Origin of the sequence: Bradyrhizobium sp. 22, from assembly GCF_000482425.1 — a bacterium.
Taxonomy (GTDB): domain Bacteria; phylum Pseudomonadota; class Alphaproteobacteria; order Rhizobiales; family Xanthobacteraceae; genus Bradyrhizobium; species Bradyrhizobium japonicum_B.
In genome coordinates this window covers 1,822,377-1,878,000 of record NZ_KI519400.1, presented here as the reverse complement: position 1 = coordinate 1,878,000, position 55,624 = coordinate 1,822,377, and the positions used below count along the sequence as shown (strand labels likewise).

Sequence of the window (55,624 nt, the reverse complement as noted above, 5' to 3'; positions counted from 1 at the left end):
CGTTGCGGTCGTCCATGGCGTCCTTGGGCAGCAGCGCGACGCGGATCTTCTGGACCAGCTCCTCGATCTTCGGCGCCAGCTCGTCGCGTTCGGCTTCCGCCATGGCCCGCATCTCGGCATCGGTCGCGGGATCGGCGATCAGCGTCTCGGTGTCGGCGAGCTCCTTGACGGCGGAACGATAGGCCTTCACCGCTTCGATCAGCGGTGTGATCTCGGCGAGCTCGCGCGTGATCTGCACGTAGCGCTCGGAAGCCAGCTGCCCCAGCGATTCGGCCTCGAGCGAGGCATGATGGGCAAGCAGCACGTCCAGTTTGGCTTCGGGCAGTGACGACATCGGTTCAGTCTCAAATGGCAGGAAGAGGCGAGGCGGCAGGGAGCGGCGACAGGCCCGCTACAAGGCCAGGCCTTCGGCCTCGGCAAATTCCGTCAGCTTCTGCCGGATCGAGACGCTGCCGGCCGGCGCGTCAAGCAGCGGGCCGAGCATGGCTTCGGCCTTCTTCGCGTCGACATCGAGCACCATGGCCTTGACCGGGCCGAGTGCGGTCGCCGACAGCGACAGCGAGCGGTAGCCGAGCGCAATCAGCGCCAGCGCGCCGATCGGCTTCGACGCCATCTCGCCGCAGAGCGAGAGCGACTTCTTCGCGGCATGGCATTTGTGCGCGATCTGGCGCAGCGCGCGCAGGATCGGCGCCGACATGGTGTCGAAGCGTTCGGAGACCTTGGCATTGCCGCGATCGACCGCGAACAGGAACTGGAACAGATCGTTGGAGCCGACCGAGATGAAGTCGACTTTCCGCAGGAGCTCGTCGAGCTGATAGAGCAGGGCGGGCACCTCGACCATGGTGCCGATGTCGATTCTTTCAGGCAGCGTGTGGCCGTGCTGGCGCAAGTAAGTGAGTTCGCGCTCGACCAGCGCCTTGGCCGCGTCGAATTCGGCGACCTCCGAGATCATCGGGAACATGATGCGCAGCGCGCGGCCGCCGCCGGCGCGCAGCAGCGCGCGGATCTGGCCGCGCAACAGGCCGGGGCGGTCGAGCCCGAGCCTTATCGCGCGCCAGCCGAGCGCGGGATTCTCCTCGATCACCGCTTCCATATAGGGCAGCGCCTTGTCACCGCCGATGTCGAGGGTGCGGAAGGTGACGGGCTTGGGGCCTGCGGCATCCAGCACGGTGCGATATAGTGCCAGCTGGTCGCTGGTGCGCGGCAGGCTCTGGCCCACCATGAATTGCAGCTCGGTGCGGAATAGGCCGATGCCGGCGCTGCCGGTGTCCTCGATATGCGGCAGGTCGATGGCGAGCCCCGCGTTGATCATCAGCTCGACCTTCTGGCCGTCCTTGGTGACGCAGGGCCGGTCGCGCAGCGCCAGGTATTGCGCTTGGCGGCGCGCGCGGAAGCGCACGCGCTCGGCGAAGGCCGCTTCGACCTCCTGAGATGGACGCACATAGATCGAGCCGGAGGTGCCGTCGACGATGATGGCGTCGCCGGGATCGGCGATGCCGGGCGCGTTCGGCACTTCGCCGACCGCGGGGATGCCGAGCGCGCGCGCCACGATCGAGACGTGGGAATTGGCGGTGCCTTCCTCCAGCACGATGCCGCGCAGGCGCTTGCGGTCGTAGTCGAGCAGCGCCGCCGGGCCCATCGCGCGCGCGATGACGATGGCGTTGTCGGGCAGCTGCTCGCGTGAGGGCGCGTGGTCCTGGCCGACCAGCTGCCGCATCAGGCGGTAGCCGAGATCTTCCAGATCATGCAGGCGGTCGCGCAAGTAGGGATCGGTCGAGCGCAGCATGCGCGCGCGGGTGTCGGATTGCACGCGCTCGACCGCGGCTTCCGCGGTGAGGCCGGTGGCGACCGCCTCGTGCAGCTTGTGCGACCAGCCCTGGTCGTTGGCGAACATGCGGTAGGCTTCCAGCACCTCGCGATGCTCGCCGCCCTCGGCGACGTCGCCGCGCTCCAGCATGCGGTCGAGATCGGCGCGCAGCTTGGCGAGCGCGGTGTCGAGCCGCTTGATCTCCTTCGGCAGGTCCTCGGCGATGTAGTCCTTGATGACGACGCGCGGCTCGTGCAGCACGACGTGGCCGAGCGCGATGCCCTCGGAGAGGATCGCGCCGACCTTCTGCGCGGAATGGCGCGCCGCCGGCTCCTGGCCCGGCTGCGCCAGCGCGGAGAGCTCGCCGGAGGCGATCAGCTCCGCCAGCACCATCGCGGTGGTCTGCAGCGCCTCGAGCTCTTCCTCGACATAATTGCGCTTGGCGCGGTTCTGCACCACCAGCACGCCAAGCGTGTTGCCGGCCCGCAGGATCGGCACGCCGAGGAAGGAATGGTAGATCTCTTCGCCGGTCTCGGGGCGGAACGAGAAGGCCGGGTGGCTCTGCGCATCGCTCAAGTTGAGCGGAGTCGCCTCGCTGGCGACGAGGCCGACCAGGCCCTCATGGGCGCTCAGCACGGTGTGGTGGACCGCCTCGCGGTTGAGGCCTTCGGTGGCGTAGAGCTCCAGCGTGTTGTCGATGCGCAGCACATAGACCGAGCACACCTCGGCCACCATGTTGGCGGCGATCAGCACCACGATCTTGTCCAGCCGCTCCTGGGCCGAGACCTGCTCCGCCATGGTTTCGCGGAGCCGTCTCAACAAGACGCGGGGACCTCCCGACGCGCTCCGCATGAACCGTCAATCTCCTCCGTCTGCCGGGGCCGAAAGGGGCCGCGGCTGCTCGCCCAGTATCCAGAAAAACAACAAGTTTGCTCGTCCGGCGCCGGCTCAGGCGGTTGCCTCAGCCGAATCAGCACCGCCTGAACTGGGGCACAGTTTCCGGCAGCCCACCCTGTTCGCCGTATAGCGAATTGGGGCTTGTTTTGCCAAGCAAAACGCCTGCCAAACGCGAAAGTGTGGACACCTGCGCGTTTGCTGCGACCGCTAAGAGAAAATTCGTCTAGGCTTGGTCGAGACCGTAGAGCGTGTGCAGCGTGCGCACCGCCAGCTCGGTATAGGCGGCGTCGATCAACACCGAGAACTTGATCTCGGAGGTTGTAATGGCCCGGATGTTGATATTCCGCCCTGCGAGGGCCGAGAACGCCTGGGCGGCGACCCCGGCGTGGCTGCGCATGCCGCTGCCGATCACCGAGATCTTGGCGACGTCGGTGGCGGTATCGAGCCGCGCATAACCGATCTTGCCCTTGGCGGCGGTAATCGTGTCCTTGGCGCGGGTATAATCTGCCGCCGGCACCGTGAAGGTGAGGTCGGTGGTCTTGCCGTCCTCGGAGACGTTCTGCACGATCATGTCGACGTTGATGTTGGCATCCGCCAGCGGGCCGAAGATCGAGGCCGCAACGCCCGGCTTGTCCTCGATCTGGCGCACCGAGATCTGGGCCTCGTCCTTGGAGAAGGCGATACCGGTGACGACGTGGCTTTCCATGATCTCCTCCTCGCTGCAGATCAGCGTGCCGGGCGGCTGGTTGGCATGCGGGTCGATATCCTCGGGCTTGTCGAAGCTCGAGCGGACGAAGATCGGCATGTTGTGGACCATGCCGAGTTCCACCGAGCGGACCTGGAGCACCTTGGCGCCCTGGGAGGCCAGTTCCAGCATGTCTTCGAACGCGATCTTGTCGAGCCTCTTGGCCTTCGGCACGATTCGCGGGTCGGTGGTGTAGACGCCGTCGACGTCGGTGTAGATGTCGCAGCGGTCGGCCTTGACGGCGGCGGCGACCGCCACGGCCGAGGTGTCCGAGCCGCCGCGGCCGAGCGTGGTGATGCGACCCGTCTTGGGCTCGATGCCCTGGAAGCCGGCGATGACCGCGACCTCCTTGCGCTCCCTAAAGCGCTTGATGATCTCGCTGCCGTCGATGTCCTCGATCCGGGCCGAGGCATGGGCGTCGCTGGTCTTGATCGGGATCTGCCAGCCCTGCCAGGAACGGGCCTGGATGCCCATGCCCTGAAGCACGATGGCAAGGAGGCCCGAGGTGACCTGCTCGCCCGAGGCGACGACGGCGTCGTATTCGCGCGCATCGTGCATCGGCGAGGCCTCGGTGCACCAGGCCACCAGCTCGTTGGTCTTGCCGGACATCGCCGAGACGACCACGGCCACCTCGTGGCCGGCGTCGACCTCACGCTTCACATGGCGTGCGACGTTGCGGATACGTTCGATGTTGGCGACGGATGTGCCGCCGAATTTCATCACGAGGCGGCTCATGACGACGCGTGCATTCCTTCATAAGGATCAGTATGGTGGCCCGCACTGGACGGGCCTGGCGGACACCGACCGCGCGTATACAGAGGGGCGGGGCCGGGGGCAAGCGGGTTCCTGCTCCGGCCAATCCGGGCAATGGGTTAATCGAGGTCATGGCGCGCTATATCGACGAGATCCTGCAGCCGGGCGAGCGGGTGCTGTATTCGACCAATGCGCACTGGATCTTCTATCTTCCGGCCATCCTGGCCTGGATCGTGGCCCTGGCGCTGTTCGTGTTGTCTCGGCAAACCATTGTCGAGGGGCTCATCCTGCTCTGTCTCGTCGCGTCCGGCCTGGTGGCGCTGGCCGCGCTGTACTGGACCGTGAAGGGCTGGTTCCACCGCTTCACCACCGAGACCGACGTCACCAATCTCCGGGTCGTGCACAAGACCGGCTTCATCAAGCGCCGCACCTTCGAAATGGCGCTGGACAAGGTCGAGAGCGTCGACGTCGACCAGACCATCCTTGGACGTATTCTCAACTACGGCGACGTGACGATTCGCGGCGTCGGCGAGGGCATCGAGACGATCAGGACCATCGCTTCGCCGCTCGCCTTCCGTAGTTCGATCACCACGCGGTAGGACCGCGCGCAACCATGAGCATGCAGCAAAATATTTCCGTCTCCGCCCAGCCGGGCTCGACCGTCGACGCCGCCGAGATCGCCAAATTCTCAAAGCTCTCGGCGGAGTGGTGGGACCCCAATGGCAAGATGGCGCCGCTGCACCGGATCAACCCGCTGCGGCTCGGCTATATCCGCGATGCCGCCTGCCGCAAGTTCGAACGCAATGTGCGCAGCCTCAATTGCCTCGCCGGCCTGCGCGTGCTCGACATCGGTTGCGGCGCCGGCCTGTTGTGCGAGCCGCTGTCGCGCCTCGGTGCGCAGGTCATCGGCGTCGATCCCTCCCAGAGCAACATCGCCGCGGCGAAGCTGCATGCCGACAAGGGCCATCTTGCCATCGACTACCGCTGCACCACGGTCGAGGAGATCGACCCGCGCGAGCGCTTCGACATCGTGCTGGCGATGGAAGTGGTCGAGCACGTCGTCGATGTCGGCGTCTTCCTGAAGCGCTGCGCGGCAATGCTGAAGCCGAACGGCCTCATGGTGGTCTCGACGCTGAACCGCAACTGGAAGAGCTTCGCACTCGCCATCGTCGGCGCCGAATACGTCCTGCGCTGGCTGCCGCGCGGCACCCACGAATGGAACAAGTTCGTCACCCCGGACGAGCTGACGAAATATCTGCTCGACAACCGTCTCGTCATCACCGAGCAGACCGGCGTGGTCTACTCACCCTTCGCCGACAAATGGTCGCTCTCGTCGGACATGGACGTCAACTACATGGTGGTGGCGGAAGCGATGGTGTGAGTGAGCTGCGCGCCGCTTGTGGCGTGAGCATCGCTCCCATGACGTCGCCGCGGTTGACCGCATGGGCGACAGCTTGCAGGTTGGCAGAACCGTCCCTGCATTAGCCCCACACCCATGCTCACCGTCGCCAGCCTCTGGATTCCCTTCACCATCGTCGCGGCGCTGGGCCAAGTCGCCCGCAATGCGATGCAGCGGTCGCTGACCAAGCCGCTGGGGACCTGGGGCGCGACCAATATCCGCTTCCTGTTCGGCTTTCCGTTCTCGGTGCTGTTTCTGGGCGTGGTTCTGGTTGCGACCGGCGACCGTCTCGGCATGCCGCCGACTGTATTCTGGCCGTGGCTGCTGCTGGGGGCGCTCAGCCAGATCGTCGCCACCGGCCTGATGCTGCTCGCGATGAACGACCGCTCCTTCGTGGTGACGACGGCCTACCTCAAGACCGAGGCGATCCAGACCGCGATGTTCGGCTTCGTCTTTCTCGGCGATCACCTGACCTGGCTGAAGGTGCTGGCGATCGTGATCGCGACGATCGGTGTCGTCATCACGGCGCTGCGGCCAGGCGGCGAGAAGGGCTTTGCGGAATTGAAGCCGACCATCACCGGCCTTGTCGCCGCTGCGGCCTTCGCGCTCTCCGCGGTCGGGTTTCGCGGCGCCATCATCAACGTGCCCGATGTCTCCTTCGTGACCGCGGCGTCGGTCACGCTGGTGCTCGGCCTGTTCGTGCAGACGCTGATCCTGACGATCTATCTGCTCTGGCGCGCGCCGGACGTGCTGCGGGGAATCCTCAACTTATGGCGGCCCTCGATGCTGGCGGGCTTCACGGGCGCCTTCGCCTCGCAATTCTGGTTCCTGGCGTTCGCGCTGACGGCCGCCGCCAATGTCCGCACGCTCGCTCTGATCGAGGTGCTGTTCGCGCAAGCCGTGGCGTATTATTCGTTCAAGCAGGCGATCGCGCCGCGCGAAATGTTTGGCATCGCGCTGATCGTGATCGGCGTGGCGGTGCTGGTGGGAGCCTAGTTCCGGTCTTCCGGCAGCGCCGGCAGCGGCGAGACCTCGATGCCCTCGTCGATCAGCGATTTCGCCTCCTCCGGCGAGGCCTCGCCGTAGATCGGGCGGTGCTCCTTGTCGCCGTAATGCATCGCGCGGGCTTCGTTGGCGAAGCGCTCGCCGACATTGTCGGCATTCTTGACGATGTGATCGCGCAGCTCCTTCAGCTTGGCGCGCAGCTCTTTCTCCTGCGCCATCAGCAGCGAGGTCGGACCTGACGGCGCGGCTTCGGGCGCGGCCGCAGCAATTGCTTCCGGCGGCGGCGTCGCACGCCCGCGGCCCTTCTTGCCGACGATGCGCGGGGCCATGATCGCCTTCTCGACCTTGGCCGAGCCGCAGATCGGGCAGGTCACGAGCTTGCGCTTGACCTGCTGGTCATAGGCCGACGAACTCTGGAACCAGCTCTCGAAGTCATGGTCCCGGTCGCAGCGGAGCGCGTAGCGGATCATGCCGATCCCCGTACGAGGTGCAGATGGTCCGGCCCCGCCTTGGGGTCGGACACGCCGAAACGGCGGCCATGCTGGAGCGAGGGAATCGCGCGGCGCGCGGTCTCGACCTTGGCCGGATCGATCTCGGCCATGATGATGCCGGGCTCGACGTCGCCCTCGGCGAGGATCTCGCCCCAGGGATCGATGATCAGCGAATGGCCATAGGTCTCGCGCTTGTTCTCGTGCAGGCCCGCCTGGGCCGCCGCGAAGACGAAGCAGCCGGTCTCGATCGCGCGCGCACGCAGCAAGACATGCCAATGCGCTTCGCCGGTCTTGCGGGTGAAGGCCGAGGGCACGGTGATGAAATACGCGCCGCTCTCGGCCAGCGCGCGATAAAGCGCGGGGAAGCGCACGTCGTAGCAGATCGTGAGGCCCACCCGGCCCCAGGGCAGGTCGGAGATCACCGCGGTCTCGCCCGGCTGGTAATTGGCGGATTCGCGGTAGCTCTCGCCGTCCGGCAGCTCGATGTCGAACATGTGGATCTTGTCGTAGCTCGCGAGCACATTGCCCTCGGGCCCGATCAGGAAGGAGCGGTTGACCGCCTTCTCCGGCGAAAAGCGCAGCGCCAGCGAGCCGACATGGAGATGGATCTTCAGCTCCTTGGCGAGCGCCCGGTAGGCCTTCAGCGAGGTGTCGTCCTCCTCACTCTGCAGCTGCTCGAACAGCGCCTTGCGGTTCAGCTGCATCATGTTGCTGACCTCGGGCGTCTGCACGTAGTCGGCGCCGTTGGCTGCCGCCTGCCGGATCAGCCTGGTGGCCTGTTCGAGGCTCGGCCCCGGCATCAGGCCGGTGCGCATCTGCACCATCGCGGCGGTGAACGTGCGGTTCTCGCTCATGAGCTGGCCTTCACGCCTTCGAGCATGCCGTCGAGCTTGCCTTCGCGGTCGAGCGCATAGAGGTCGTCGCAGCCGCCGACATGGGTGCCGCCGATCCAGATCTGCGGAAAGGTCGAGCCCTGGCCGGCGCGGTCGTACATCTCGGCCCGCCAGGAGGGGTTCTTGGCGACGTCGAACTCGGTGAAGGCCGCCTTCTTGCGGGTCAGCAGCGACTTGGCGGCGGAACAATAGCCGCAGCCCGGCCTGGTGTAGATCTCGACAGCAGCGTTCATCTCGTCTGGCGCTCTCATGTCATGAATTCATTGAATTATATGGGAGTTTACCTGAGCTCCACAACCCGGGCGAAGACCAGCACGTCGACCTGGGCGGCCTTGGCTCGCAGCAGGGCCCGCGCGCAGGCATCCAGCGTTGCGCCCGAGGTCAGGACATCGTCGATCAGGACAATGCGGCGGCCCTGGACTTCAGCCTGACGGTCGGAAGATACCTGGAATGCGCCCTGCACATTGGTGGCGCGCTGGGCCCGCGACAGGCCGATCTGCTGCTCGGTCGCGCGCACCCGGCGCAGCACCTCGCCCTGCACCTTCACCCCGCTCTGCCGCGCGATGATGCGCGCCAGCGCCCCGGACTGGTTGTAGCGGCGGCGCCAGGCCCGCCGCCAGTGCAGGGGCACCGGCACCAGCATGTCCGCGCCGGCCAGCAGTTCGCCACCCGCCCGCGCCATCCAGCGACCCATGGCGGGCGCCAGATCGGTGCGGTCCTGATACTTCAGCGCATGCACCAGCGTGCGCGCGACGTCGTCATAGCGCACCGCCGCGCGGGCGCGCTGGTAGGCCGGCGGGCTCGCGATCGCCTCCATCGACAGCATGTCGGGGCCGGGGTCGTAGACGAAGGGGATGCCGAGCCGCGGGCAATAGGGCCGTTCAATGAACGACAGCCGCGCCCAGCACGAGGCGCAAACGCCCTCGCCGTCGACCGGCTCGCGGCAGGACACGCACAGCGTCGGCAGCGCGATGTCGAGCGCGAGCCGAGCTGCCCGCGACAGCACATGGCGGCCGGCCGTCCACGCGGCACGCAACGGTGCGGAGATGGAACGGGTGGGGGCGGCGTCGGTGTCCATGCGGGGAGGCTAGCGTTGCCCCCCGGATTGCTCAAGTCATGGTCTCGTGCCCCGGACGCAGCGCAGCGCCTCCGGCGATGCGCTGCAGAGCCGGGGCCCAGCGAGCCGCGCGCACAGATCCATGGGTCCCGGCTCTGCGCAGCAGCGCTGCACGCTGCAGCGCGTCCGGGACACGAGAGAGGAGATTGCAATGTCCAGCACGATCGGCGTAACCAGCGGCATGGCTCCGACCCCTCAGATCCCGCCCGCTTTGTTCGATCGCGCGCTGCTGCATGCGCGGCAGCGGCGTGCGCAGGCGCAGGGGGCCGTGAGCTTCCTGCTCGATCGCGTGGCCGAGGACATGTCGGACCGGCTGGCTGCGGTGATGCGGGAATTTCACGCGCCAGCCGATCTCTGGACGCCCGGCGAGGGGCTTGCGGATTTGCACGCGCGCCTGCCCTCGCTCCGGCACATCGCGCTCGACGCCGCCGGCGCGGAGAAGCTGCCGATCGCTCCGGAAAGCCTCGACCTCGTCGTCTCGGCACTGGCGCTGCAATTCGTCAACGACCTGCCGGGCGTGCTCGCGCAGGTCCGCCGCGCGCTGAAGCCGGACGGGCTGCTGCTCGCCGCCATGATCGGCGGCGACAGCCTCACCGAGTTGCGGCAGGCGTTTGCCGCCGCCGAGGCCGAATGCGAGGGCGGCGTGTCGCCGCGCGTGGCGCCGTTCGCCGATCTGCGCGACATCGGCGCGCTGCTGCAGCGCGCGGGCTTTGCACTGCCGGTCACCGACGTCGATCGCGTCGTGGTGCGTTACGCCAATGCGTTCGCCCTGATGCAGGATCTCCGCCGCATGGGCGCGGCCAACGTGCTGATCGAGCGGCGGCGCTCGCCGTCGCGGCGCGCGACGCTGCTGCGGATGGCCGAAATCTACGCCGAGCGGTTTGCCGATGCCGACGGCCGCATCCGGGCGACGTTCGACATCATCTGGCTGTCCGGCTGGGCCCCGCATGCGAGCCAGCAGCAGCCGCTGAAGCCGGGATCGGCGAAGGCGAGTCTCGCGGAGGCGGTGAAGAAGGCGGGGAAAGAGTGACGCGTGTCCCGGACGCGCTGCAGCGTTCTTACGCTGCCGCGCAGAGCCGGGACCCAGCTCTGCGGCATCTCTGGGCCCCGGACGCAGCGCATCGCTGAAGAAGCGCTGCGCTGCGTCCAGGGCACGCCGCGCGTCACATCAGCAAGTCAATCAGATGCGGGATCAGCGGAATGTCCGCAGGCGGCATCGGATAATCGCGCAGTTTGTTGGCGCGGACCCAGGCCAGGGCCTGGCCCTCGCGCGCCGTCACCATCCCTTCCCAGCGCCGGCAGATGTAGAGCGGCATCAGCAGGTGGAAGCTCTCATAGGCGTAGCTCGCGAAGGTCAGCGGCGCGAGGCACGGCTCGGCGACGACGATGCCGAGCTCCTCGGAGAGCTCGCGGATCAGGCTCTGCTCCGGCCGCTCGCCCGGCTCACACTTGCCGCCGGGAAATTCCCAGAGGCCGGCCAGCGCCTTGCCCGCAGGGCGTTGCGCGATCAGGACGCGCTTGTCGGCGTCCACGAGTGCGCAGGCCACCACCAATGTCAGTTTGAGATCGGCCATGCCGGAATGTCGCTCGCTGAGGTCGTTCGCAAGGATTCGTTAATCCCGTTGAGAGGGCCACGTGTCTGGCTCCCATAAGTCATATTTAATCAAGGGTTCCTAGAGTGGGAACATATTTAAACCATTCCAGGCCCAATTCATGCGCGCTGTGCTTCGCACCACTCTCCGCCGATTCCGACGCGATCGGCGCGGCAATATCGCGGTGATCTTCGCACTCGCCTGCGTCCCCCTGATCACGGCGGTTGGCTGCGCGGTCGATTATTCCCGCGCCACGCAGATGCAGGCCAAGCTTCAAGCCGCCGCCGACGCGGCCAGCGTCGGTGCGGTCGCCAAGGCATCGCCGGCCTTCAAGGCGGCGGGCACGATGAACTCGGACGGTGCGATCCCGGCGGGCGTCACCGACGCGAGGAACATCTTCAATGCCAACGTCGCCAATCTGACCGGCTATACGCTCGATAGCGTGACGCCGAAAGTGGTCAAGAACGGCTCGACGGTCACCTCGTCCGTCACGTTCAAAGGCACCATCAACACCATGTTCCTCGGCGTGATCGGCAAGTCCGCGTTGAGCGTCACCGGTTCGTCGACGGCGACGGCGAGCATGCCGCTCTATGTCGATTTCTACCTCTTGCTGGACAATTCGCCGTCGATGGGCGTGGCGGCGACGCCGGCCGATGTGACCAAGCTGGTCAACGCGACCACCGGCAGCAGCTTCAAGCCCGACGACCAGTGTGCCTTCGCCTGCCACGACTACAATGATTCCAACAATTACTACAATCTGGCCAAGAGCATTGGCGTGACCACGCGAATCGACGTGCTGCGCAGCGCGACGCAATCGCTGATGGACACGGCTGCCGCGAGCCAGACCTATCCGAACCAGTTCCGCATGGCGATCTACGATTTCGGCGCGGCATCCAAGACGATCGGCTTGCGTGCGCTGTTCCCGTTGTCCTCGAATCTGTCGAGCGCGAAGACGGCGGCCGGCAACATCGACCTGATGGGCGTCTACGGTAACAACGACACCTATACCAAGGATCAGGACACCCCGTTCAGCACCATCCTGCCCGCGATCGACAAGGAAATTCCCAATCCCGGAAGCGGCAAATCCAACGCGCCCCTGAAGTATCTTTTTTTCGTCTCCGACGGTGTCGCCGACGAAAGCAATACGGGCTGCCTGAAGCCGCTTTCGGGCTCGTCGCGGTGCCAATCGCCGATCAACGCCTCGCTCTGCAAGACGATGAAGGACCGGGGCGTCAAGGTGGCCGTGCTCTACACGACCTATCTCGCGCTGCCCACCAACGGCTGGTACATGAAGTGGATCGATCCGTTCAATGCCGGCCCCTATGGCCCGTCGCCGAACAGCGAGATCGCGCAGAACATGCAGAGCTGCGCTTCGCCAGGGCTGTTTTTCGAGGTGAGCCCGACCCAGGGCATCTCGGACGCGATGAACGCGCTGTTCAAGAAAGCGGTCGCGGATGCCCGGATCTCCGGGTGATGCAGTTTTGCGGGTCAGCCGCGGAGCCTACGACCTGTAGTCCCCGTTGATCGCCACATACTCCTTGGTGAGGTCGCAAGTCAGCACGCGGTCGCGGCCCTTGCCGAGGCCGAGCGAGACCAGAATCGTGATCTCCGGCACCTTCATCGCCTCCGACACCTGCGCTTCGTCATAAGACGGATCGCGCGCGCCGTTCTTGGCGACGCGGATGCCGTTGAACGAGATCGAGAGCTTGTCGCGGTCGGCCGGCTCGCCGGCCTTGCCGACCGCCATCACCACGCGGCCCCAATTGGCGTCCTCGCCCGCGATCGCGGTCTTCACCAGCGGCGAGTTGGCGATCGACATCGCGATCCTGCGCGCCGAGGCCTTGGTCTTGGCGCCCTCGACAATGATCTCGACCAGCTTGCGCGCGCCTTCGCCGTCGCGGGCGACCTGCTCGGCGAGGTTGGCGAGCACTTGGTTGAAGGCCTTGACGAAGGCTTTCAGGCGCGGATCGCTGGCGCGGCTGATCTTTGGTGCGCCGTGCGCGGCGGCAGCGCCGGTGGCGAAGGCCAGCAGCGTGTCCGAGGTCGAAGTGTCGCCGTCGATCGTCACCGCGTTGAAGGTGTTTTCGACGCCGGCCTTGAGCAGCGCCTGCAACGCCGCCGGCGCGATCGGCGCGTCGGTGAAGATGAAGGACAGCATCGTCGCCATGTCGGGGGCGATCATGCCGGCGCCCTTGGCCATGCCGTTGATGGTGACCTTGGCTTTGCCGAGCTTGACGGTCGCGGTCGCGACTTTCGGGAAAGTGTCGGTGGTCATGATCGCCTTGGCCGCGGCGAGATAGTCGCCGGGCTCCGCGGTCTCGGCCAGCCGGCCGAGCACGCCGTCGAACTTGGTCGCATCCAGCGGCTCGCCGATCACGCCGGTCGAGGCCAGGAAGATCTCGCCCTCGCTGCAGCCGACCGCCTTGGCCGCGATCCTGGCGGTGAGCGCGGTGGAGGCGCGGCCGGTCTTTCCGGTGAAGGCATTGGCATTGCCGGAATTGACCACGAGCGCGCGCGCCAATCCTTTTTTAGAAGATCCGCCGCCCTTCAGCTTGGCGCGGCACCATTCCACCGGCGCGGAGGGGCATTTCGATTTGGTGAAGACGCCGGCGACCGCGGTGCCCTTGTCCATCACCGCCAGCAGCACATCGGTGCGGTTCTTGTAACGGATGCCGGCCTCGGCGGTCGCCAGGCGGACGCCAGCGATCACGGGCATATCGGGGACGGTCTTCGGGGCGAGCGGGGAAACGGAGGAGGACATCGCGGGGCGCCTTGGTGGGGTCTGGACATGCAGATGGCCGGGGGATCCCCGGCCATTGCGATGCTTAGATACTCTCGGCGTCCGCGAAGTGACAGCGAATTCTTACTTCTTCGCGGGCGGCGCCATCTTGCTGTCGGACGGCTTGGCCGGGTCGGCCGGTTTGGCGTCCGACTTGGCGCCCGCCGCCGGCTGGTCCAGCCGCTCGACCTTGGCTTCGGTGCGGAGCTTGGCGACATACTCGGCCTGGGCCTTGCGGGTCACATATTGCTCGATCTGCGCCTTGACCTGCTCGAAGTCCGGCGCCTTGCGGTTGCGCTTTTCCTCGACCTTGATGATGTGCCAGCCGAACTGCGACTTGACGGGGTCGGAGACCTTGCCCGGCTCCAGCGCGAAGGCGACGGTGGAGAATTCCGGCACCATCTGCTCCTTGGTGAAGAAGCCGAGGTCGCCGCCATCGGCCGAGCCCGGATCCTTGGACTTCTTCTTGGCCAGCTCGGCGAAATCGGCGCCCTTGTCGAGCTCGGCCTTGACCGCCTTGGCCTCGTCCTCGGTCTCGACCAGAATGTGGCGGGCGCGCACCTCCTGCTCGCCGGTGATCTGCTTGGAGGCCTCCTCGTAGACCTTCTTCATGGCGTCGGGGGTGGTGGCGGCCTTGCCCTCATTGGCGAGCAGGCTGTCCATCAAAAGCCGGTTGCGGGCGAATGCCAGGCGCTTCTTGAACTCCTCGCTGTCGGCGACCTTCTTGTCCTCGGCAGCCTTGCTGACGATCTTCATGTCGATCAGGAACGACAGGACGTTCTCGTCCTTGGTCGCGGGGTCCATCTGGGCGAGGCTCGGCCCGAGCTCCTCCTCGGCCATGGCGACGTCGCTCTTCCTGATTTCCGCGCCATTGACCTTTGCCAGCACCGGATCGTCGGCGGCCCGGAGCGGGCCCGCGAACGCCAGCGACAGCGCCAGGGCAAGGCTGCCAGCCAGGGCTGTCGCAAGGCGGAAACGCTGGCCGGTGGTTACCGGGAACGAGCTGGTCATGGAAAATCCTTATGTTGAAGCAGGGGGGCTGCTCGAGCGGGGCGGACACTCGCCCAATTCAGGGGGGCTTGGCAACGCGAAAAGTCTGTCAAAATGATGAATTAGCCGCAATGCGCCCGCCGTTGACAAGGCCCCGACCGGGCCATATCTCTGCCCGGTCGCGACCATGGCGATGGCGTTTATTTTGCTGCGTTTTTGGCCGTTGAACCCAGGCTTGCCCAATTCCCACCCATATGGCGGACGACCCCGCAGTCCGGGCCGACGGTGCCATCAGGCGTCACGGTGAGTTGATAGGCAGGCGGGTGACAACTTTCTCGGGCCCAACGCGGTTAAATCGCGAACACAGGAATTAGGCATGATCGGCGCGCTCGCCCGCAAGTTTTTCGGCTCCGCCAACGACCGGCGGGTGAAGGGATATCAGTCCCGCGTCAACGCGATCAACGCGCTGGAACCTGAGGTTTCCAAACTTTCCGACGAGGCGCTCAAGGCCCGCACCGCCGAGTTCAAGAAGCAGCTTGCCGAGGGCAAGACGCTCGACGACCTCCTGGTGCCCGCCTTCGCCACGGTGCGCGAGGCCGCCAAGCGCACCCTCGGCCAGCGCCATTTCGACGTCCAGCTGATCGGCGGCATGGTGCTGCATGAGGGCGACATCGCCGAGATGAAGACCGGCGAAGGCAAGACGCTGGTCGCCACCCTCGCGGTCTACCTCAACGCGCTCGCCGGCAAGGGCGTCCACGTCGTCACCGTCAACGACTATCTCGCCCGCCGCGACTCCGGCTGGATGGGCCAGATCTACGGCTTCCTCGGCATGACCACCGGCGTGATCGTGCACGGTCTCGACGATGCCGAGCGCAAGGCGGCTTATGCCTGCGACATCACCTACGGCACCAACAACGAATACGGCTTCGACTATCTCCGCGACAACATGAAGTACCGGCTCGAGGACATGGTCCAGCGCCCGCACTTCTTCGCCATCGTCGACGAGGTCGATTCCATCCTGATCGACGAGGCGCGCACGCCGCTGATCATTTCCGGCCCGCTCGACGACCGCTCCGACTTCTACAACACCATCGACAGCTTCCTGCCCAAGCTCGACAAGTCCGACTACGACGTCGACGAGAAGCAGCGCACGGTGACCCTCACCGAAGGCGGCATGGAGAAGATCGAGACGCTGCTGCGCGATGCCGGCCAGCTCAAGGGCGAGTCGCTCTACGACGTCGAGAACGTCTCCGTCGTGCACCACATCAACCAGGCGCTGCGCGCCCACACGCTGTTCACCCGCGACAAGGACTACATCGTCCGCGACGACGAGGTCGTCATCATCGACGAGTTCACCGGACGCATGATGCCGGGCCGCCGCTATTCGGAAGGCCTGCACCAGGCGCTGGAGGCCAAGGAGCACGTCCAGGTCCAGCCCGAGAACCAGACGCTGGCCTCGATCACCTTCCAGAACTATTTCCGCATGTACGAGAAGCTCGCCGGCATGACCGGCACGGCCGCAACCGAAGCGGACGAGCTGTTCGACATCTACAAGCTCGAGGTCGTGGAGATCCCGACCAATCTGTCGGTTGCCCGTCTCGACGAGGATGACGAGGTCTACCGCACCCAGCAGGAAAAATACCAGGCGATCCTCGCCGAGATCGAGCGCGCCAATTCGCGGCTGCAGCCGGTGCTGGTCGGCACGGCCTCGATCGAGAAGTCGGAAGTGCTCGCCGAATTCCTCAGGAAAAACGGCTACAAGCAGATCGACTTCGGCAAGGAGCACGCCCTCGACAAGCTCTATGCGGCGGCCCGCGCCGGCAAGCCGGCGAAGCTGTTCGCGGTGTTGAACGCGCGCTTCCACGAGCAGGAGGCCTATATCGTCGCCGAAGCCGGCGTGCCCGGCGCGATTACGATCGCCACCAACATGGCCGGCCGCGGTACCGACATCAAGCTCGGCGGCTCCCTGGAAATGCGCATCCAGCAGGAGACCGCCGGGATCACCGACGAAGCGGAGAAGGCCAGGAAGATCGAGCAGATCAAGGCCGATATCGAAACCTTCCGCAATATCGTGCTGAAGGCCGAGGAGACCGTCGAGATCGAGCCGGCGAAGGGGTCCAAGCCCGCCAAGACCGTGAAGAAGCCGGGCGGCCTCTACATCATCGGCTCCGAGCGTCACGAATCCCGCCGCATCGACAACCAGCTGCGCGGCCGCTCCGGCCGTCAGGGCGACCCCGGCCGCTCGAAGTTCTTCCTGTCGCTGGAAGACGACCTGATGCGCATCTTCGGCTCGGACCGTCTCGACAGCATGTTGCAGCGTCTCGGCCTGCAAGAGGGCGAGGCCATTATCCATCCCTGGATCAACAAGGCCCTGGAGAAGGCGCAGCAGAAGGTCGAAGCGCGCAACTTCGACATCCGCAAGAACCTGCTCAAGTTCGACAACGTCCAGAACGATCAGCGCAAGGTGATCTTCGACCAGCGCGTCGAACTGATGAAGGACGAGAGCGTCGCCGAAACCGTCGCCGATATGCGCCACGCCTTCATCGACGACCTCGTCGCCAAGCACGTGCCCGAGCATGCCTATGCCGAACAGTGGGACGTCGCAGGCCTGAAGGACGAATTGAAGCGCGTGCTCGATCTCGACCTGCCGGTCGACGAATGGGCCAAGGAAGAGGGCATCGCCGACGAGGAGCTGCTCTCCCGCATCGAGACCAGGGCCGACGAGCACATGGCGGCCAAGGTCGCGCAATGGGGCCCCGACGTGATGCGTTACGTCGAGAAGACCATTTTGCTCCAGACCCTCGACCATCTCTGGCGCGAGCATCTGATCATGCTCGATCATCTGCGCCAGGTCATCGGCCTGCGCGGTTACGGCCAGCGCGATCCCTTGCAGGAGTACAAGACCGAGGCCTTCAATCTCTTCCAGGAGATGAGCGCCCATCTGCGCGAGGCAGTCACGGCGCAGCTGATGCGCGTCGAGATCGTCCCGCCGGAGCAGGAAGCCCCCGCCCTGCCGCCGATGGAGGCGCACAAGTTCGATCCCAACACCGGCGAGGACGAGATGGCGCTTGCGAGCGTCACGCTCGGCGCCCAGGCCTCCGACGCCGCGCTGCGCGATCCCAAGAACCCCGCCAGCTGGGGCAAGGTCGGCCGCAACGAGGATTGCCCGTGCGGCTCGGGGAAGAAGTACAAGCACTGCCACGGACGGTATGCGTAGCCGGGGACAGTCGGCCGGCTCGCCTTGGCGTTTCAATCGTGGCCCGGTCGGTGCTCTGGGTACGGCCGGAACTCCGATTAACATTTGTTGTTATGATGTCATCACCTTGTGGGTGTGCTCTCGCCCTCAAGGCGGGACAATGTTGTCCGCCGGTGCCTGACCGTGTGACGATCAGAATGCAAGTCGGGACGGCTTAACGTGGGGAGGCGGCCACACGACGAGCTGTATTGCTCGACGATGGCTGCGCTGGAGCCGGGGTTAAGGCCGTTCATGAGTTCCTTAGACGATTTTCCGCCATCCAGAAACGAGATGATTGAGGCGCTCGACCTCGAAGGTCTTGCCGATGAAGCGAGCTTCGGTGAGTTGACCCGCTTCATTGCGGCGCTGTGCGAGGCGCCGATCTGTCTGATCAGTGTGGTCGGGGACACGATGCAGCGCTTCGTGGCCAAGCACGGCCTTCACGTATCCGAGACGTCGCGGGAATCTTCTTTCTGCGCGCACGCCATGCTGGGATCGGATCTGATGGTCGTGCCCGATGCTGCCGTGGACCCGAGGTTCGCGGACAATCCCTTGGTCAGGGGCGATCCTTTCATCCGCTTTTACGCCGGTGCGCCGCTGCTGACGGATGACGGCTTTCCGCTCGGCTCGCTCTGCGTCATCGATCGCGTGCCAAGACTTGGTCTGACCCCGTTGCAGGAGCAGGGCTTGCGTGTCATGGCCGGCCAGGTTGTGGGTGCGATGGGTCATCGCAAGACCACGAAGAGGCAGCAGGCCAGCGAGGCGGTTGCGAAGCAGGCGCTTTCTGAAACCGAGCGGAAGTTTCGTGTATTGGCCGACGCCATGCCCCAGATGGTGTGGTCGACGCTGCCGAACGGGCATCACGATTACTACAATGCCCGATGGTATGAATTTACGGGCGTCCCGGAGGGCTCGACCGACGGCGAAGGCTGGAACGGCATGTTTCATCCCGAGGACCAAGACAGAGCTTGGGAGCGGTGGCGGCATGCGTTGCAGACCGGGGAGCCCTACGAAATCGAATACCGTTTGAGGAATGCCGAGGGCAATTATCGCTGGACCCTCGGACGCGCATTGCCGATGCGGGATACCGACGGCAACATCACCCGTTGGTTCGGAACCTGTACCGACATCCACGAGCAGAAGTTGCTGATGGATCAGCGCGAGATGATCAGCCAGGAGCTGAGCCATCGCATCAAGAACATCTTCTCGGTGATCAATGGTTTGATCGGCCTCTCGACCCGTACGCATCCGGAGCTCAAGGGACTTGCGGACGAATTGCGGTCGCGCATCATGTCGCTCGCCAAGGCGCATGATTTCGTGCGTCCGCACAGCGCCCGCTCGCGGCCGACTTCGACCCAGGCAACGCTCAAGGGTCTTCTGGAGCAACTCTTGTCGGCCTATCAGTCGGAGGCCAAGCGGGTGCTCATCACGGGCGATGATGTCACTATCGACGATCGCTCCGCCACTCCGCTCGCTCTGTCCTTCCACGAACTTGCAACCAACGCCGCCAAGTACGGCGCATTCTCGACGCTAGCCGGGCGCGTCTCCGTTGACGTCAGCGAGGCCGATGATGATGTCGTCGTTGCGTGGACGGAAATTGGCGGTCCGCAAATCGGGTCGGCGCCGGCGGCTGAGGGCTTTGGCTCCAGGCTGATCGCCTTGAGCATGTCCAGTCAGCTCGGTGGGAAGATCGCCTACGATTGGAGACCGGAAGGGCTCCGGGCCGTGGCTAGGATTCCAAAGACGTCGATGAGCCGCCCGCAGCCGCAAAGAACGTGACGTCCGGAGAGCGCAGCGCTTCCGGCACGCCCGCTGCGTGCTGGACCGCCGTCAGGATCGCCTCATCACTAAAAGGCTTGCGGATGAAGCCGATTGCAGTGCCCGCCCTCGGCATGATCTGCGCAGGATTTGCCGTGACGTATACGATCTTGGTGCCATAGTTCCGCGCAAGGTCCAGCGCGATCTGCGGTCCGGTCGAGCCGTCCCGTAGGTTGACATCTACCAGCGCAATTTGCGCCTGCGGACCCGCCTCCAAGGCCTCCTTGCGGTCCGTCGCGATCCCCGCGACGCGATAGCCTGCGTCTTCCAGAATGCGAGCGATGTCGCTGGCGACGAAAATCTCGTCTTCGACAATCAACACGGAAGGGGGCATCTGCTACGTCGTGCTGGGTTGAACAATCCGGAGCGCTCGGCGGACGCGCTCTCCACGGCCGTATGAGCCGAGAACAACGTCAAGTTCTGCTTTTTGTTCCCGAGTCTCGGCGCCGTCAAGTTCCGCAACACACGCGCAGCTCTCACCGAAGATTCAATTGGAGCTGTCGATCGAACTCTCCCGCAGCGGCTTGAGCTCGCTTTTCGACTTGTGTCGCCGTAGCTCGCTGACAAGCTGCCGAGGAATGCCGAAGCGACATTCCAACGACAAGACACTTCGGTGCGACATGAACGCTCGGTACGGCCATCGTCGAATGCGCGGTTGAGCAAGGCTTGAAGCCCAGCATCGCGCGCAGCTGACAGGCGTTCGGGCAAAGCGCGGGATCGTGTCTCGGAGAACCCGCCGGGTAAACCACCCAATCTTTGCCGTTGCTCTTTGTGAAATGGATCACCGCAGCAAAGCCCGATCCGTGTTCTGATTGAGACGCATCACGCGGCCCGACAAAATGGAGCCCGGACAATGTCTAAACGTGCGCTGCCAACTGCCTTTTGTTTTCTTGCATTCAGCTTTTACGGCTTCGGTTCTGCCCCTGCGAGCCAGGTCGCCGGATGGTGGGGCGGAACATGGTCCTGCAACATCGACGGCCGGCCGGCCCGGATGAGGTGGGCCGCCGTGGACGACAGTCAGACAAGCTGCGACGGCGACACTTGCACCAGCAGCTCGGGAGCGCGCTGGGCAGGTAGCTTCTCTGACAATGGCTCGCGATGGGTGAAGTTGACAAATCCACGCAGCGGAACGAAGGGCGGCCTATATTTCAACCATGCCGATGGCAATAGATGGTATCTGGCCAAACCGGTCAGCAACAAGGCCGCTGGCTGGACGACATGGAACGGCCAACGCTATCGCCTCTCGTGCTGGCGATGATGCAAATGCGGCGCCTGCTCATCTCAGCCTGGCCTCGAGGGCGAGCCTAATTGGAGCTGTCGATCAGGCTCTCGAGCAGCCGCTTGAGCTCGCTGGTCGACTTGTCGCCGTAGCTCTCCAGGATGTGCTCCTCCTGGTCGACCGCGAGCGAGTTGAGCCTCCTGCACAGCACCTTGCCGCGGTCGGAGATGAACATCAGCACCTTGCGGCGGTCGTTCGGATCCTGGACGCGATAGACCAGCGTGTCCGAGACCATGCGGTCGATCATCTTGGTCAGCGTCGGATGGTTGAGCAGCACGGCCTCTGCGAGCTCGCCCATCGAATGGCCGTTGCCGTCCGACAGCACCTTCAAAATGCGCCATTGCTCGACGGGAACCCCCTCCTTGCTCAACCGCAGTTCGAGCTGCCGGTTGATTTCCCGGTTGGCTTGCGCGAGCAGATAGGCGAGGTGTTCGGTGATCGGGGAGTTTTGTTTCGGCGGTTTTGCCACGGCTGAGACTTCGCCTTGACCCAAATGAGTGAATGTCTTGCAATCGATGCTGCATCTATATGCACTTCAATTCTTGAATATTCAATATTTTCAAAATAGGATCATTGCCCAACAAAGGGGCGGAAGCCGCGGCCGCTCGAAGAATGTGCTTTCAGGTCTGGTCTCAGACAGGAGTTGGCGTGCGCGCGACGGTGAACTTCCCGGCTCACGGCGGCTCGGCGTTGCCGCCGTTCTTGCTGTTCAGGAATTTGTCGTCTTCGGCGGCGGATCTCGACCTGTCGCCATATGACGCCCACGTCATGAGGCGCCGCGGCGCGCGCAACAAGCTGCGCATCGGCAATTTTCTCACCTTTACCGGCTCGCCCGGGATCTGGGGGCCGACCTCCACCAACAGCGCGATGCTGGCGGTCGCCGAGATCAACAAGCGCGGCGGCATTCTGGGCCGCGAGCTCGAGCTGTCGATCTACGATTCCGGCGGTCCGATCGAGGAGGTGGTGCGCCGCGCCGAGCAGGCGATCGCCTTCGACGAGGTCGACCTGATCATGGGCTCGCACATCAGCGCCGTTCGCGTTGCGCTGCGCCAGGTCACCGGCAACCGCATCCCTTACATCTACACCCCGGTCTACGAAGGCGGCGAGCGCACGCCGGGCGTGATGGCGATCGGCGAGACGCCGCGCTGGCAGAGCCGGCCCTCCATCCACTGGCTCGCCGACGTCAAGAAGGCTGCGCGCTGGTACCTGATCGGCAGCGACTACGTCTGGCCCTGGCAGTCGCATCGCGCGGTGAAGCGCTACATCAAGGAGGCGGGCGGCCAAGTGGTCGGCGAGGAGTTCGTGCCGGTCGGCGAGGACAATCACGAGCCGCATCTGGCGCGCATCCGTGCGGCAAGGCCCGACGTGGTGCTGATCTCGTTGATCGGCACCGACAGCATCACCTTCAATCGCGCCTTCGCGGAGGCGGGCCTCGCGACGTCGACGCTGCGGCTCGCCGGCGCGATGGACGAGACCGTGCTGCTCGGCATCGGCGCCGACAACACCGAGAATCTGTTCTGTGCGTCCGGCTATTTCAACTGCATGGCCTCGCACGCCAACGACGAGTTCCTCAGCGGTTACCAGGCCATGTTCGGGGCCAACGCGCCGCCGGTCGGCTCCGTTGGCCAGTCGAACTATGAGGGGTTGCGCTTCCTGGAGTCGGTGGCCCATCGCGCAGGTTCGCTGGCCTTTCGTCCGCTGCTCAAGGCCGCGCGCAACACCGTCTATACGGCCGGCCGTGGTCCCGTGACGCTGCGCGACGGCCGCGCCGAGATGCCGATGTATCTCGCCGAGGCCGACGGTCTCGACTTCAGGATCCTCAAGACGCTCTGAGCGGCCCCTGCCGACGTGCCGCAGCGGTCTTGCGAAATAATACTTGAAAAGGAAAATATTTCCGTCTCTAGTAACGGAGTGAAGCCGGTTGGCCCGCGCCCTGCAAGGTGCGGGCGAGCGGCTTCCGTCAGTGCCAGGGATCAAGAAGCCTTTAAGGAGAGCGCCGTGACAGTTGCCCTTCCCACGCCAGCCCAGCTCCGCAGTGTCGCCGAGCAGTGCGGCCTTTCGCTCACCGATGACGACGTCGCCTCGTTTCGCGGCCTGATGCAGGGTTCGATCGAAGCCTACAATCTGGTTGCCACGATGCCGGACGAGTTGCCGGAGGTGAAATATCCGCGCACCCCGGGCTATCGCCCCTCGGCCGAAGAGAACCCGCGCAATGCCTGGTATCGCAAGTCGACCGTGAAAGGCGCCGCCAGCGGCAAGCTCAAGGGCAAGACCGTCGCGCTGAAGGACAACATCATGCTGGCCGGCGTGCCCATGACCAACGGCTCCTCGACGCTGGAAGGCTTCGTGCCCGATTTCGACGCCACCATCGTCACGCGCATGCTGGATGCCGGCGCGGAGATCAAGGGCAAGGTGCATTGCGAGCACTTCTGCCTGTCCGGGGGCAGCCACACCAACTCCTACGGAGCGGTGCACAATCCGCACAAGATGGGCTACTCCGCCGGCGGCTCGTCCTCGGGCTCGGGCGTCGTGGTCGCGCTCGGCGAGGTCGACATGGCGATCGGCGGCGATCAGGGCGGCTCGATCCGGATGCCGTCCTCGTTCTGCGGCACCTACGGCATGAAGCCGACCTGGGGCCTCGTCCCTTACACCGGCATCATGCCGATCGAGATCTATGTCGACCATACCGGCCCGATGACGGCGACCGTCGCCGACAACGCGCTGCTGCTCGAAGTGCTCGCCGGCGACGACGGCTACGATCCGCGCATCAAGGCGCCCAAGGTCGAGGAATACACCAAGGCGCTCGGCCAGGGCGTCAAGGGCATGAAGATCGGCATCGTCAAGGAGGGCTTTGAGCAGCCAGTCGCAGAAGCTGCCGTCAATGAAAGCGTGCGCGAGGCCGCAAAGCGTTTCAAGGATCTCGGCGCCACCGTCGAGACCGTCTCGATCCCGATGCACCTGTTGGGTGGCGCGATCTGGACCCCGATCGGGACCGAAGGCCTGACCCAGACCATGATGTTCGGCGACGGCTACGGCCTGTCCCGCGGCGATCTCTATTCGACCTCGTTGATGGATTTCCATCGCGGCTGGCGCCGGCAGGCGGATTCGCTGTCGGAGACCACGAAGCTGTTCATGCTGCTCGGCACCTACATCAACAACAATTTCGGTCCGCGCTTCTACGGCAAGGCGCTCAACATCTCGCGCCGGCTGACCGCCGCCTACGACAAGGCCTTCAAGGACTACGATCTGCTCTTGATGCCGACCACGCCGATGAAGGCCACCAAGCTGCCGGAGCCCAACGCCAGCCGCGAGGAATACGTCGCCCGCGCGCTGGAGATGATCTCCAACACCGCGCCGTTCGACATCACCCATCATCCCGCGATGTCGCTGCCCTGCGGCATGGTCGACGGTCTGCCGGTCGGCCTGATGCTGGTCGGCCGCATGTTCGAGGAATCCACCATCTATCGCGCCGCCCACGCCTTCGAGCAGATCGGCGACTGGAAGAAGATGTGAGCGGAGCATCGATGCAGGTCGCCGGAAACGCCACGCATGGCTAACGCGTTCGTCGCAGCGTTCGAGATCCTGAGCTTCGGCGCGATCATCGTCCTTATCGTGCTGGGGCTCGGGATCATCGCCAGCATGATGGGCATCTTCAACTTCGCGCAGGGCGAGTTCGTCCTGCTCGGCGCCTACATCACCTATCTCGCCTACGCCAAGGGCATGCCGATCTGGGCCGGCATGGTCGCGGCGCCCTTCGTGGTCGGCGCGCTCGGCTTCGCGCTGGAGGCGCTGATCATCCGCCGCTTCTACGCCGCGCCGATCGTCGCCATGCTCGGCACCTATGCGCTCGGCCTGATCATCCGCGAAGCCGTGCGCGGGCTGATCGGCGGCTTCTACCTCACCGTGCCCGAGCCGATCGGCGGCTCGATCGACATCGGCGCCATGCACATCTCGGCCTGGCGCTTCACCATCATCGTCATCACGCTGCTGGTGATGGCGGGCTGCTACCTGCTGCTGTCGCGCACCAGCTTCGGCCTGCGCATGCGCGCCACGCTGGAAAATCCCTCGCTGGCGCGGGCCTCGGGCATTTCCACGCCGCTGATGTACGGCGCCACCTTCGCATTCGGCTCCGCGCTTGCCGGGCTGGCCGGCGCGCTGATCGTCCCGGTGTTCAGCCTCTATGCCGATCTCGGCCTCCGCTTCCTGATCCAGGGTTTTGTCGCGGTCATGGTCGGCGGCGTCGGCTCCTTCATCGGGCCGGTCGCGGGTGCCGGCGTCATCGGCACGCTCAGCGCCGCGCTGCCATGGATCATGGCGCCCGTCGTCGCCGACGTCCTGGTCTTCGTTCTCGCCATTGTCTTCATCAAATTCCGCCCGCAGGGCCTCATCGCTGGAAAAGGGGTTTAATCGCATGTTCGATCGCACTCAGCTCTCACGCCGCCGCTTCCTCTCCAATTTCGCCTTTGCGTCCGGCGCGGTCGCAACCGGGGTCGGAAGCTGGGTGATCCCGGCGCCCTGGGCCAATGCGGCCGAAGCCCCGATCAAGGTCGGCATCGCCACCGACCTCACCGGTCCGATCGCCTATGCCGGCAATGCCGATGCCAACGTCGCCAAGATGGTGATCAAGGAGATCAACGCCGCCGGCGGCCTGCTCGGCCGTCCGCTCGAGCTTTATATCGAGGACACCGCCTCCAATGAATCCATCGCCGTCGGCAACGTCCGCAAGCTGATCCAGCGCGATAAGGTCGACATGGTGCTGGGCGGCATCACCTCGTCGATGCGCAACGCGATCAAGGATCCGATCGTGGCGCGCGGCAAGACGCTTTACATCTATCCGCAGCTCTACGAGGGCAAGGAGTGCGCGCCCTATCTGTTCTGCACCGGGCCGACGCCCGCGCAGCAATGCGACGAGTTCATCCCCTGGCTGATCAAGAACGGCGGCAAGAAGTTCGCGCTCCCCAGCGCCAATTACGTCTGGCCGCACACGCTCAACGTCTACGCCCGCAAGGTGATCGAATCCAACGGCGGCGAGGTCGTGTTCGAGGAATATTACCCGCTCGACCAGGTCGATTTCTCCGCGACCGTCAACCGCATCATCTCCAACAAGGTCGACGTCGTCTTCAACACCGTGATTCCGCCCGGCGTCGGCCCGTTCTTCAAGCAGCTCTATGAGGCCGGCTTCCTCAAGAACGGCGGGCGTCTCGCCTGCGTCTACTATGACGAGAACACGCTCAACATCAATCAGGCCGCCGAGATCGAAGGCCTCGCCAGCTGCCTCGACTATTTCAAGGTTCTGACCAAGGAGAACCCGTTCGACGCCAAGATCCAGGCGGCCTATGAGAAGGATTTCCCCGGCAACTTCCTGTTCGCGGCCGGCAGCGCCGCGACCGGCACTTATCGCGGCCTCAAGCTGTGGGAAGCCGCGGTGAAGGAGGCCGGCAAGATCGACCGCGAGTCGGTCGCCGCCGCGCTCGACCATGCCAAGATCGCCGAAGGTCCGGGCGGGCCTGCCGAGATGGTCCCCGGCAAGCGGCACTGCAAGATGAAGATGTACACCGCGGTTGCCAAGGGCGGGAATTACGAGATCGTCGCGCGCAGCAGCGGCCTCGTCGATCCCAAGGAATGCTGAGGTGGAATGCTGAAGCCGATGAGTGTGGTAAGAGAAGCCATCGCCACCGACATGGGCGACGAAGCGGACGGTGCGATGGCCGAGGGCGCAGCGGCGGGACGGGCCAGGGACCGCGTCAAGGCAGGACGGAAGATCCTGCCGATCGTCGAGGTCGTCGTGCTGGTCGCGGCGGCGCTCGCGCCGCTGGTGCTGCAGGATTATCTCACCGTGTTCGCAACGCGCGTGATCATCCTGGCACTGTTCGCGCTGTCGTTCGACCTGGTCTGGGGCTATGCCGGCATCATGAGCTTCGGCCAGGCGCTGTTCTTCGGCTCGGCCGGCTATGGCGTCGCGCTGCTCGCGCGCGACCTCAACGTCACCAACATCTTCCTGGTGCTGCCGGCGGGCACGCTGATCGGCCTCGCCTTCGCGCTGCTGCTCGGCGGCTTCCTGCTGCTGGGCCGGCATCCCTCCAGCGTGATCTTCGTCTCGCTCGGCACGCTGACCGGCTCCTACGCCGCCGATCGCCTCGCGCGCGGCTGGTATTATCTCGGCGGCCAGAACGGCATCCCCTCGATCGCGCCGATGTCGCTGGGTAGCTACGATTTCACCGAAGGGCCGGCGTTCTATTATCTCGTGCTCGGCATTCTCGTCGCCGTCTACCTGCTCTGCCGCTTCCTGGTGCGCTCGCAATTCGGTCTGGCGCTCGCGGGGCTCCGTGAGAACGAGCAGCGCATCGCCTTCTTCGGCTACAAGGTGCAGCATTTGAAGGCGATCATCTTCACCATCGGCGGCGCCGTGGCGGGCCTCGCCGGCAGCCTCTATGCCTTCCACGAAGGTTTCGTCTGGCCCAACATGGTCGGCGTCGTGGTTTCGACGCAAGTGGTGCTCTACGTGCTGTTCGGCGGCTCCGGCACGCTGATCGGCGCCGTGATCGGTGCCGTGATCGTCGAGGGCGTCAGCTTCTGGCTCTCGGACAATTACCGAGACATCTGGCCGATCATCCTGGGACTGCTGCTGCTGCTCGTGATCCTGTTCCGCCCGCTCGGCCTGATCAGCTTCCTCCTCGGCGAGCGCGAACGGGTCGGCAGCTTCGGTGCGAGACCCAAGGAAAACGTCAAGGAGACGCGCGATGCTGCTTGAAGCCGCCGGCATCAAGAAGGTCTTCGGCAAGCTCACCGCGCTCGACGACGCGGCGCTCAGCGTCGGCGAGAACGAATTCCACGGCCTGATCGGACCCAACGGCTCCGGCAAGAGCACGCTGATGAAATGCATCGCCGGCGCCGAGGCGCCGACGCAAGGAAAAGTCTCGTTCGTCAACACCGACATCACCGCGTATACGCCGACCGAGCGCGCGCGCGCCGGCATGAGCCTCAAGTTCCAGATCACCAGCGTGCTCCCGTCGCTGACGCTGTACGACAACATCCTGCTCGCGTTGCAGGCGCAGTCCTCGCTGTTCGACCTCGTGTTCTCGCGTACACGGGGCGCGCTGCACGACCAGGTCATGACCATGCTGAGGCAATTTCGCCTGGCCGACCGCGCCTTCGAGGCGGCGGCCGCGCTGTCGCACGGCCAGCAGCAATGGCTGGAGATCGCGATGGCGCTCGCCGGCAAGCCCAAACTTCTTTTGCTCGACGAGCCCACCGGCGGCATGAGCCTGGAGGAGCGCCGCGTCACCGGCGAGCTGCTGCAGCCGATCAAGCAGCACTGCTCCCTCGTCATCGTCGAGCACGACCTCGATTTCATCCGCGACATCTGCGATCGTCTCACCGTGCTCGACCAGGGCAGGGTGCTGGCCTCGGGCACCGTGTCCGAGATCCAGGCCAACAAAGCCGTCCAGGAGATCTATCTGCGCCGTGCCTGAATTTTTGGACATCAAGCATCTCGACGCCGGCTATGGCCGCAGCCAGGTCCTGTTCGACGTCACGCTCGGCATTCCCTGGCGCGGCGGCGTCGCCGTGCTCGGGCGCAACGGCGCCGGCAAGACCACGCTGATGAAGACCATCGTCGGCGAGCTGCCGGCGTGGAAGGGCGAGCTCGCCTTCGACGGCCGCGACATCAGCCGCCGTGCCACCCAGGAGCGCGTTCGCGCCGGCATCGGCTACGTGCCGCAGGAGCATTCGGTGTTCGCCCGCCTGTCGGTGCGCGACAATCTCGCCGTCGGCTCGCTCGCGAAGAAGGATGCCTCCGCAGTCGACCGCGTGCTGACGATCTTCCCGAAGCTCGGCCAGCGCCTCGACCAGCCCGCCGGCACGCTGTCCGGCGGCGAGCGCAAGATGCTGGCGATCGGCCGCGCCATGCTGGGCGATCCCAAGCTCTTGCTGCTGGACGAGCCGACCGAAGGCGTCTGGATCGGCGTGATCGAGGAGATCACCGAGCGCCTGATCGAGCTCGCGAAGGAGATCGCCGTCATCATCGTCGAGCAGCACCTCGACCTTGCGCTCCGCGTCGCCGATTACGCCTATGTGCTCGACCGCGGCCGCGTCGCGCTGCAAGGCGAGGCGGGGCAGGTGCGGGGCAATCCGGAACTGATGCGGTATCTGGCGCCATAGCCAGAGCTATCGCGTACGAGATGTGGGCTATGGGCGCCGAGCTCTCCACGGCGTCATGGCCGGGCTTGACCCGGCCAGCCACGTCTTTCCACGCACACGAAGAACGTGGATGCCCGGGACAAGCCCGGGCATGACGACCCTCTACAAGATGCAAATGCGATAGCCCTGCCGCCTTCGCGGGAATGACGGCGGAGATTGCGGCGGCCTTCCTCGATTCAACTATCAAACAGCCGACACGACATCGCGATCCCGCGGCGCCATTCGCCCGGGTTTTGCTTCACTCTCGCGCCCCAATAGAATCGGAAGGGCGCAGGGAAGGCCGGGTACCGGCTGGCACCCGAGAGCCCCTGTGCAATGATGCGTGGATAGACGCTCACAGGGGGAGACACAGGTGCAGCCCGATAACCGGCCTTCCCTGCGCGATGGGTTTACGGCTTATGTCGCGCTCTCCCCGGGGAGCGATGCACTTTTGCCCCCGTCATCCTGCAGATCGCTGATGCGCGCGTCCGGTCGGACCGCCACATCACCACAGCACTTGGCGCCTGCCTGCGGGCGCCAGGACCACACGATTTTGCCGTACGCGGCCGGCCTGTCGTACACGCGCCCGCTGATCGCTCACGGGGGCTACCCGCCCTGCGACCGCACCTGGCGCCAATCCGCCCGCGTCCACCGCAACTCACCCCACGAACCGTGACGATCGCGACCCGCCCCTTCCGGCGGGATGAGATGGCAGGGGAGTATAGGGTGTGTCGCGCTTCGGGTAAAGAGAAATATGTATTGTCCGAATTTCTGGACTCTCGGAAGTTGGGTGCTTTATCCGGTGACTTGGCCGCGCGCGGGCGACCGAACAGGTGAAATCATCGTGGGAGCGCGGAATACGCGGTTGGCGTCATGAAGAGCGCGTCATGAGCCGGCGCCAATTGTCAGCCTTGCTGTAGGCAACGCCCGCCTTTTCGGCGGCCAGCATCCGGAAATAACTGTCGACCACGGCGGAGATCTCAGCCTCCGTCCAAGGTGTTCCTGCAAGGCTTTCGATGGGCTCGGGGTCCAAGCTTCTGCCTCTCGAGCACGAAGCGTATCAAGGCATTGGAGAGGCGCAAGGCTGGATTTGCCAGTGCAGCGGCGAGTCCAACCGGGGGGAAGATCGACCGTGCTGTCAGGTTTGGCTTAATCCGGAAGGCGCGGCGTCTCGTCCCTTACTTCACCGCCGAGAACCGGCTGTCGAACGAGTTCGACGAGATCACCGGCGCGGCGCCCATGATCTGCGTGGCTTCGCCCGCGCCGTCGCTCACCGATGGCTTCAGCGCCGGCCGGGTCTGGGCCAAGCGGGTGTCGGGCTTGGCCGGCTCGGCGGGCTTGGCGGCATCCTTCTTGTCATGCCCCGGCACGAACCGGCTCACGGCGGCCTTCAGCCGCGACGCCGCGGTCGTGGGTGTCGTGGTCGTGGCGGCCGGGGCCACGGATGCGGTCGCCTGCGGCGGCGGCGTGGTCGCGGTGGTGTCAGATGAGCCCATGCCCATTTTGCGGCCGAGGTTCGAGAAGAAGCCGCCGGACTTCTCGCCTGATTTCTCCGGGGACTTTTCCGCAGGCTGGGCCGAGGCGATGCGGGTGCTCGCGGGCACGGCCGCCACCGGCTCTTCCTGCGGCGCCGGCGCGGACGCCACCGCGTCGAGATTCGGCTTCGGCGGATTGACGTGGCTGGGGATCGTGCCCGGCGCCTTGGCCATCGCTAGCATCTGCAGCGTGCTGCCTTCGGCGCCCTCGGACAGGCCGGTCGAGCCTTCCGGAATCTTGGCGGCGAACACCTTGTTCATGCCGCCGTCGATGCCGGTGTTCATGCGCGCCACCGGCGTGCCCTTGGCGACCAGCTTGGCGTATTCGGCCTCGTCCTTGGCTTGCTTGCCCCGCACGGCGGCGACGATGTCCTCGGGGATGACATAGGCCGGGCACTTCGCCGAGGCATCGAACACCGGATCGCGCTTGGCGTCCGCGGGCTTGGCCGCGTTGAAGACGTACTTCTTCTCGCAGAAATCGACCTTCGGCTCCTGCCGCGTCACCTCGAAATGATCATAGCCTTCCTTGATCATCCTCCAGAACGGCATGTTCGGATTGTTGCGGTGCCTGGCCATGTTCACCGGCGTCATCTTGAACGGATAGGCCTGCAGCTGGAACGCCTTCTGGCCGCCGAAGAAGGATTCGCGCCCGAGCGAATAGATCTCCGCGATCTGCTCGTCGGTCATGGCGTAACAGCCGCGCGAAGAACAGTCGCCGTGCACCATCAGCTGCGAGCCGGTGCGGCCCAGCGCCTTGTCGAAGGCGTTCGGATAGCCGGTGTTGAAGGAGAGGTAATAGGCCGATTGCGGATTCATCTGGCTCGGATTGATCGAGTAGAATCCCTCCGGCGCCTGGCGGTCGCCTTCGCGCACCTTGGGGCCGAGGTCGCCCGACCAGCGGCAGATCGGATAGGTCTTGAGCAGTGCGAACTGGCCGGAGCGGGTCTGCTTCCAGATCTCGAGCTCGGCCTCCTGCTTGAACAGGCGCACCAGGATCGGCGATTGCAGATCCATGTCCTTCTCGGCCATCGCGGCGATCAGCTTCGGCGGCACCGGCTGATTGGCCTTGGCATTGGTCGCGAGCGAGACCTGGTCGGTGTTGCAGCCGGCCAGCAGACCGCCGGCCGTCATCAGCGCAACCGAAGCCAAGAGCGCGCGAGCAAGCGAACGAGAAATCAAGATGGACCCCACACCGTGCCGGGCATTGATGCGCGAACCCCAATTCGTTTGGCGCGTGATCCGACCGGCGAACCGGACCCGTCAGTGACGGGCTTTTTCAGCTCACGCCCCAGCGCTTGTGCCCTGAAGCCATTGATTAAAATTCTAACCTCTGGGTCATGTGGTCGCAACCCGAGCGGGGATCACGAGGGCGTTGGCCCAAAGGTGTGGTCAACAGAGACTTAAACTGGGCCGGAACTTGGACCATGCGGCCAGGCCACCACAGAGATCGCCGATTTGGGCAAAAAAAGGGTTAATGCGGGGTTACCGGGGGTGGCGGCCCGTGGAGGCCTCGTGCCCCGGACGCAGCGCAGCGCCCCTTGGCGGTGCGCTGCTGAGCCGGGGCCCATGGCGCGGGTGAGCTATGCGGCCCGCTGGGTCCCGGCTCTGCGCAGCAGCGTTTCACGCTGCAGCGCGTCCGGGACACGGCAAGCCGCCCGAATCAGCCCAGTTTCCGGCCGATCTCGAGGAATTTCTGCCGACGCTGCTTGCGGATGGCGTCGCCGTCGAGGCCGCGCAGCTCGTCGAAGGCCTTGGCGATGGCCTCGCCGGTGGTGGCGATCATGGCGGCGGGGTCGCGGTGGGCGCCGCCGACCGGCTCCTTCAGGATCTGGTCGATCACCCCGAAACGCAGCATGTCCTGGGCGGTGATCTTCATGTTGTTGGCGGCTTCCTGCGCCTTGGTGCCGTCGCGCCAGAGGATCGAGGACGCCGCTTCCGGCGAGATCACGCTGTAGATGGCGTGCTCCAGCATCAGGACCCTGTTGGCGGTGGTGATGGCGATGGCGCCGCCCGACATGCCCTCGCCGGTGATGATCGCGACGTTCGGCACGGTCAGCGCCAGGCAGGCGTCGGTCGAGCGCGCGATGGCCTCGGCCTGGCCGCGCTCCTCGGCGCCGATGCCGGGATAGGCGCCGGCGGAATCGGCCAGCGACAGCACCGGCAGGCCGAACCGCTCGGCCATCTCCATCAGCCGCACGCATTTGCGATAGCCCTCGGGCCGCGCCATGCCGAAATTGTGCCGGATCCGGCTCTCGGTGGAATCGCCCTTTTCCTGGCCCATCACGCAGATCGGCTCGCCGCGGAAGCGGCCGAAGCCGGCGACCAGCGCCTCGTCCTCGCCGAACTTGCGGTCGCCGGCGAGCGGGGTGAATTCGGTGATCAGGCCCTTGATGAAGTCGTTGAAATGCGGCCGCTGCGGATGCCGCGCCACCAGCGTCTTCTGCCACGGCGTCAGGTTCTGATAGAGGTCGGCCAGCGCCTGCGCCGCCTTGTCCTCGATCCGCCCGATCTCGTCAGCGATATCCGTGCCGGAGGCCGCCAGCGTCCTGAGCTCGTCGAGCTTGGAATCGAGCTCGGCGACCGGCTTTTCGAAGTCGAGATAGCTGCGCATCTGGTCTTGCATCAACTCAATATAGGGGGACGGGGCTAAGAGGCGAAGCGAGGTCCGGGCCGTGGGAAGAAGGGCAGCGTTGTCAATGAGTTGGCTTGTGCGCTCCTGGCGCGCAGCCAAATCATGCGTGAGGCAACGGCTCTTTCTGCGGAGATGTGGCCGAAGTCAAGGCGGTTTCACGGGTCGTCCCGGTCCGGCTCTCGTGTCCCGGACGCGCTGCAGCGCTTCTACAGCGCTGCTGCGCAGAGCCGGGACCCGGCGCGGCATGGGCCCCGCCTCTGCGTCGCACCGTACCGGACGATGCTTCGCATCGCCGGAACGCTGCGCCGCGTCCGGGGCACAAGAGCGGCTTATTTCTCCGCCAGCGGGTGCAGGTCGCGCACCAGGCTCTTCAGCCGTTCCTCGACCACATGGGTGTAGATCTGGGTGGTCGAAATATCGGTGTGGCCGAGCAGGGTCTGCACGATGCGCAGATCCGCACCATTGTGCAGGAGGTGGCTGGCGAAGGCGTGGCGCAGCACGTGGGGGGACACCAGCCGGGCCTGCAGGCCCGAAGCGACCGCGAGCTCCTTGAGGTCGCGGGCGAAATGCTGCCGCGTCAGGTGTCCGCTCTCGCCGAACGAGGGAAACAGCCATTTCGAGGCGGCGAGGCCATTCTTCTTGTCGGCCTTGTTGTCGGCTTTGTTGTCGGCTTTGGCAGCGTCGGTCGCGGCGAGATAATCCGCCATCGCCTTCCGCGAGGCCTCGTTGAGCGGCACCAGGCGTTCCTTGTTGCCCTTGCCGCGCACCACGATCATGCGGGCATCGCGCTTGGCCGCCGAGCGCGGCAGCGCCACCAGCTCGGAGACGCGCAGGCCGGTGGCGTAGAGCACCTCGAGCAGGCAATAGAGCCGCAAGCTCCGCAGCCGCTTCGCCGGCGAGGCATCCTCCGCCTCGCTCAATTCCTTGGCGCGGCGAAGCATGCGGTCGACGTCCGAGATCGACAGCACTTTCGGCAGGCCGCGGCCGCGCTTGGGGCCGGACAGGATCGCGGCGGGATCCTCAGCTCGGATCCGCTCGTTGAGCAGGAAGCGATAGAGATGCCGCAGTGCCGACAGCCGCCGCGCCACGCTGGTGGATTTGAAGCCGCGGCTGTCGAGATCGGCGAGATAGTCGCGCAGCGTCTGCGTCTCGGCGTCGGCAAAGCTGCGGCCGACGCGGCCGAGAAACTCCGAGAAATCGGTGAGGTCGCGGCGATAGGCGTCGAGCGTATTGGGCCCGGCGCCCTGTTCCGCCGCGAGCATGTCGAGGAACAGGCCGGTGAGCCTGGCGTCTGAGGGCTGGGTCGGCATGCCCGTCAGGCTAGCTCCTATTTCTTGAGAAACTCACTAGCATCTCGGACTGTCGTATACACACCTCTAGCGCTTTTCGCTGATCGCCGTCGCCTGCGACCACACCACCATCCAGTGCCCGGCACGACGCTCGTATGTGTCAGTGTGCCAATAATCCGCCGGGGCAACGCGGTGGCCGCCAAAGACGATCTCGAGCCTGGCGCGATATCGGATCACGGCATGGTCTTCGTGTTCACGGACCGCGATCGCGCCGGGTTCCCACATCAGATATTGGATCTGCCCGCTCCGAATTGCACCTAGATATTCGTCCTTGGAGAGCGGCATGCCGATGGGCGTTATCAACTGAAACTCCGGCGCATGAAGCGGCTCCGCCTGCGCGATGTCCCCGTTAACCAATGCGCGCAGCCGCGCCCGCTCGGTATTGCGGATGTGCTCGGCTTCCGGTGAGCCCATGTCCGTCACGTGCGTCGTCATTGATGGTCTCCAATTCTGCGAGAGTGAGCCAGTCTGCGGCCGTGCTACGGCATGGCAATCAAGCGATGGTCGATCAGGCTTTGGGCGCTGGCGCGGATGCAATCTTCATCAGGCCGCGGTCTCCAGTTCAGCACGCGATGCGCCTTGGCGGCGCTCACGCTGAGGTCCCGGTCGAGCTCGTGCACGATCATGCGCGAGCGCGCGCTGAACGGAGCCAGTGCCCTCACCATCCAGTTCGGCACGTCGCCGCGCGGCAGGCGCATCGCATAGTCCGGGAACGATTTCGCCAGCACCGCGGCTAAGTCGCTCAACCGGAAAAAACCTCCGCCGGCGATGAAGCGCTGTCCGGCGGCGTCTGGGCAGGTCATCGCGCGGATATGGGCGTCGGCCACGTCGCGCACGTCGACGATCGCAAAGCCGAAGCGCGGGACACGCTTCAACTTGCCGCTCATCATCTGCTGGATCAATCCGACTGACGTGCCGTATTGCGGGCCTAGCAGCGGTCCGAAGATCATGCCGGGATTGATCACGCATAGATCGAGCCCGTGACTGCGCGCGAAGCTCCACGCCGCCTGCTCGGCCAGGGTTTTCGATCTGTAATAGGGCGTCGCCCGCGGGCTGGCAGGATCGGTCCAATCGTTCTCGGTGTAGGGAGGCTGGCCGTTGCCGTGATTGGTGCGGCAATCGAGGATGTCAGCACCACGCGTGACACGCCGGCGTTACGGGCCGCACGCAACACGCGCAGCGTACCTTCGCGCGCAGTCTGGATCAGCTCGTCTGCGTTGGCAGGCAAGCCGGCGGGAAATGGTGAGGCCGTGTGAATCACATAGCGACAGCCCTCCAGCGCATCGTCCCATCCAACGTCCGCGCGCAGGTCTGCACGGGTGAAACTGAGCGCCTCGTTGGGCGCGCTCGGGCAAAGCTGCCGCCGGATCCCGTCGCAGGCGTCAAGACTGCGCACGATGCCGCGCACGCGGTAGCCGCTCGCCAGCAATTGCCTCGCGACATGGCCACCGAGAAATCCACTGACCCCGGTGACGAGCACCGTGGCGGCCGATTGAGCCGGTCGAGAATCCATTTGATCCGATCTCTTGAGCTTTGGAGGAACGACTTAGACAACTGGACTGTAAGTGTCTAATTGTCTTTTGACGAATTGGACTCCAACTGTCAATATGTCTCGATGAAGGAAAGCGATCGAAAAGCGGGGGCTATTCTCGACGCGGCTTTGCCCGTCTTCGTCCGCCATGGCTTTCGCAAGACATCGATGGCCGACATTGCGCGCGCGGCCGGCATCTCGCGTGCGGCGCTTTACTTGAGCTTCGGCAGCAAGGAGGAGTTGTTTCGGGCGGGCTCGGCGCGCGCGCATGCCAGAACGATGCAGAGCGTCGAAGCCGCACTCGCCGGGGACGGCGACGTTTTCAGCCGGATCGAGCGGGCGATTGCAGCGTTCCAGCGCGATTTGATCGCGCCATTCGCCGGCAGCGCGGACGCCGCTGAGCTGTTCGATGCCAATATGGCGCTTGCCAACGACATCACGCTGGCCGCGCGCGCCCGGCTGGTGACTCTGCTGGCTCGCGTACTGGCCGATGCGCAAGCAAGCGATGCGATCACATTGGATGATCTCAAGGCGTCGCCGACCGAGCTAGCCGGCATCATCGTGGCGGCGACGGAAGGCATCAAGGAAGCGCAGGTCGCCGGCCACAATCTCCTCGAAGATACGCAGCTGTTCTTGCGCCTGATGCGCCAGGCCCTGACGCGGAGCAAGCGGGCCAGCTGACGGCTCGCAGCGAGCTCTATTTCTTGAGAAACTTATCCGGCGGGATCGTCACCGTCATTTCCCGCGACTTCGGCGTGACGAAGTTGGCCAGCGCGAAGACCACGCCATAGACGATGCCGGCGATCACGGCGACGACCGTCAGGAAGCGGAACAGGCTGGGCATCGGGCAAAGGTCTCGGGGAAGGTTCAGACGGGCAAATTAACCAATGAAATCATCCAACATGTTCGCCGTTTCCTGGCAAGAGTCCTCTGGCGAGGCCCCTTCCGGGGTCGTATAGGTGGCCCAAGCCCTTAAGTGGCCAGCGCGCCGCCCTTTGCGGCAGATCGAGCGGGATCCAATCGAGCAAGACATGTCCGACGCCGCGTTGCCGATACCAGCTTCGCCCGAAGCCGACATCCTGTCGGCACTGGGATCGCGCTCGATCGTGCTCGTCGGTATGATGGGAGTGGGCAAATCCACCATCGGCCGCCGCATGGCGCTCAGGCTCAAGCTGCCCTTCGTCGATGCCGACACCGAGATCGAGACGTCGGCCCAGATGACCATCCCGGAGATCTTCGAGCGCCATGGCGAGGCCTATTTCCGTGACGGCGAGGCGCGGGTGATCGCGCGGCTGCTCGACGGCGGGCCGGTGGTGCTGGCGACCGGCGGCGGCGCCTTCATGCGCGAGGAGACGCGCAAGCGCATCGCGGCAAAGGCGGTGTCGATCTGGCTCAAGGCGGACCACGACGTCATCATGCGCCGCGTGCGCCGCCGCGCCGACCGCCCGCTGCTGCAGACCGCCGATCCCGAGGGAACCGTGACGCGCCTGCTCACCGAGCGCGAGCCGGTCTATGGCCATGCCGACCTCACCATCGCCTCGCGCGACGTGCCGCATGACAGGATCGTCGAGGAATGCATCGAGGCGCTGCGCGCCCATCTTTGCGGCGGACAGGCCGCCGAATCACCTGCCGACGTAGCGAGTGCGTTGAGATGACTGCGCCGTTGAAACATTCCGATCCCGTCAAGGTCGAGGTTGCGCTGGAGAACCGCGCCTACGACATCGTCATCGGCCGCGGCGTGCTGGCCTCGCTCGGCGAGCGGGTCGCAGCCTTGCGGCCGGGCGTGCGCACCGCCATCGTGACCGACCGCACCGTCGCGAAGTACTGGCTCGAGCCCACTGAGGCCTCGCTCGCGGCCAGCGGCATCCCGACCTCGCGCATCGTGGTCGAGGAAGGCGAGATCTCCAAGACCTATGCCGGCCTGGAGAAGGTCAGCGAAGCCCTGATCGCCGCCAAGATCGAGCGCAACGATCTCGTCATCGCGCTCGGCGGCGGCGTGGTCGGCGATCTCGCCGGCTTTGCCGCGGCGATCCTGCGCCGCGGCGTCGATTTCGTGCAGGTGCCGACCTCGCTGCTGGCGCAGGTCGATTCCTCCGTCGGCGGCAAGACCGGCATCAACTCGCCGCAAGGCAAGAACCTGATCGGCGCGTTCCACCAGCCGGTGCTGGTGATCGCCGACACCGCCGTGCTCGACACCTTGTCGCCGCGCCAGTTCCGCGCCGGCTATGCCGAGGTCGCCAAATACGGCGTGCTCGGCGACGAGGCCTTCTTCGCCTGGCTGGAGAAGAACCATGCCGACATCGTCAAGGGCGGCTCCGCGCGCGAGCACGCGATCGCAACCTCCTGCCGCGCCAAGGCCGGCGTGGTCGCCCGCGACGAGCGCGAGACCGGCGAGCGCGCGCTGCTCAATCTCGGCCACACCTTCGGTCATGCGCTGGAAGCGGCGACCGGCTTCTCCGACCGCCTGTTCCACGGCGAGGGCGTCGCGATCGGCATGACGCTGGCGGCGCAGTTCTCCGCGAAGCTCGGCATGATCGGCGAGCAGGACGCCGCGCGCGTCGAGCGGCATCTGATCGAGGCCGGCCTGCCGACCCGCCTGCAGGATATCGCGGGCTTTGCGCAGGAAGGACTTGCCGACGCCGACGCGCTGATGGCGCTGATGGCGCAGGACAAGAAGGTCAAGCGCGGCAAGCTCACCTTCATCCTCTTGGAGGCGGTGGGACGCGCGGTGATCGCCAGGGATGTCGAGCCGGCCCCGGTGCGCGACTTCCTGCAGTCGAAACTATCGCAGTGATGGCGGGACCGTTCAGGCCGGCCGCCCGCGAAACGGCGGGGAATGCCGAGGCGGTCGCGAGGCAAACATGAATTCGATCTCGATCAATCTGCTGCTGGCGGTCCTCCTGCTCGCCGCCAACGCGTTTTACGTGGCTGCGGAATTTGCGCTGGTGAAGAGCCGCGGCTTTCGCGTCAAGGCCATGGTCGAGCAGAATCGCTTCGGCGCCCGCCTGCTGCAGACGATGATGGGAAACATCGAATCCTATCTCGCCTGCTGCCAGCTCGGCATCACCATGGCGTCCCTCGGGCTCGGCTGGATCGGCGAGCCGACCGTGTCGGCGCTGCTGAGCCCGATCCTAGAGCCGCTCGGCCTGACGGAGGCCACGCTGCACTTCGTCTCGTTCGTGGCGGGTTTCCTGGTCTTCTCGTCGCTGCATATCATCATCGGCGAGCAGGTGCCGAAAACGCTTGCGATCAGGGAGCCGATGCCGGTGTCGCAGTGGATCGCCTATCCGCTGCATGTCTCCTACCTGGTGTTCTATCCGCTCAGCTGGTGTCTCAACGCGGCGTCGAGCGCGATCCTGCGCCTGATCGGGGTCCAGGAATTTTCGCAGCACGAGATCCTGACGGATTCCGAGATCGAGGGCCTGGTCGAGGAATCGGCCGTGCACGGCAAGATCGAGAGCGGCGAGGCCGAATACATTCACAACGTCTTTCGCCTCGGCGAGCTGACCGTGTCCGACGTGATGGTTCATCGCACCGCCATGGTGATGATCAACGCCGACCTGCCGCCGGAGGAGCTGGTGCGTGAGGTGCTGGCGACCGAATACACCCGCATTCCGCTGTGGCGCGACAAGTCGGAGAACATCATCGGCATCCTGCACGCCAAGGATCTGTTGCGGGCCATCCGCGCTTCGGAGGGCGATACCTCGCGCATCGACGTCACCACCATCATGCTGCCGCCCTGGTTCGTGCCGGAAATGCGGCCGATCTCCCAACAGCTCAAGGCGTTCCGCCGCCGCAAGACCCATTTCGCGCTGGTCGTCGACGAGTACGGCGAGGTCGAAGGCCTCGTGACGCTGGAAGACATTCTGGAGGAGATCGTCGGCGACATCTCCGACGAGCACGACGTGGTGGTCGCCGGCGTACGCCGCCAGCCCGACGGCTCCGTCGTGGTCGACGGCTCGGTGCCGATCCGCGATCTCAACCGCGCGCTGGACTGGCACCTGCCCGACGAAGAGGCAACAACGGTCGCCGGCCTCGTCATTCACGAGGCGCGCTCGATCCCCGACCGCGGCCAGAGCTTCACCTTCCACGGTTTCCGCTTCCGCGTGCTCCGCCGCGAGCGCAACCGCATCACCGCGCTCCGTATTTCACCGGTCGCACGCGAGGCGGAGCTGGAAGAGGCGAAGCCGAGACGGGCGGGGACGTCGTTCTGACGTAGTGGTTTTGCACCCGGACGTTCCATAGCGTCATGGCCGGGCTTGACCCGGCCATCCACGTCTTACTGGTCGCACCAAGAACGTGGATGCCCGGGACAAGCCCGGGCATGACGACCATTCGTGATCATGTTCAAGCCCGCCAGAAGGAAGAGCTAGCCTTCCCCCGGCGCCTTGGCCTGGATCGCCAGCGCATGCACACCGCCGGCGAGTTCCGCGGCCAGCGCCGAATTTATCATGCGATGACGCTCGACCCGGCTCTTCCCTTTGAAGGCCGCAGACACGATATAGACGCGGAAGTGTGTCTCACCGCCCGGCCGATGGCCGGAATGGCCCTCATGCAAATGTGACTCGTCGACGACTTGCAGGCTTTCCGGCGTGAAAGCTTCCTGCAACTTGTTGCTGATAGTGTCGCGCATAGCCATGTTGTGCCATTCGGGTGCAGAGATCTCGCCCCGTTAATTGCCGGGTTTGCGGCGAATTGCAATGTCAAGACTTGAACGTTTTTGCATTGCGTAGTCAAAGTCAGCCATGCCGATCGATTCATCAAAATTCTTCGACTCCATCCGCGTCAAGCCGCGGGGCAAGCAGCCGGACGTGAAGCCGCGCGACACCGCCGTCGGCTGCGAGTGGGCGGGGTGTCAGAACAAGGGCGCGCATCGTGCGCCCAAGGGCCGCGAGAACCAGCGCGAGTACTGGCACTTCTGCCTGGATCACGTGCGCGAGTACAACCAGAACTACAATTTCTTCTCCGGCATGAATGCCGACGCCGTCGCGCGCTACCAGAAGGATGCGCTGACCGGTCACCGCCCGACCTGGAAGATGGGCGCCAATGGCGGCAAGAAGGGTGCGGAAGCCGAGATCGACATGGCGTCCGATCCGTTCAGCATGTTCAGTGAGATCAACGGCCGCGCCAGCTGGCGCAAGGGCCCCGAAGCCGCGCCCAAGGCCGAGACGCGCAAGGTGATGAACGCCGAGCGCAAGGCGCTGCTGGTCATGGGCCTCGGCCCCAGCGCCACGCTCGCCGACGTCAAGACCAAGTACAAGGCGCTGGTGAAGCAGCACCATCCCGACGCCAATGGCGGCGACCGCTCCACCGAGGACCGCCTGATCGAGATCATCAAGGCGTATAATTATCTGAAGACGGTGGTGCGGGAGGCGTAAGGTGCGGGAGGCATCCTAGCCTCCACCGATGCGTTCCACGCTCAAGATGAATGCCGTCCGCCCGGAAGCGGACGGCACCATCGACGTCACCTCACCCGGCAGACGCGTACGCGCTTGACGATGCGGCGCCCGTGATAGCCGCGCTTGACGACGGTGCGTACCGTGCAGACCCTTCGCGGAGCGTAATGATAGCGAGCGTTCACGACGTCCGCTGAGACAGCAGCGCTGGGCATCGGATGAGCCGTCAGCGCATGGGCTGGCATTGCGAGTGACGACAGAGCGAGCAGCGTTCCTGCAGCGAGGGCGTAGGAGAGTTTCTTCATTATCATTCCTTTGTTGCTTGCCCCTGAAAGCATTCGGGGCAAGCATGAATGCGCGGCGCGCGCTATCGTTCCGGATCGCCTGCTGAACCTTCGTCGCATGCGCGCAGAAAGCCCGGTTGACGGATTCGGCAGGCCGGAGGTCGCTCGCGATCAGTCCGCAGGCACCGCGCCCACATAGGACGAGCTCGGCCTGATCAGGCGTCCTGTCCGCTGCTGCTCGCGCGCATGTGCGGTCCAGCCTGCGGCCCGCGCGACAGCGAAAATCGGCGTGAACGCCTGCCTTGGAATCGCCAGCGCATCGAGCAGGATCGCGGTGAAGAACTCCACATTGGTCTCCAGCGGCCGCTCCGGATTCTTCTTGCGCAGCGCGCTGCGGATATAGGCCTCGACCTCGCCGGCGAAGGGCAGGTCGGCGCCATCAGCGGAAAGCCGCTCGATCGCCGCCTTCAGCACGTCGGCGCGCGGATCGCGCACGCGATAGACGCGATGGCCGAATCCCATCAGCCGCTCGCCGCGCGCGAGCGCTGCATCGACCCACGGCTTGATCCGCTCGCTCGTGCCGATCGCGTCGAGCATTTCCAGCACCGGCTCCGGCGCACCGCCGTGGAGCGGACCGGTGAGGGCGCAATAACCGGCCGTGACGGCGGCGAACAGATCGGCCTGCGTCGAGGCCACCACGCGCGTGGCGAAGGTCGATGCATTCATGCCGTGATCGCAGACGGTGACGAAATAGGCGTCGAGCGCGGCAACCTCGCGCGGCTCAGGCGAGGCGTCGCGCAGCATGCGCAGCGTGTCGGCGGCATGGCCGGCATTCGGATCGGGCGCGATCGGATCGAGTCCCTTGGCGCGGCGGACCAGCGCGCCGGCGATCACCGGAAACGCGCCGACGATGGTGGCTTCATGCACAAGGCCGTGTTCGGCGCGAAGCCCCGCGACCGCGGCGCGAAATCCGTCGATGATGCCCATGCCGCGCGTTGGCGGCAGCAGGTCTGGCAGGCGTGCGAAGGCACGCTCGCGCGCCGCGCCCAGGCTTGCGCGCACATTGGCCTCGCTCAAGCTGGTCCCGCTGGCGCCGTTCCAGAGCCGGGCGGTGACGCCCTCGAAGCTCGACTGGCTCGCCAGCCGGCCGACATGCTCCCCCGCAATGATCAGCTCGCCGCGCTCGCCATCGACATGGCTCAGCACGGTCTCGGCCGCGGGAACGCCGTCCAACCCGATCTGGCTCTTGGTGAGGTGGATATTCATGGCCCAAATCTCCTGTTCACGGAGCAGACAAGGTCAGGCCTCTCGACACGTTGATCAATCTTGATTACATCAATCAATATGAAAAATCCGGAAGGACTCTATCTCTCCGCCCGGGAGGCCGCAGCCGAGCTCGCGATCTCGCCGGCCACGCTCTACGCCTATGTCAGCCGCGGCCTGATCCGCTCCGAGCCGACGCCGGACTCGCGGAAGAACCGCTACCGTGCCGAGGACGTCCGGGCGCTGAAGGAGCGCCGGGTGCCGTCGCCGGAGCCGCGCGGCCTGCGCAGCTTCGACGCCGATCTGCCGGTGATGGACACCGAGATCTCGACCATCACGGAGGAGGGCGCGATCTACCGCGGCGTAAACTGCGTCGATCTCTCCGAGAACGGCACGCTGGAGCACGCCGCGACGCTGCTCTGGGATGTCTCCGACGTCGATCCTTTCGCCCCCGACAACCAACCTGAGCTCTCCGAGGAGATGCGCGCGATCGCCACGGCCGCACGCCGCACGGTGCCGATCGACCGCGCCATCGCCGTGTTCGCGCTGGCCGCCAGCGCCGATCCCCGCGCCTTTACCCGCGCGCCCGACGGCCGCGCCATGGTCGGCGCGCGCATCGTCCGGCTGCTGGTGGCGACCATGCTCAATGCCGAGCCCGCGGCCGTGCCGTTGCATCAGCAGATCGCAAAGGCCTGGGCGCCCGAGCACAAGCATGCGCCCGACCTGATCCGCCGCGCCCTCGTCCTGCTGGCCGACCACGAGCTGAACGCCTCGACCTTCACCGCGCGCTGCGCGGCCTCGACCGGCCTCAACCTGTACGATGCCGTGATCGCCGGCCTCGCCGCGCTGAAGGGGCCGCAGCATGGCGGCGCCGGCGTGCTGGCCTCGCAGCTCGTCAAGACGCTGATCGACCGCGACGTCGAGCCCATGGTGCGCGAGCGCGTCGCGCTCGGCGAGCGTTTTGCCGGCTTTGGCCACGGCGTCTACAAGCGCGGCGATCCGCGCGCGCAGTCGCTGCTCAACGCGCTGTCACGCGCCGGCGCGCCGCGCAAATTCACCCGCGAGGTGCCGGAGCGGATCGCGGAAGCCACCGGCGAGTTCGTCAACATCGACTATGCGCTCGCCGTGCTCGTGCACGCGCTGCGCCTGCCCGGAGGCAGCGAGCTCGCCCTGTTCGCGATGGCCCGCAGCGTCGGCTGGATCGCCCATGCCAGCGAGCAATTGCAGTTCGGCAAGCTGATCCGGCCGAGGGCAAGGTATGTGGGGCCGGCGCCGGGACGGAGGGCGGGGGCTGCTGGTTAGAGTCGCTGTGGCCGTTTTGGGACAGCGAGGATACGTACCGTGCAGTCATCGATTGAGCGCGCTCAGTCAGCAAGCCCCAACACGAACGCCAATGCGTTCCCGAGTCGAGCCATGTCCTGGTTGCCGAGACGCCCGATCTTCTGTCCGATCCGTTCGCGTCTTACAGTGGTCGGCTTGTCGGCGATTGCTTGCGATCTGAGTCGCAATCCGTTCTCGCGGGTTGGCTCGATGGTCACGCGAAAGTCCGGGGCGTCGGCCAGTTCGGAGGTGAGCTGGCAGATCACGACGGAGGCATGGGTTTCGGGGAACGCATCGCTCTGCAGGATAACCGCCGGACGAGGCTTGCCGTAATCGCCGGTCGCAGCCACGGTCACCACGTCACCGCGTCGCATCTGCATCAAACTCCGAGATCGACTCGATCCACTGCAGCGCGCCGTGCTCGCGTTCGGGATCGAGGCTGGCGACCTGCTTCGCCACCCGTCGTCGAACTGACCGCGAGCGGGCATCGGCCACGACGAGGCGCAGTTCGCGCAATCCGCGGGCGCGTCGCCGCTGGCGCATCATTCTCATTCGCTCTGCAGGCGCCGTCATCGGGATACTCCCTTTGTAACGCGTTACACTGTATCGCGTTACGGACCTGGTGACAAGAAGCGGTCTTGTTGGGCTATCACCGCCGCGGCTTCGCCGCCGCGACACTGCCGCCATTCCTTCGGCGATAAATCCACGCTGCCGTCCCCAGGACGATCGCAGTCCCCACCACGGTCAGCATCCAGATGTGCTTGCCGACGTGCGCGTGATAATGCAGCCCGGCATATTCGTGCAGCGCCGACACCGCCAGCACGCCCGGCAGCACATGGGCGGGCGCCCAGGCCAGGATGGCCGGGATGTTCACCGCGTAGAATCTTGCGGGCGCCATTCCCAGCGCGCCCGCGGTCACCGGCACGAAGGCCCGGATCGGCGGCACGAAGCGGGCGAAGAACACGGCCCAGGTGCCGAAGCGGTTGAAGAAGCTCTCGCTCTCGGCGACCACGCGCGGATAATTGGTCAGCGGCCAGGTGTTGAGGATCTCGCGCTGGCGCTGGTGCCCGATCCAGTAGGCCGAGCCGTCGCCGAGCACCGCGCCGAGCGCGGCCGCCAGCAACACCCATTGCAGCTTGAGTTCGCCGCCCGGCACCAGGGCACTGAGCGCCAGGATGATGGTCGAGCCGGGAATCACCGAGCCCACCACCGGGACGGCTTCGAGCAGCGCCGCCAGGAACAGGGTCAGATAGGCCAGCCACGGATGGGCGGAGACGAAGGATATGAGGGGATCGAGAAAGGACGTCACGTCGTCTCTGGCGGGCTGGAGCACGGAGCTTTCCGACCCTACATAAGTAAGGGCATGCAGCCAAAGCGCCATTCGCGGCGGCGGCTCCCCAGCGAACCCGCCCGAATTTGGGCGTGATTCGCAAGGCAGCCCTCCAAAAACTGCGTTCCTTGCCTATCTAAATGAAAAGACAACGGAACTTTGATTGGCGGGCGGGCTTCTGCCGGCCATCTGTCTCTGCTAGGTTGAGTTTCAGCACCCAGCCGCAGCCAACGTGCGAATAACCGGTTTCGGGACCGCCCGGGACCTCGGAGGATTGATGACGACCGCCGCCATGTCCAAAGTTGAGGAAGTTTCCGGTCTGCCCGACATGAAGGTGTCGGTGCGCCAGGTGTTCGGGATCGACAGCGATCTCGAAGTGCCGGCCTATTCCGAAGTCGATCCTCATGTGCCCGAAGTCGATTCCGATTACCGCTTCGACCGCGCCACCACGCTCGCCATTCTCGCGGGCTTTGCCCGCAACCGCCGCGTGATGGTGACCGGCTATCACGGCACCGGCAAATCCACCCATATCGAGCAGGTCGCGGCGCGCCTGAACTGGCCCTGCGTGCGCGTCAACCTCGACAGCCACATCAGCCGTATCGACCTCGTCGGCAAGGATTCCATCGTGGTCCGCGACGGCAAGCAGGTCACCGAATTCCGTGACGGCATCCTGCCCTGGGCGCTGCAGCACAACGTCGCGCTGGTGTTCGACGAATACGACGCCGGCCGCCCGGACGTGATGTTCGTGATCCAGCGCGTGCTCGAAGTCTCGGGACGCCTGACGCTGCTCGACCAGAACAAGGTGATCAAGCCGCACCCGGCGTTCCGGCTGTTTGCGACCGCCAACACGGTTGGCCTCGGCGACACCTCGGGCCTCTATCACGGCACCCAGCAGATCAACCAGGGCCAGATGGACCGCTGGTCGATCGTCACCACGCTGAACTATCTCAGCCATGACGAGGAAGTGGAGATCGTGCTGGCCAAGGCCAAGCACTATCGCACCAGCGAAGGCCGCGACATCGTCAACAAGATGGTGCGCCTTGCCGATCTCACCCGCAACGCCTTCGCCAACGGCGACCTGTCGACGGTGATGAGCCCGCGCACGGTGATCACCTGGGCGGAGAACGCCGACATCTTCGGCGATATCGGCTTTGCCTTCCGCGTCACCTTCCTCAACAAGTGCGACGAGCTCGAGCGTCCCCTGGTCGCCGAGTTCTACCAGCGCTGCTTCAACGCCGAGCTGCCGGAATCGGCGGTCAACGTGGCGCTGAGCTGAGGTGTGGGATGTCGTCCCGGACAAGCGCAGCGCAGATCCGGGACCCATAACCACAGGCCGTGGTTTTGCGAAGAACGGGGCCGTCAGTATCTCACTAACTGCTCCCTGTGGTTATGGGTCCCCGCTTTCGCGGGGACGACGGCTCAAGTTGAGCTTGGGACGACGGTGAGATCGAGATGAGCACCACCTCCAACTCCAAATTCCGCAGCAGCAAGGAAGCGCCGACCGAGCCGTTCAAGCGCTCAGTCGCCTCCTGCCTGAAGGCGATCGCCAAGGCGCCGGAGCTCGACGTCTCCTTCGCCGCCGAGCGGCCGGGCCTCGCGCCCGGCAAGGCGCGGCTGCCCGAGCCGGCGCGCAAGATGACCAAGCGTGATGCCGCGATCGTGCGCGGCCATGCCGATTCCATCGCGCTCAAGCTCGCCTGTCATGATGCCAAGCTGCATCGCAAGCTGATGCCGGGCAATCCGCAGGCGCGCGGCGTGTTCGAGGCGGTGGAGCAGGCGCGGGTCGAGGCGATCGGCGCGCGCCGCATGGCGGGCGTGGCCAAGAACCTCACCGCGATGCTCGACGACCATTTCCATCGCGGCAAGTTCGACGAGATCACCGACCGCGCCGATGCCCCGCTCGCCGACGCCCTGGCGATGCTGGTGCGCGAGCGCCTCACCGGCATGGCGCCGCCGACCGCCGCCAAGAAGATGGTCGACCTCTGGCGTCCGATCCTCGAAGACAAGATCGGCAAGCGGCTCGACCGGCTCGACAGCCTCGTCGAGGACCAGACCAGGTTCGGCGATGCCGTGCATGACCTGCTGACCGCGCTCGAGCTCGGCGACGAGCGCAACGCCGACAGCGAGGACGACGAGAACGACGACGAGAACCAGGACGGCGACAACGACCAGTCCGGCGCCGAGGGCTCGCCCGATTCCGATGCCGCGCAGGAGATGAGCGCCGACCAGGCCCAGGCGACATCGGAGGAGATGAGCGAGAGCGCGATGGAAAGCGCGCAGGCCTCGACCTCCGACAGCTTCGACGACGGCGAGCTCGGCGACGACGAGACGCCGGGCGAGGCGACGCGTCCGAACCAGCACGGCAAGAACGAGCCGCGCGGGCCGGAATACCACGCCTTCGCGCCCAAATTCGACGAGGTCATCGCCGCCGAGGACCTCTGCGACCATGACGAGCTGGAGCGGCTGCGCGCCTATCTCGACAAGCAGCTGGCGCATCTGCAGGGCATCGTCGCCCGTCTCGCCAACCGCCTGCAGCGCCGCCTGATGGCGCAGCAGAACCGCGCCTGGGAGTTCGACCTCGAAGAGGGCATTCTGGACCCCGCGCGGCTGTCGCGCGTCGTCACTGATCCCTATCATCCGCTGTCCTTCATGCACGAGAAGGAAGCGACGTTCCGCGACACCGTGGTGACGCTGCTGCTCGACAATTCCGGCTCGATGCGCGGCCGCCCGATCACGGTCGCCGCCACCTGCGCCGACATCCTGGCGCGCACGCTGGAGCGTTGCGGCGTCAAGGTCGAGATTCTGGGCTTCACCACGCGCGCCTGGAAGGGCGGGCAATCGCGCGAGGCGTGGCTGGCCGCCGGCAAGCCGGCCAATCCCGGCCGCCTCAACGATCTCCGCCACATCATCTACAAGTCCGCCGACGCCCCCTGGCGTCGTGCGCGCAAGAATCTCGGCCTGATGATGCGCGAGGGGCTTCTGAAGGAGAACATCGACGGCGAGGCGCTGGATTGGGCGCACAAGCGCCTGCTCGGCCGGCCCGAGCAGCGCAAGATCCTGATGATGATCTCGGACGGTGCGCCTGTCGACGATTCCACGCTGTCGGTCAATCCCGGCAACTATCTCGAGCGGCACCTGCGCTACATAATCGAGGAGATCGAGACCCGCTCGCCGGTCGAGCTGATCGCGATCGGCATCGGCCATGACGTGACGCGCTATTATCGCCGCGCGGTGACGATCGTGGATGCGGAAGAGCTCGGCGGCGCCATCACCGAGAAGCTCGCCGAGCTGTTCAGCGAGACCGCCACGGCGCCCACGCAAGCACCCGCTCGGCCGCGACGCAAATTGCATTCGTGAGCGCGCAATCATCCCGCCGCAGCTTCCTCGGGCTTGCTGCGGCGGGATTCTCCACTTTCGCAGCCTCCCGCATGGCGCTGGCGCAAGCCGCGGCCGAGCCGCCGGCGCGCCCGCTTGCGATCGAGAACGCCGTCACCGATCCGGTCAGCGTCGAGGTCAATGCGCGCGCCATTCCCAATTTCGAGCCGCGTGACCGCACGCGCACGCGCTTCGGCTCGCTGGAGTACCGCAGCGGCCTGGTGCTGACCTCGCCCTATCGCGGCTTCGGCGGCCTGTCCGGCATCCGGCTCGATTCCAGGGGCGAGCGCTTCCTCGCGGTCTCCGACCAGGGCGGCTGGTTCACCGGCCGCATCCGCTATGCCGACGGCAAGATGACCGGCCTCGACGAGGTCGAGGCCGCGCCGCTGTTAGGGGCCGAGGGCCGGCCGATCACCGAAAAGCGGCTGTGGTGGGATTCGGAAGCGATCGCGCGCGACGGCAGCCTCGTCTATGTCGGGCTCGAGCGCGTCAACCAGATCCTGCGCTATGATTTTGCCAAGGGCGGCACGCGCGCCCGCGGCGAGGTGATGCCGGTGCCGGCGGGCGTACGCAAGCTGCCCTCCAACAAGGGGCTGGAGGCGCTGGTCGTCGTGCCCCAAGGAAAGGACAAAGGCAAGGACCAGAACCTGCCGCTGGCGGGCACCCTGATCGCCTTCTCCGAGCGCGGCCTCGATGCCGACGGCAATCTCACGGCGTTCCTGATCGGCGGCCCCACGCCCGGCCAGTTCAGCGTGCGCCGCATCGACAAATACGACATCAGCGACGCCGTGCTGCTGCCAAGCGGCGAGCTTCTGATCCTCGAGCGCAAATTCTCCTGGTTCACCGGCGTCAACATCCGCATCCGCTCGATCCCCCTGAAGGCGATCGCGCCGGGCGCGCTGGTCGACGGCCCCGCGCTGTTCGTCGCCGATCTCGGCCACGAGATCGACAACATGGAAGGCATCGACGCCCACGTCACGCCCGAGGGCGAGACCGTGCTGACGCTGATCTCCGACGACAATTTCTCGATGCTGCAGCGGACCCTGCTGCTGCAATTCACGCTGGCGGAGTAGGGCGTCGCATCCAGCGACCGCGCGCAATGCGTGCCGCCACTACCCGCCATTCCTCGCGTGCCGCTGGCAATCCGCCGCTCGCCCACTAAACTCTCTGCACAATCCTCTCATCCCCCGGAACCTCCCCGCATGTCCGTCCTGTTCTCCCCGATCAAGCTGCGCGGCCTGACCTTGAAGAACCGCGTGGTGGTGTCGCCGATGTGCCAATATTCGGCCCATGACGGCGTCGCCAACGACTGGCACTTCACCCACATCAACAATCTCAGCCTGTCGGGCGCGGCGATGTTCTGCATCGAGGCGACCCATGTCGAGGCGATCGGCCGCATCACGCCGGGCTGTCTCGGGCTCTACAGCGATGCCTGCGAGGCCGCGCTCGAGCCGATCCTCGCCTCGGTGCGCAAGCATTGCTCCACCGCGATCGCGATGCAGCTCGCCCATGCCGGCCGCAAAGCCAGCAGTGCGCGGCCCTGGGACGGCGGCCAGCTGATTCCGGAAAGCCAGGGCGGCTGGCGGACGGTGGCCCCGTCGGCGGTGCCGCACAAGGAGGGCGAGGCCGCCCCGCTCGCGCTCGATGCCGCGGGCCTGAAGCGCATCCGCGAGGCCTTCGTCGACAGCGCGAAGCGCGCCGCGCGCCTCGGCATCGACGCCATCGAGCTCCATGGCGCGCACGGCTATCTCATGCATCAATTCCTCTCGCCGATCTCCAACAGGCGCACCGACGAATATGGCGGCAGCCTGGAGAACCGCATGCGCTTTCCGCTGGAGGTGTTCGACGCGGTGCGCGCCGCATTCCCCGCGAGCAAGCCGGTCGGCATGCGGGTGTCCTCGACCGACTGGGTCGAGGGCGGCTGGGACCTGGCGCAGACCATTGCATTCGCCAACGCCTTGAAGGCGCGCGGCGTCGACTGGATCGATGCCTCCTCCGGCGGCGTTTCGCCGCTGCAGAAGATCCCGCTCGGCCCCGGCTACCAGGTGCAGTTCGCCGAAGCCATCAAGCGCGAGACCGGGCTGCCCACCATCGCCGTCGGCCTGATCACGGAAGCGAGGCAGGCCGAGGAGATCGTCGCATCGGGGAAGGCCGACATGGTCGCGCTCGCCCGCGGCATGCTCTACGACCCGCGCTGGGCCTGGCACGCCGCCGCCGAGCTCGGCGGCGAGGTCGAAGCCCCGCCGCAATATTGGCGCTCGCAGCCCTCCACGCAAAAGGCGCTGTTCGGCAAGACCACGTTCGGGGCGCGGTGAACTCTTCATCTCCAGCGCGAGCGTAGCTCGTCGGCAGGAGCCATTGAGGAGGTCGTCATGCCCGGGCTTGTCCCGGGCATCCACGCTCTTCGTACCGTGGTTCAGGACGTGGATGGCCGGGACAAGCCCGGCCATGACGGAAAGGCAATCGAGGCCTTCCAAACCCTCCGTAACTCCCCCGAGCTTCCACGCCCTGCGAAACTGGCCTAACCTCGCGCCAGGTGAGGCAACGGAGAGCTGTCCATGCGTTATCCCGTCCGCAAAACGGCTCACATCTTCGAGCGCGTGGGCCTTGCGCTGGCGGGCGCGGCCTGCGGGCTGTTCATCGGCGCCTATGTGGGATCGGCGATCCCGCAGCTCACCACGCAGGGCTTCCTGCTGCTGATGATGCTGCTCGGCGGTATCGGCTTCTATCTCGGCATCGACACGCCGCAGATGCCGTTCGACGACGCGCACAGCCAGATCGACGCCGCGGAATTCCTCAGCGCCGCCGGCACGCTGTTCGCAACGGTCACCGCCTTCGTCTCCGTCGTCGTCATCGTGCTGCGGATCGATCCGCACATGGGCTGGACCTGGCTCGTCTTCGCCGGCTGGATCGCCGGCGTCGCTATGCAGATCATCGCCGGCGCCAAGGCCAGGATGCGGAAGTAGCTCTTGCTTACCCTCCCCTGGAGGGGGAGGGTCGCTGGGCATGTAGCGAAGCGGAATGCGCAGCGGGGTGGGGTGATCTCTCCACACAGGCACTGTTCGTCGTGGAGGCACCGTCACCCCACCCCGCTCGCGCTACGCGCGATCGACCACGGGCGAGCTTCGCTCGTCCCGGACCCCTCCAGGGGAGGGTAAGCAGCCGCCCGCTAAAACACCACGCCGACGCGCGTGCCGCGCTTCCAGGCGATGCGGCAGCGTTTCCTGGTGTTGACGTGCAAGAGCTCGAAGCGGTCGGGAATCTTCACCTGGCCGCCGAGATCGACGCAGGCGCCGCCGGGCGAATAGTCGATCAGCGTGCAGGGGATCACCGGCGCGCGCGCATCGGTGATGATCTTGGCCTGGCGCGATACCAGCCCGGCCGGCTTCACGCGGGCATATTTGCGTGGGAATTGCGGCACGTCTCCTCCAGCTCCGCTCACGGCATGATCCGGAAAAGTGTGAAGCGGTTTCCCGGAAAGATCATGCCGAGCCACAAGTTTCGCGGCGTGTTCGAGAGTCCATGATGACGTGCAGAAGATGCGATCCGGCTAAGCCGCGCGGGAGAATTTTAATGAAAAGTGTCGGCGAAGGAAGAATGTAGCGGTAGCAGGCCACCCTCCCCTGGAGGGGGAGGGTCGATCGCGCAAAGCGCGAGCGGGGTGGGGTGATCTCTCCACCCGGGCCGTGTGGCCGCGGAGGGACCGTCACCCCACCCCGTCCCGCCTCGCTACGCGATGCGAGCCGACCCTCCCCCTCCAGGGGAGGGTAAGCGCTCCCATTACCCCGTCACACTCTCCTCCGCCGCCGGCTCCACCCGCGGCGGCACCGGCATCGGCACCGTCACGTAGTCCTTCGGCATGTTCACCGGCCGGTAGTCCGGCTCCACCGCCATCCGCTTCAGCACGCTCTCATGCACATGCGCGCCGTCGGGGATCAGGCGCGGCTCGCAATCGGGGATGTAGAAGCCGAGAAACACCTTCCGCTCCGGCCATTCCCGGTACTTCGCGCGCTTCGGCACGAACTCCAGCAGCCGCCAGCCCGCATTCATGGAATCGTGCAGCATGCCGGTCTTGCCGGTGTAGGCCGGCGCGACGTATTGAAACGGCGAGTTCTTGCGCTGGATGCCCCAGGCGAGCTGCTTGATGCTCGCGGGGTTGAAGTTCAGCCCCGCCTTCTCCGCCTCCTCGATCATCCACAGCAGCGGATATTTGGAATCCCCGCTCTCGACCTCGGGATAGCCGCCGCCGACGTCGCTGTGCACGCCGGCGAACCACACCTGCAAAATGTCCTGCGGCACCTTCTTCTCATCGGGCACGTAGCGGTTGCTCCAGAACTCCTGCGGCTGTTCGTACTTCTTCAGGCGGAACATGCAGCGCCGCTCGTCGATCGCGATCGCCTGCCGGAAAATCCTGACGCTCGGGTTGCGCAGCGTGAAGGCGAGCTCCTCCAGGCTCGGCCAGAACAGCCGGTCGGCGCGCGGCACGATCACGCTCGCGACACTGTCCCACACGCCGATGAAATGGATGGTCGGCCAGCGCGTCGAGGTGATGCGCGCGAACTGCGCGGCGAGGTCGAACGCGTCCTGCGGCAGCGGCCCCTGCTCGTCGAAAGCGACGCCTTCGAGATCCCTGATGTCGTTGCCGCGCCCGGTGCCGGAATATTGCTTGTAGGCGATCAGCCCGCTGCCTGCGAGGTTCGCCTGCTCCGGCCGGATCAGGCCGATCTTGTGGATCAGCCCCGCCAGCACGCGCACCGTGTAGGCCCCGCGCGAGAAGCCGAACAGATAGATCTTGTCGCCCGGCGCGTAGTGCTCGACCAGGAAGCAATAGGCCGAGAGCACGTTGTCATCGAGCCCGTAGCCGGTGGCGAGCCCCAGCACCAGATTGACGTTGGCCTTGAGGCGATGCCACGTCGTCGGCTCCGTCACCGTGCCGACCCCGGGATCGTAAAACACCATCTGCCGCGGCGACGTCTTCTCGGTCTTGCGCAGGCAGCGATACAGCTTCAGGACGTTGGAGATGTTCTCGGAGATCTCGTTGCCGGTGCCGTCACAGCAGATGACGAGGTTTTTGGGGGAGGGGGTGGGGTCGCGCGCGGAGTCCATGGGATGCGCCTCGGGGGGATGCTACCGGGGCGAGTATAGCGGAAATGCTGCCGTAAGGACCAGCAATTGGGATGTGAAATGTCGTGTTCCCTACTGCACACATCGATCTGCGATCGACTGCGCAGTTTCCCCATCTCCTTTCAGCAACGCTGCTATGGCTTGACGATAGGCTTTCCAGGAAACTCGATCGCAATCCAGAAAGGGGAGCTCAATCTCCAATAGATCGCATGGTTCATGCTTTAGTAAGCCGGCGGCATACGAGCGCCCTCGACGCCGCAGTTGATCTCTTGCGTCCGACGTAATCAGCGACATCGCGATAGCAATTCTGCTTTTCTCACTAAGATTTCGATCCGCGAACGTTACGGAATATAGGGTGTTCGTGATCGACAATCCCTTCATTGCACGAAAAGACAGCCAAGGTAGGGATGTCGACATCCCACTTAAGAATGCGTCGGAATTGCTGGGGATCGACAGTTCATGCCATGAACGTCGCGCAGAAATCTTGTGACTCTTGATATTGCAGCCCCCTTCAAGGCCGTAGTTAAGATACCTTCTAACAGCTGAAATCTCCTTAGTTCGCGTGCTTGGAGTGAACAGCCACACCCGTTCGTTCGCATTCCTTAGTCTTGTCCATTGAGCTTGCGTCATTCTGGAGGAGACTAGGTGTCGCGCGCGCGAGAGGACAGGTGTGAGCGCCGATCGCGGCAATCCAAGCTCTTTCCGACGATCTTCCGTTAGAAGAAAATAGGATGCGTCGCCAGTGACGGCGCCCAAGCGAATTGTAATCAAGTCTCCTAGACGCCGCCGTTGCTGAACGCCGTTGCTCGAGCCGATCATGGCGCTTGATTGCGGATATAGCGATTTTCCTGGGGCCGGCGAGGTTAGAACATCGACTAGCTCCTCGGTCGATGAAACTTCGGCACGAGATATAGTCCCACCTGCTTGCCCTTCCCGAAGTCGACCCCGGGCAATAAGCACAATCGACCCGTCTTGCACGTTCTCCGCGCGAAAGATCGGGTCTCTCGTCCTGTAGGTCTCTATTCTCGAGAAGTATGCAGCTATTGAGCGTCGAAGCGGGGCCGCATAATTGGCAAAATCCCACGCTGCGGGAAGAAGAAAACAAAGACTTCCATCTGTATTCAGAAGCGTGATTGCTGCACATAGGAATGCGTACCAGGCGTTCCCGTTTGCCGTCACTTGCACGTCCCGATCGAGAGATGTTGTGAACTTCCTCCGAATGAGTGGACACCTGTAGTAGGCTCGTTGAGCCTGGAGGTGTTGAATGGAACGTGCACGTCGGTCGTTTACTGAAGAGTACAAGCGCGAGGCGGCGGGGTTGGTGGTGTCGAGCGGCCGCTCGATCGGGTCGGTAGCCAAGGAGCTCGGTCTGCGCGACTCAGTGCTGCGGCGCTGGGTCGATAAGCTCCGGCGCGAGCCGGCATCGGCGGCGTGGCGCCCCACCACGCAGGCGACGCCGATGTCGGCGGACCAGGCTTCGGAACTCGCCGTGTTGCGCCAGGAGAAC

Annotated in this window: 55 protein-coding genes and 1 pseudogene (1 of these 56 running past the window's edge); 27 read left to right on the top strand and 29 right to left on the bottom strand. The window is 65.3% G+C overall.

Features of this window, described 5'->3' with window-relative positions:
* The 3 genes from prfA to K410_RS0134275 form a co-directional block, all read right to left on the bottom strand.
* A protein-coding gene (gene prfA / locus K410_RS0134285; RefSeq protein ID WP_028139057.1) for a peptide chain release factor 1 crosses the window boundary here: on the bottom strand, positions 1-334 show its start. It extends 752 nt beyond the left edge of the window; 334 of the gene's 1,086 nt are visible here — the first part of the coding sequence; the start codon lies at positions 332-334; the stop codon falls past the left edge of the window.
* Positions 335-391: 57 nt separating this feature from the next.
* Positions 392-2,659 (bottom strand): phosphoenolpyruvate--protein phosphotransferase, encoded by a 2,268-nt coding sequence (ptsP, locus tag K410_RS0134280; RefSeq protein WP_028139056.1) that lies wholly within the window; start codon positions 2,657-2,659, stop codon positions 392-394.
* A 268-nt stretch (positions 2,660-2,927) separates the two neighbouring features.
* Positions 2,928-4,184: an aspartate kinase gene (locus K410_RS0134275; RefSeq protein ID WP_028139055.1), complete on the bottom strand. Its 1,257-nt coding sequence runs from the start codon at positions 4,182-4,184 to the stop codon at positions 2,928-2,930.
* Between the two features lie 149 nt (positions 4,185-4,333).
* On the opposite strand from K410_RS0134275, the gene K410_RS0134270 reads away from it, so the two are divergent.
* From K410_RS0134270 to K410_RS0134260, 3 genes are all read left to right on the top strand, one after another.
* Positions 4,334-4,801: a PH domain-containing protein gene (locus tag K410_RS0134270; protein WP_028139054.1), complete on the top strand. Its 468-nt coding sequence runs from the start codon at positions 4,334-4,336 to the stop codon at positions 4,799-4,801.
* A 14-nt stretch (positions 4,802-4,815) separates the two neighbouring features.
* A complete protein-coding gene (ubiG, locus tag K410_RS0134265; RefSeq protein WP_028139053.1) occupies positions 4,816-5,583 on the top strand; it encodes a bifunctional 2-polyprenyl-6-hydroxyphenol methylase/3-demethylubiquinol 3-O-methyltransferase UbiG in 768 nt (255 codons plus the stop codon).
* 114 nt (positions 5,584-5,697) lie between these two features.
* On the top strand, positions 5,698-6,597 hold the full coding sequence (locus K410_RS0134260; RefSeq protein ID WP_028139052.1) for an EamA family transporter: 900 nt from the start codon (positions 5,698-5,700) through the stop codon (positions 6,595-6,597).
* Here the strand turns inward: K410_RS0134260 and K410_RS0134255 are convergent.
* From K410_RS0134255 to K410_RS0134240, 4 genes are read right to left on the bottom strand one after another with little or no spacing between them, the layout of a single operon-like run.
* Complete coding sequence (locus tag K410_RS0134255) at positions 6,594-7,076, bottom strand: DUF1178 family protein (RefSeq protein WP_028139051.1); 483 nt, start codon at positions 7,074-7,076, stop codon at positions 6,594-6,596. The two genes, K410_RS0134260 and K410_RS0134255, sit on opposite strands and share 4 nt — an antisense overlap.
* Positions 7,073-7,951: a carbon-nitrogen hydrolase family protein gene (locus tag K410_RS0134250; protein WP_028139050.1), complete on the bottom strand. Its 879-nt coding sequence runs from the start codon at positions 7,949-7,951 to the stop codon at positions 7,073-7,075. The genes K410_RS0134255 and K410_RS0134250 overlap by 4 nt, the downstream gene beginning before the upstream one ends.
* A complete protein-coding gene (grxC, locus tag K410_RS0134245; RefSeq protein ID WP_028139049.1) occupies positions 7,948-8,223 on the bottom strand; it encodes a glutaredoxin 3 in 276 nt (91 codons plus the stop codon). The genes K410_RS0134250 and grxC overlap by 4 nt, the downstream gene beginning before the upstream one ends.
* 47 nt (positions 8,224-8,270) lie before the next feature.
* A complete protein-coding gene (locus K410_RS0134240) occupies positions 8,271-9,068 on the bottom strand; it encodes a ComF family protein (RefSeq protein WP_028139048.1) in 798 nt (265 codons plus the stop codon).
* Positions 9,069-9,258: 190 nt separating this feature from the next.
* Between K410_RS0134240 and K410_RS0134235 the strand changes: the two genes are divergently transcribed.
* The gene (locus K410_RS0134235; RefSeq protein ID WP_196236090.1) at positions 9,259-10,137 is read left to right on the top strand and encodes a methyltransferase domain-containing protein; all 879 of its coding nucleotides are present in this window, start codon (positions 9,259-9,261) and stop codon (positions 10,135-10,137) included.
* A gap of 133 nt (positions 10,138-10,270) precedes the next feature.
* On the opposite strand, the gene K410_RS0134230 is transcribed toward K410_RS0134235, so the two are convergent.
* Positions 10,271-10,681 (bottom strand): (deoxy)nucleoside triphosphate pyrophosphohydrolase, encoded by a 411-nt coding sequence (locus K410_RS0134230; RefSeq protein ID WP_028139046.1) that lies wholly within the window; start codon positions 10,679-10,681, stop codon positions 10,271-10,273.
* A gap of 139 nt (positions 10,682-10,820) precedes the next feature.
* On the opposite strand from K410_RS0134230, the gene K410_RS0134225 reads away from it, so the two are divergent.
* Positions 10,821-12,173, top strand: coding sequence for a TadE/TadG family type IV pilus assembly protein (locus K410_RS0134225; RefSeq protein ID WP_028139045.1), 1,353 nt, complete (start codon positions 10,821-10,823; stop codon positions 12,171-12,173).
* Between the two features lie 27 nt (positions 12,174-12,200).
* Here K410_RS0134225 and argJ read toward each other — a convergent pair whose 3' ends face one another.
* Entirely contained in the window at positions 12,201-13,460 is a 1,260-nt protein-coding gene (argJ, locus tag K410_RS0134220; RefSeq protein WP_028139044.1) for a bifunctional glutamate N-acetyltransferase/amino-acid acetyltransferase ArgJ, read from the bottom strand.
* A 102-nt stretch (positions 13,461-13,562) separates the two neighbouring features.
* On the bottom strand, positions 13,563-14,489 hold the full coding sequence (locus K410_RS0134215; RefSeq protein WP_028139043.1) for a peptidylprolyl isomerase: 927 nt from the start codon (positions 14,487-14,489) through the stop codon (positions 13,563-13,565).
* A 355-nt stretch (positions 14,490-14,844) separates the two neighbouring features.
* Between K410_RS0134215 and secA the strand changes: the two genes are divergently transcribed.
* Both secA and K410_RS37670 read left to right on the top strand, forming a co-directional pair.
* Entirely contained in the window at positions 14,845-17,685 is a 2,841-nt protein-coding gene (secA, locus tag K410_RS0134210) for a preprotein translocase subunit SecA (RefSeq protein ID WP_028139042.1), read from the top strand.
* A gap of 309 nt (positions 17,686-17,994) precedes the next feature.
* Positions 17,995-19,482 carry a sensor histidine kinase gene (locus K410_RS37670; RefSeq protein ID WP_210164247.1) on the top strand — a complete coding sequence of 496 codons (1,488 nt, stop codon included), beginning with the start codon at positions 17,995-17,997 and terminating at the stop codon, positions 19,480-19,482.
* On the opposite strand, the gene K410_RS0134200 is transcribed toward K410_RS37670, so the two are convergent.
* Positions 19,433-19,855, bottom strand: coding sequence for a response regulator (locus K410_RS0134200; protein WP_028139041.1), 423 nt, complete (start codon positions 19,853-19,855; stop codon positions 19,433-19,435). The two genes, K410_RS37670 and K410_RS0134200, sit on opposite strands and share 50 nt — an antisense overlap.
* A 519-nt stretch (positions 19,856-20,374) precedes the next feature.
* On the opposite strand from K410_RS0134200, the gene K410_RS41585 reads away from it, so the two are divergent.
* On the top strand, positions 20,375-20,779 hold the full coding sequence (locus K410_RS41585; protein ID WP_433994214.1) for a DUF6006 family protein: 405 nt from the start codon (positions 20,375-20,377) through the stop codon (positions 20,777-20,779).
* 46 nt (positions 20,780-20,825) lie between these two features.
* Here the strand turns inward: K410_RS41585 and K410_RS0134195 are convergent, their stop codons facing one another.
* Positions 20,826-21,269: a MarR family winged helix-turn-helix transcriptional regulator gene (locus K410_RS0134195; RefSeq protein WP_028139040.1), complete on the bottom strand. Its 444-nt coding sequence runs from the start codon at positions 21,267-21,269 to the stop codon at positions 20,826-20,828.
* 179 nt (positions 21,270-21,448) lie between these two features.
* On the opposite strand from K410_RS0134195, the gene K410_RS0134190 reads away from it, so the two are divergent.
* The 7 genes from K410_RS0134190 (at position 21,449) to K410_RS0134160 (ending at position 28,960) form a co-directional block, all read left to right on the top strand.
* On the top strand, positions 21,449-22,633 hold the full coding sequence (locus tag K410_RS0134190; RefSeq protein WP_028139039.1) for a substrate-binding domain-containing protein: 1,185 nt from the start codon (positions 21,449-21,451) through the stop codon (positions 22,631-22,633).
* A gap of 165 nt (positions 22,634-22,798) precedes the next feature.
* A complete protein-coding gene (locus K410_RS0134185) occupies positions 22,799-24,313 on the top strand; it encodes an amidase (protein ID WP_028139038.1) in 1,515 nt (504 codons plus the stop codon).
* 36 nt (positions 24,314-24,349) lie between these two features.
* Complete coding sequence (locus K410_RS0134180) at positions 24,350-25,207, top strand: branched-chain amino acid ABC transporter permease (protein ID WP_028139037.1); 858 nt, start codon at positions 24,350-24,352, stop codon at positions 25,205-25,207.
* 4 nt (positions 25,208-25,211) lie between these two features.
* The gene (locus K410_RS0134175; RefSeq protein ID WP_028139036.1) at positions 25,212-26,429 is read left to right on the top strand and encodes a substrate-binding protein; all 1,218 of its coding nucleotides are present in this window, start codon (positions 25,212-25,214) and stop codon (positions 26,427-26,429) included.
* 6 nt (positions 26,430-26,435) lie between these two features.
* Complete coding sequence (locus K410_RS0134170; RefSeq protein ID WP_028139035.1) at positions 26,436-27,551, top strand: branched-chain amino acid ABC transporter permease; 1,116 nt, start codon at positions 26,436-26,438, stop codon at positions 27,549-27,551.
* Positions 27,541-28,272: an ABC transporter ATP-binding protein gene (locus tag K410_RS0134165; RefSeq protein WP_028139034.1), complete on the top strand. Its 732-nt coding sequence runs from the start codon at positions 27,541-27,543 to the stop codon at positions 28,270-28,272. Before K410_RS0134170 ends, K410_RS0134165 begins: the two co-directional genes overlap by 11 nt.
* Entirely contained in the window at positions 28,265-28,960 is a 696-nt protein-coding gene (locus tag K410_RS0134160) for a branched-chain amino acid ABC transporter ATP-binding protein (protein ID WP_028139033.1), read from the top strand. The genes K410_RS0134165 and K410_RS0134160 overlap by 8 nt, the downstream gene beginning before the upstream one ends.
* An 889-nt stretch (positions 28,961-29,849) precedes the next feature.
* Here K410_RS0134160 and K410_RS40110 read toward each other — a convergent pair.
* The 7 genes and pseudogenes from K410_RS40110 to K410_RS41325 all read right to left on the bottom strand — a co-directional run.
* Positions 29,850-30,011: a hypothetical protein gene (locus K410_RS40110; RefSeq protein WP_155253817.1), complete on the bottom strand. Its 162-nt coding sequence runs from the start codon at positions 30,009-30,011 to the stop codon at positions 29,850-29,852.
* A gap of 145 nt (positions 30,012-30,156) precedes the next feature.
* On the bottom strand, positions 30,157-31,644 hold the full coding sequence (locus K410_RS0134150) for a L,D-transpeptidase family protein (protein WP_049820477.1): 1,488 nt from the start codon (positions 31,642-31,644) through the stop codon (positions 30,157-30,159).
* A 529-nt stretch (positions 31,645-32,173) separates the two neighbouring features.
* Complete coding sequence (locus tag K410_RS0134145; protein ID WP_028139031.1) at positions 32,174-33,136, bottom strand: acetyl-CoA carboxylase carboxyltransferase subunit alpha; 963 nt, start codon at positions 33,134-33,136, stop codon at positions 32,174-32,176.
* Positions 33,137-33,474: 338 nt separating this feature from the next.
* Positions 33,475-34,455: a site-specific tyrosine recombinase XerD gene (gene xerD, locus K410_RS0134140; RefSeq protein ID WP_028139030.1), complete on the bottom strand. Its 981-nt coding sequence runs from the start codon at positions 34,453-34,455 to the stop codon at positions 33,475-33,477.
* A gap of 66 nt (positions 34,456-34,521) precedes the next feature.
* Positions 34,522-34,929 (bottom strand): nuclear transport factor 2 family protein, encoded by a 408-nt coding sequence (locus K410_RS0134135; RefSeq protein WP_028139029.1) that lies wholly within the window; start codon positions 34,927-34,929, stop codon positions 34,522-34,524.
* A gap of 44 nt (positions 34,930-34,973) precedes the next feature.
* Positions 34,974-35,621 (bottom strand): NAD-dependent epimerase/dehydratase family protein, encoded by a 648-nt coding sequence (locus K410_RS41330; RefSeq protein WP_283805941.1) that lies wholly within the window; start codon positions 35,619-35,621, stop codon positions 34,974-34,976.
* A pseudogene (locus K410_RS41325) lies at positions 35,612-36,007 on the bottom strand (NAD-dependent epimerase/dehydratase family protein); the annotation flags it as partial. The gene K410_RS41330 and the pseudogene K410_RS41325, both read right to left, overlap by 10 nt.
* A 102-nt stretch (positions 36,008-36,109) precedes the next feature.
* Here K410_RS41325 and K410_RS0134125 point away from each other — a divergent pair.
* Positions 36,110-36,706, top strand: coding sequence for a TetR/AcrR family transcriptional regulator (locus K410_RS0134125; RefSeq protein ID WP_028139028.1), 597 nt, complete (start codon positions 36,110-36,112; stop codon positions 36,704-36,706).
* A 16-nt stretch (positions 36,707-36,722) separates the two neighbouring features.
* On the opposite strand, the gene K410_RS37665 is transcribed toward K410_RS0134125, so the two are convergent.
* Complete coding sequence (locus tag K410_RS37665) at positions 36,723-36,869, bottom strand: hypothetical protein (protein WP_035685402.1); 147 nt, start codon at positions 36,867-36,869, stop codon at positions 36,723-36,725.
* A gap of 187 nt (positions 36,870-37,056) precedes the next feature.
* On the opposite strand from K410_RS37665, the gene K410_RS0134115 reads away from it, so the two are divergent.
* From K410_RS0134115 to K410_RS0134105, 3 genes are all read left to right on the top strand, one after another.
* Complete coding sequence (locus K410_RS0134115) at positions 37,057-37,680, top strand: shikimate kinase (protein ID WP_028139027.1); 624 nt, start codon at positions 37,057-37,059, stop codon at positions 37,678-37,680.
* Positions 37,677-38,819, top strand: a complete 1,143-nt coding sequence (aroB, locus tag K410_RS0134110) for a 3-dehydroquinate synthase (protein WP_028139026.1) — start codon at positions 37,677-37,679, stop codon at positions 38,817-38,819. Before K410_RS0134115 ends, aroB begins: the two co-directional genes overlap by 4 nt.
* Before the next feature lie 67 nt (positions 38,820-38,886).
* Positions 38,887-40,239 (top strand): hemolysin family protein, encoded by a 1,353-nt coding sequence (locus K410_RS0134105; RefSeq protein ID WP_028139025.1) that lies wholly within the window; start codon positions 38,887-38,889, stop codon positions 40,237-40,239.
* Positions 40,240-40,394: 155 nt separating this feature from the next.
* Here K410_RS0134105 and K410_RS0134100 read toward each other — a convergent pair whose 3' ends face one another.
* On the bottom strand, positions 40,395-40,664 hold the full coding sequence (locus K410_RS0134100; protein ID WP_028139024.1) for a BolA family protein: 270 nt from the start codon (positions 40,662-40,664) through the stop codon (positions 40,395-40,397).
* 106 nt (positions 40,665-40,770) lie between these two features.
* Here K410_RS0134100 and K410_RS0134095 point away from each other — a divergent pair, with 106 nt between their 5' ends.
* On the top strand, positions 40,771-41,403 hold the full coding sequence (locus K410_RS0134095) for a J domain-containing protein (protein ID WP_028139023.1): 633 nt from the start codon (positions 40,771-40,773) through the stop codon (positions 41,401-41,403).
* A gap of 86 nt (positions 41,404-41,489) precedes the next feature.
* Here K410_RS0134095 and K410_RS40105 read toward each other — a convergent pair whose 3' ends face one another.
* On the bottom strand, positions 41,490-41,726 hold the full coding sequence (locus tag K410_RS40105; protein ID WP_155253816.1) for a hypothetical protein: 237 nt from the start codon (positions 41,724-41,726) through the stop codon (positions 41,490-41,492).
* Between the two features lie 150 nt (positions 41,727-41,876).
* Positions 41,877-42,971 carry a citrate synthase/methylcitrate synthase gene (locus tag K410_RS0134090; protein ID WP_028139022.1) on the bottom strand — a complete coding sequence of 365 codons (1,095 nt, stop codon included), beginning with the start codon at positions 42,969-42,971 and terminating at the stop codon, positions 41,877-41,879.
* Between the two features lie 78 nt (positions 42,972-43,049).
* Between K410_RS0134090 and K410_RS0134085 the strand changes: the two genes are divergently transcribed.
* Entirely contained in the window at positions 43,050-44,270 is a 1,221-nt protein-coding gene (locus K410_RS0134085) for a citrate/2-methylcitrate synthase (RefSeq protein WP_028139021.1), read from the top strand.
* Positions 44,271-44,332: 62 nt separating this feature from the next.
* Here K410_RS0134085 and K410_RS0134080 read toward each other — a convergent pair whose 3' ends face one another.
* The 3 genes from K410_RS0134080 to K410_RS0134070 all read right to left on the bottom strand — a co-directional run bounded on the left by K410_RS0134080 (position 44,333) and on the right by K410_RS0134070 (position 45,597).
* Positions 44,333-44,662: a type II toxin-antitoxin system PemK/MazF family toxin gene (locus tag K410_RS0134080; protein ID WP_028139020.1), complete on the bottom strand. Its 330-nt coding sequence runs from the start codon at positions 44,660-44,662 to the stop codon at positions 44,333-44,335.
* The gene (locus K410_RS0134075; protein ID WP_245269582.1) at positions 44,649-44,861 is read right to left on the bottom strand and encodes an antitoxin MazE-like protein; all 213 of its coding nucleotides are present in this window, start codon (positions 44,859-44,861) and stop codon (positions 44,649-44,651) included. Before K410_RS0134075 ends, K410_RS0134080 begins: the two co-directional genes overlap by 14 nt.
* 76 nt (positions 44,862-44,937) lie before the next feature.
* Positions 44,938-45,597 (bottom strand): DedA family protein, encoded by a 660-nt coding sequence (locus K410_RS0134070; protein ID WP_028139018.1) that lies wholly within the window; start codon positions 45,595-45,597, stop codon positions 44,938-44,940.
* A 313-nt stretch (positions 45,598-45,910) separates the two neighbouring features.
* On the opposite strand from K410_RS0134070, the gene cobS reads away from it, so the two are divergent.
* From cobS to K410_RS0134040, 5 genes are all read left to right on the top strand, one after another.
* On the top strand, positions 45,911-46,894 hold the full coding sequence (gene cobS / locus K410_RS0134065) for a cobaltochelatase subunit CobS (RefSeq protein WP_373568102.1): 984 nt from the start codon (positions 45,911-45,913) through the stop codon (positions 46,892-46,894).
* Positions 46,895-47,070: 176 nt separating this feature from the next.
* Positions 47,071-48,975, top strand: a complete 1,905-nt coding sequence (gene cobT, locus K410_RS0134060; RefSeq protein ID WP_028139016.1) for a cobaltochelatase subunit CobT — start codon at positions 47,071-47,073, stop codon at positions 48,973-48,975.
* On the top strand, positions 48,972-50,066 hold the full coding sequence (locus K410_RS0134055; RefSeq protein WP_028139015.1) for an esterase-like activity of phytase family protein: 1,095 nt from the start codon (positions 48,972-48,974) through the stop codon (positions 50,064-50,066). Before cobT ends, K410_RS0134055 begins: the two co-directional genes overlap by 4 nt.
* A gap of 129 nt (positions 50,067-50,195) precedes the next feature.
* The gene (locus K410_RS0134050; protein WP_028139014.1) at positions 50,196-51,308 is read left to right on the top strand and encodes an NADH:flavin oxidoreductase/NADH oxidase; all 1,113 of its coding nucleotides are present in this window, start codon (positions 50,196-50,198) and stop codon (positions 51,306-51,308) included.
* Between the two features lie 243 nt (positions 51,309-51,551).
* Positions 51,552-51,959 carry a hypothetical protein gene (locus K410_RS0134040; protein ID WP_028139013.1) on the top strand — a complete coding sequence of 136 codons (408 nt, stop codon included), beginning with the start codon at positions 51,552-51,554 and terminating at the stop codon, positions 51,957-51,959.
* Between the two features lie 203 nt (positions 51,960-52,162).
* On the opposite strand, the gene K410_RS0134035 is transcribed toward K410_RS0134040, so the two are convergent.
* The 3 genes from K410_RS0134035 to K410_RS41665 form a co-directional block, all read right to left on the bottom strand.
* Complete coding sequence (locus tag K410_RS0134035) at positions 52,163-52,414, bottom strand: PilZ domain-containing protein (RefSeq protein WP_028139012.1); 252 nt, start codon at positions 52,412-52,414, stop codon at positions 52,163-52,165.
* A 359-nt stretch (positions 52,415-52,773) separates the two neighbouring features.
* On the bottom strand, positions 52,774-54,099 hold the full coding sequence (locus K410_RS0134030) for a T6SS phospholipase effector Tle1-like catalytic domain-containing protein (RefSeq protein WP_028139011.1): 1,326 nt from the start codon (positions 54,097-54,099) through the stop codon (positions 52,774-52,776).
* A 90-nt stretch (positions 54,100-54,189) separates the two neighbouring features.
* On the bottom strand, positions 54,190-54,936 hold the full coding sequence (locus K410_RS41665; RefSeq protein WP_491136925.1) for a hypothetical protein: 747 nt from the start codon (positions 54,934-54,936) through the stop codon (positions 54,190-54,192).
* Positions 54,937-55,381: 445 nt separating this feature from the next.
* Between K410_RS41665 and K410_RS0134025 the strand changes: the two genes are divergently transcribed.
* Positions 55,382-55,624 (top strand): IS3 family transposase (locus K410_RS0134025; protein ID WP_028139010.1); only part of this gene is annotated, 243 nt, incomplete at its 3' end.

What these genes read in the sequence shown, in the direction of transcription:
- ptsP (WP_028139056.1), bottom strand. Translation starts at nt 2,659, where the DNA reads ATGCGGAGCGCGTCGGGAGGTCCCCGCGTCTTGTTGAGACGGCTCCGC.
- K410_RS0134275 (WP_028139055.1), bottom strand. Translation starts at nt 4,184, where the DNA reads ATGAGCCGCCTCGTGATGAAATTCGGCGGCACATCCGTCGCCAACATC.
- K410_RS0134270 (WP_028139054.1), top strand. Translation starts at nt 4,334, where the DNA reads ATGGCGCGCTATATCGACGAGATCCTGCAGCCGGGCGAGCGGGTGCTG.
- ubiG (WP_028139053.1), top strand. Translation starts at nt 4,816, where the DNA reads ATGAGCATGCAGCAAAATATTTCCGTCTCCGCCCAGCCGGGCTCGACC.
- K410_RS0134260 (WP_028139052.1), top strand. Translation starts at nt 5,698, where the DNA reads ATGCTCACCGTCGCCAGCCTCTGGATTCCCTTCACCATCGTCGCGGCG.
- K410_RS0134255 (WP_028139051.1), bottom strand. Translation starts at nt 7,076, where the DNA reads ATGATCCGCTACGCGCTCCGCTGCGACCGGGACCATGACTTCGAGAGC.
- K410_RS0134250 (WP_028139050.1), bottom strand. Translation starts at nt 7,951, where the DNA reads ATGAGCGAGAACCGCACGTTCACCGCCGCGATGGTGCAGATGCGCACC.
- grxC (WP_028139049.1), bottom strand. Translation starts at nt 8,223, where the DNA reads ATGAACGCTGCTGTCGAGATCTACACCAGGCCGGGCTGCGGCTATTGT.
- K410_RS0134240 (WP_028139048.1), bottom strand. Translation starts at nt 9,068, where the DNA reads ATGGACACCGACGCCGCCCCCACCCGTTCCATCTCCGCACCGTTGCGT.
- K410_RS0134235 (WP_196236090.1), top strand. Translation starts at nt 9,259, where the DNA reads ATGTCCAGCACGATCGGCGTAACCAGCGGCATGGCTCCGACCCCTCAG.
- K410_RS0134230 (WP_028139046.1), bottom strand. Translation starts at nt 10,681, where the DNA reads ATGGCCGATCTCAAACTGACATTGGTGGTGGCCTGCGCACTCGTGGAC.
- K410_RS0134225 (WP_028139045.1), top strand. Translation starts at nt 10,821, where the DNA reads ATGCGCGCTGTGCTTCGCACCACTCTCCGCCGATTCCGACGCGATCGG.
- argJ (WP_028139044.1), bottom strand. Translation starts at nt 13,460, where the DNA reads ATGTCCTCCTCCGTTTCCCCGCTCGCCCCGAAGACCGTCCCCGATATG.
- K410_RS0134215 (WP_028139043.1), bottom strand. Translation starts at nt 14,489, where the DNA reads ATGACCAGCTCGTTCCCGGTAACCACCGGCCAGCGTTTCCGCCTTGCG.
- secA (WP_028139042.1), top strand. Translation starts at nt 14,845, where the DNA reads ATGATCGGCGCGCTCGCCCGCAAGTTTTTCGGCTCCGCCAACGACCGG.
- K410_RS37670 (WP_210164247.1), top strand. Translation starts at nt 17,995, where the DNA reads ATGATTGAGGCGCTCGACCTCGAAGGTCTTGCCGATGAAGCGAGCTTC.
- K410_RS0134200 (WP_028139041.1), bottom strand. Translation starts at nt 19,855, where the DNA reads ATGCCCCCTTCCGTGTTGATTGTCGAAGACGAGATTTTCGTCGCCAGC.
- K410_RS41585 (WP_433994214.1), top strand. Translation starts at nt 20,375, where the DNA reads ATGTCTAAACGTGCGCTGCCAACTGCCTTTTGTTTTCTTGCATTCAGC.
- K410_RS0134180 (WP_028139037.1), top strand. Translation starts at nt 24,350, where the DNA reads ATGGCTAACGCGTTCGTCGCAGCGTTCGAGATCCTGAGCTTCGGCGCG.
- K410_RS0134175 (WP_028139036.1), top strand. Translation starts at nt 25,212, where the DNA reads ATGTTCGATCGCACTCAGCTCTCACGCCGCCGCTTCCTCTCCAATTTC.
- K410_RS0134170 (WP_028139035.1), top strand. Translation starts at nt 26,436, where the DNA reads ATGCTGAAGCCGATGAGTGTGGTAAGAGAAGCCATCGCCACCGACATG.
- K410_RS0134165 (WP_028139034.1), top strand. Translation starts at nt 27,541, where the DNA reads ATGCTGCTTGAAGCCGCCGGCATCAAGAAGGTCTTCGGCAAGCTCACC.
- K410_RS0134150 (WP_049820477.1), bottom strand. Translation starts at nt 31,644, where the DNA reads ATGACGGCCGGCGGTCTGCTGGCCGGCTGCAACACCGACCAGGTCTCG.
- K410_RS0134145 (WP_028139031.1), bottom strand. Translation starts at nt 33,136, where the DNA reads ATGCAAGACCAGATGCGCAGCTATCTCGACTTCGAAAAGCCGGTCGCC.
- xerD (WP_028139030.1), bottom strand. Translation starts at nt 34,455, where the DNA reads ATGCCGACCCAGCCCTCAGACGCCAGGCTCACCGGCCTGTTCCTCGAC.
- K410_RS0134135 (WP_028139029.1), bottom strand. Translation starts at nt 34,929, where the DNA reads ATGACGACGCACGTGACGGACATGGGCTCACCGGAAGCCGAGCACATC.
- K410_RS0134125 (WP_028139028.1), top strand. Translation starts at nt 36,110, where the DNA reads ATGAAGGAAAGCGATCGAAAAGCGGGGGCTATTCTCGACGCGGCTTTG.
- K410_RS37665 (WP_035685402.1), bottom strand. Translation starts at nt 36,869, where the DNA reads ATGCCCAGCCTGTTCCGCTTCCTGACGGTCGTCGCCGTGATCGCCGGC.
- K410_RS0134115 (WP_028139027.1), top strand. Translation starts at nt 37,057, where the DNA reads ATGTCCGACGCCGCGTTGCCGATACCAGCTTCGCCCGAAGCCGACATC.
- aroB (WP_028139026.1), top strand. Translation starts at nt 37,677, where the DNA reads ATGACTGCGCCGTTGAAACATTCCGATCCCGTCAAGGTCGAGGTTGCG.
- K410_RS0134105 (WP_028139025.1), top strand. Translation starts at nt 38,887, where the DNA reads ATGAATTCGATCTCGATCAATCTGCTGCTGGCGGTCCTCCTGCTCGCC.
- K410_RS0134100 (WP_028139024.1), bottom strand. Translation starts at nt 40,664, where the DNA reads ATGGCTATGCGCGACACTATCAGCAACAAGTTGCAGGAAGCTTTCACG.
- K410_RS0134095 (WP_028139023.1), top strand. Translation starts at nt 40,771, where the DNA reads ATGCCGATCGATTCATCAAAATTCTTCGACTCCATCCGCGTCAAGCCG.
- K410_RS40105 (WP_155253816.1), bottom strand. Translation starts at nt 41,726, where the DNA reads ATGAAGAAACTCTCCTACGCCCTCGCTGCAGGAACGCTGCTCGCTCTG.
- K410_RS0134090 (WP_028139022.1), bottom strand. Translation starts at nt 42,971, where the DNA reads ATGAATATCCACCTCACCAAGAGCCAGATCGGGTTGGACGGCGTTCCC.
- K410_RS0134085 (WP_028139021.1), top strand. Translation starts at nt 43,050, where the DNA reads ATGAAAAATCCGGAAGGACTCTATCTCTCCGCCCGGGAGGCCGCAGCC.
- K410_RS0134080 (WP_028139020.1), bottom strand. Translation starts at nt 44,662, where the DNA reads ATGCGACGCGGTGACGTGGTGACCGTGGCTGCGACCGGCGATTACGGC.
- K410_RS0134075 (WP_245269582.1), bottom strand. Translation starts at nt 44,861, where the DNA reads ATGACGGCGCCTGCAGAGCGAATGAGAATGATGCGCCAGCGGCGACGC.
- cobS (WP_373568102.1), top strand. Translation starts at nt 45,911, where the DNA reads ATGTCCAAAGTTGAGGAAGTTTCCGGTCTGCCCGACATGAAGGTGTCG.
- cobT (WP_028139016.1), top strand. Translation starts at nt 47,071, where the DNA reads ATGAGCACCACCTCCAACTCCAAATTCCGCAGCAGCAAGGAAGCGCCG.
- K410_RS0134050 (WP_028139014.1), top strand. Translation starts at nt 50,196, where the DNA reads ATGTCCGTCCTGTTCTCCCCGATCAAGCTGCGCGGCCTGACCTTGAAG.
- K410_RS0134040 (WP_028139013.1), top strand. Translation starts at nt 51,552, where the DNA reads ATGCGTTATCCCGTCCGCAAAACGGCTCACATCTTCGAGCGCGTGGGC.
- K410_RS0134030 (WP_028139011.1), bottom strand. Translation starts at nt 54,099, where the DNA reads ATGGACTCCGCGCGCGACCCCACCCCCTCCCCCAAAAACCTCGTCATC.
- K410_RS41665 (WP_491136925.1), bottom strand. Translation starts at nt 54,936, where the DNA reads ATGATCGGCTCGAGCAACGGCGTTCAGCAACGGCGGCGTCTAGGAGAC.